Annotated in this window: 54 protein-coding genes and 4 tRNA genes; 41 read left to right on the top strand and 17 right to left on the bottom strand. The window is 59.2% G+C overall.

Annotated features, from left to right (window positions below):
- The first annotated feature begins 63 nt into the window (after positions 1 to 63).
- The 25 genes from ACP151_RS00290 (at position 64) to ACP151_RS00170 (ending at position 18,164) form a co-directional block, all read left to right on the top strand.
- Positions 64 to 1,644 carry a DUF6538 domain-containing protein gene (locus ACP151_RS00290; RefSeq protein WP_424976824.1) on the top strand — a complete coding sequence of 527 codons (1,581 nt, stop codon included), beginning with the start codon at positions 64 to 66 and terminating at the stop codon, positions 1,642 to 1,644.
- A 75-nt stretch (positions 1,645 to 1,719) separates the two neighbouring features.
- Positions 1,720 to 2,928, top strand: coding sequence for a phage portal protein (locus ACP151_RS00285; RefSeq protein ID WP_424976822.1), 1,209 nt, complete (start codon positions 1,720 to 1,722; stop codon positions 2,926 to 2,928).
- The gene (locus tag ACP151_RS00280) at positions 2,925 to 3,278 is read left to right on the top strand and encodes a hypothetical protein (RefSeq protein ID WP_424976821.1); all 354 of its coding nucleotides are present in this window, start codon (positions 2,925 to 2,927) and stop codon (positions 3,276 to 3,278) included. Before ACP151_RS00285 ends, ACP151_RS00280 begins: the two co-directional genes overlap by 4 nt.
- Entirely contained in the window at positions 3,275 to 3,661 is a 387-nt protein-coding gene (locus tag ACP151_RS00275; protein WP_424976820.1) for a gene transfer agent family protein, read from the top strand. Before ACP151_RS00280 ends, ACP151_RS00275 begins: the two co-directional genes overlap by 4 nt.
- Positions 3,654 to 4,346: a hypothetical protein gene (locus ACP151_RS00270; protein ID WP_424976819.1), complete on the top strand. Its 693-nt coding sequence runs from the start codon at positions 3,654 to 3,656 to the stop codon at positions 4,344 to 4,346. The genes ACP151_RS00275 and ACP151_RS00270 overlap by 8 nt, the downstream gene beginning before the upstream one ends.
- A complete protein-coding gene (locus ACP151_RS00265; RefSeq protein WP_424976818.1) occupies positions 4,343 to 5,911 on the top strand; it encodes a phage major capsid protein in 1,569 nt (522 codons plus the stop codon). Before ACP151_RS00270 ends, ACP151_RS00265 begins: the two co-directional genes overlap by 4 nt.
- 6 nt (positions 5,912 to 5,917) lie before the next feature.
- Positions 5,918 to 6,541 (top strand): hypothetical protein, encoded by a 624-nt coding sequence (locus ACP151_RS00260; protein ID WP_424976817.1) that lies wholly within the window; start codon positions 5,918 to 5,920, stop codon positions 6,539 to 6,541.
- A complete protein-coding gene (locus tag ACP151_RS00255; protein ID WP_424976816.1) occupies positions 6,541 to 6,891 on the top strand; it encodes an HNH endonuclease in 351 nt (116 codons plus the stop codon). Before ACP151_RS00260 ends, ACP151_RS00255 begins: the two co-directional genes overlap by 1 nt.
- Positions 6,881 to 7,267, top strand: coding sequence for a hypothetical protein (locus ACP151_RS00250; RefSeq protein WP_424976815.1), 387 nt, complete (start codon positions 6,881 to 6,883; stop codon positions 7,265 to 7,267). The genes ACP151_RS00255 and ACP151_RS00250 overlap by 11 nt, the downstream gene beginning before the upstream one ends.
- A complete protein-coding gene (locus ACP151_RS00245) occupies positions 7,267 to 7,563 on the top strand; it encodes a head-tail connector protein (RefSeq protein ID WP_424976814.1) in 297 nt (98 codons plus the stop codon). Before ACP151_RS00250 ends, ACP151_RS00245 begins: the two co-directional genes overlap by 1 nt.
- Positions 7,550 to 7,984 (top strand): HK97-gp10 family putative phage morphogenesis protein, encoded by a 435-nt coding sequence (locus ACP151_RS00240; protein ID WP_424976813.1) that lies wholly within the window; start codon positions 7,550 to 7,552, stop codon positions 7,982 to 7,984. The genes ACP151_RS00245 and ACP151_RS00240 overlap by 14 nt, the downstream gene beginning before the upstream one ends.
- Complete coding sequence (locus tag ACP151_RS00235; protein WP_424976812.1) at positions 7,981 to 8,400, top strand: DUF3168 domain-containing protein; 420 nt, start codon at positions 7,981 to 7,983, stop codon at positions 8,398 to 8,400. Before ACP151_RS00240 ends, ACP151_RS00235 begins: the two co-directional genes overlap by 4 nt.
- 2 nt (positions 8,401 to 8,402) lie before the next feature.
- Positions 8,403 to 8,720 (top strand): phage head closure protein, encoded by a 318-nt coding sequence (locus ACP151_RS00230; protein WP_424976811.1) that lies wholly within the window; start codon positions 8,403 to 8,405, stop codon positions 8,718 to 8,720.
- On the top strand, positions 8,717 to 9,109 hold the full coding sequence (locus tag ACP151_RS00225; protein WP_424976810.1) for a phage terminase small subunit P27 family: 393 nt from the start codon (positions 8,717 to 8,719) through the stop codon (positions 9,107 to 9,109). The genes ACP151_RS00230 and ACP151_RS00225 overlap by 4 nt, the downstream gene beginning before the upstream one ends.
- 2 nt (positions 9,110 to 9,111) lie before the next feature.
- Positions 9,112 to 10,779: a terminase large subunit gene (locus ACP151_RS00220; RefSeq protein WP_424976809.1), complete on the top strand. Its 1,668-nt coding sequence runs from the start codon at positions 9,112 to 9,114 to the stop codon at positions 10,777 to 10,779.
- Positions 10,776 to 13,169, top strand: a complete 2,394-nt coding sequence (locus tag ACP151_RS00215; RefSeq protein ID WP_424976808.1) for a phage tail tape measure protein — start codon at positions 10,776 to 10,778, stop codon at positions 13,167 to 13,169. The genes ACP151_RS00220 and ACP151_RS00215 overlap by 4 nt, the downstream gene beginning before the upstream one ends.
- Positions 13,170 to 13,529: 360 nt before the next feature.
- Positions 13,530 to 13,988: a hypothetical protein gene (locus ACP151_RS00210; RefSeq protein WP_424976807.1), complete on the top strand. Its 459-nt coding sequence runs from the start codon at positions 13,530 to 13,532 to the stop codon at positions 13,986 to 13,988.
- A 50-nt stretch (positions 13,989 to 14,038) separates the two neighbouring features.
- Positions 14,039 to 14,530: a hypothetical protein gene (locus ACP151_RS00205; RefSeq protein WP_424976806.1), complete on the top strand. Its 492-nt coding sequence runs from the start codon at positions 14,039 to 14,041 to the stop codon at positions 14,528 to 14,530.
- 241 nt (positions 14,531 to 14,771) lie between these two features.
- Positions 14,772 to 14,987, top strand: a complete 216-nt coding sequence (locus ACP151_RS00200) for a hypothetical protein (protein WP_424976805.1) — start codon at positions 14,772 to 14,774, stop codon at positions 14,985 to 14,987.
- 318 nt (positions 14,988 to 15,305) lie between these two features.
- Positions 15,306 to 16,598, top strand: coding sequence for a PIN domain-containing protein (locus ACP151_RS00195; RefSeq protein WP_424976804.1), 1,293 nt, complete (start codon positions 15,306 to 15,308; stop codon positions 16,596 to 16,598).
- 253 nt (positions 16,599 to 16,851) lie between these two features.
- Complete coding sequence (locus ACP151_RS00190; protein WP_424976803.1) at positions 16,852 to 17,421, top strand: histidine phosphatase family protein; 570 nt, start codon at positions 16,852 to 16,854, stop codon at positions 17,419 to 17,421.
- Positions 17,422 to 17,495: 74 nt separating this feature from the next.
- Positions 17,496 to 17,571: transfer RNA gene (locus tag ACP151_RS00185), tRNA-Val, on the top strand.
- Between the two features lie 199 nt (positions 17,572 to 17,770).
- Positions 17,771 to 17,847 (top strand) — tRNA-Asp (locus tag ACP151_RS00180).
- 81 nt (positions 17,848 to 17,928) lie between these two features.
- Positions 17,929 to 18,005, top strand: a tRNA-Asp gene (locus ACP151_RS00175).
- An 82-nt stretch (positions 18,006 to 18,087) separates the two neighbouring features.
- Positions 18,088 to 18,164, top strand: a tRNA-Asp gene (locus tag ACP151_RS00170).
- A gap of 46 nt (positions 18,165 to 18,210) precedes the next feature.
- Here ACP151_RS00170 and ACP151_RS00165 read toward each other — a convergent pair.
- The 3 genes from ACP151_RS00165 to ACP151_RS00155 all read right to left on the bottom strand — a co-directional run bounded on the left by ACP151_RS00165 (position 18,211) and on the right by ACP151_RS00155 (position 20,683).
- Positions 18,211 to 18,612: a nuclear transport factor 2 family protein gene (locus ACP151_RS00165; RefSeq protein ID WP_424976802.1), complete on the bottom strand. Its 402-nt coding sequence runs from the start codon at positions 18,610 to 18,612 to the stop codon at positions 18,211 to 18,213.
- 62 nt (positions 18,613 to 18,674) lie between these two features.
- On the bottom strand, positions 18,675 to 18,896 hold the full coding sequence (locus tag ACP151_RS00160) for a hypothetical protein (RefSeq protein WP_424976801.1): 222 nt from the start codon (positions 18,894 to 18,896) through the stop codon (positions 18,675 to 18,677).
- 395 nt (positions 18,897 to 19,291) lie between these two features.
- Positions 19,292 to 20,683 carry a M20/M25/M40 family metallo-hydrolase gene (locus ACP151_RS00155; RefSeq protein ID WP_424976800.1) on the bottom strand — a complete coding sequence of 464 codons (1,392 nt, stop codon included), beginning with the start codon at positions 20,681 to 20,683 and terminating at the stop codon, positions 19,292 to 19,294.
- Between the two features lie 395 nt (positions 20,684 to 21,078).
- On the opposite strand from ACP151_RS00155, the gene hemA reads away from it, so the two are divergent.
- The 3 genes from hemA (at position 21,079) to ispG (ending at position 24,878) form a co-directional block, all read left to right on the top strand.
- Positions 21,079 to 22,302, top strand: a complete 1,224-nt coding sequence (gene hemA / locus ACP151_RS00150) for a 5-aminolevulinate synthase (RefSeq protein WP_424977060.1) — start codon at positions 21,079 to 21,081, stop codon at positions 22,300 to 22,302.
- Positions 22,303 to 22,431: 129 nt separating this feature from the next.
- Entirely contained in the window at positions 22,432 to 23,652 is a 1,221-nt protein-coding gene (locus tag ACP151_RS00145) for a helix-turn-helix domain-containing protein (RefSeq protein WP_424977059.1), read from the top strand.
- 104 nt (positions 23,653 to 23,756) lie between these two features.
- Positions 23,757 to 24,878: a flavodoxin-dependent (E)-4-hydroxy-3-methylbut-2-enyl-diphosphate synthase gene (ispG, locus tag ACP151_RS00140; protein WP_424976799.1), complete on the top strand. Its 1,122-nt coding sequence runs from the start codon at positions 23,757 to 23,759 to the stop codon at positions 24,876 to 24,878.
- A gap of 78 nt (positions 24,879 to 24,956) precedes the next feature.
- Here the strand turns inward: ispG and ACP151_RS00135 are convergent, their stop codons facing one another.
- Together ACP151_RS00135 and ACP151_RS00130 are read right to left on the bottom strand one after the other, a co-directional pair.
- Positions 24,957 to 25,721 carry a DsbA family protein gene (locus ACP151_RS00135; protein WP_424976798.1) on the bottom strand — a complete coding sequence of 255 codons (765 nt, stop codon included), beginning with the start codon at positions 25,719 to 25,721 and terminating at the stop codon, positions 24,957 to 24,959.
- Entirely contained in the window at positions 25,718 to 27,097 is a 1,380-nt protein-coding gene (locus tag ACP151_RS00130; protein WP_424977058.1) for a M48 family metalloprotease, read from the bottom strand. The genes ACP151_RS00135 and ACP151_RS00130 overlap by 4 nt, the downstream gene beginning before the upstream one ends.
- Here ACP151_RS00130 and ACP151_RS00125 point away from each other — a divergent pair.
- The 4 genes from ACP151_RS00125 to ACP151_RS00110 all read left to right on the top strand — a co-directional run bounded on the left by ACP151_RS00125 (position 27,096) and on the right by ACP151_RS00110 (position 32,972).
- Positions 27,096 to 28,241, top strand: a complete 1,146-nt coding sequence (locus ACP151_RS00125; RefSeq protein ID WP_424976797.1) for a pyridoxal phosphate-dependent aminotransferase — start codon at positions 27,096 to 27,098, stop codon at positions 28,239 to 28,241. The genes ACP151_RS00130 and ACP151_RS00125 overlap by 2 nt on opposite strands.
- A 70-nt stretch (positions 28,242 to 28,311) precedes the next feature.
- Positions 28,312 to 29,541: an N-acetylmuramoyl-L-alanine amidase gene (locus ACP151_RS00120; RefSeq protein WP_424976796.1), complete on the top strand. Its 1,230-nt coding sequence runs from the start codon at positions 28,312 to 28,314 to the stop codon at positions 29,539 to 29,541.
- Between the two features lie 9 nt (positions 29,542 to 29,550).
- A complete protein-coding gene (locus ACP151_RS00115; protein ID WP_424976795.1) occupies positions 29,551 to 30,339 on the top strand; it encodes a phosphodiesterase in 789 nt (262 codons plus the stop codon).
- A 131-nt stretch (positions 30,340 to 30,470) separates the two neighbouring features.
- The gene (locus tag ACP151_RS00110) at positions 30,471 to 32,972 is read left to right on the top strand and encodes a penicillin-binding protein 1A (RefSeq protein WP_424976794.1); all 2,502 of its coding nucleotides are present in this window, start codon (positions 30,471 to 30,473) and stop codon (positions 32,970 to 32,972) included.
- On the opposite strand, the gene ACP151_RS00105 is transcribed toward ACP151_RS00110, so the two are convergent.
- Positions 32,966 to 35,554, bottom strand: a complete 2,589-nt coding sequence (locus ACP151_RS00105) for a Hint domain-containing protein (RefSeq protein ID WP_424976793.1) — start codon at positions 35,552 to 35,554, stop codon at positions 32,966 to 32,968. The genes ACP151_RS00110 and ACP151_RS00105 overlap by 7 nt on opposite strands.
- Before the next feature lie 225 nt (positions 35,555 to 35,779).
- Here ACP151_RS00105 and prfB point away from each other — a divergent pair, with 225 nt between their 5' ends.
- Together prfB and ACP151_RS00095 are read left to right on the top strand one after the other, a co-directional pair.
- Positions 35,780 to 36,907: a peptide chain release factor 2 gene (gene prfB / locus ACP151_RS00100; protein WP_424976792.1), complete on the top strand. Its 1,128-nt coding sequence runs from the start codon at positions 35,780 to 35,782 to the stop codon at positions 36,905 to 36,907.
- Between the two features lie 263 nt (positions 36,908 to 37,170).
- Positions 37,171 to 37,941 (top strand): DUF2189 domain-containing protein, encoded by a 771-nt coding sequence (locus tag ACP151_RS00095; protein ID WP_424976791.1) that lies wholly within the window; start codon positions 37,171 to 37,173, stop codon positions 37,939 to 37,941.
- A gap of 2 nt (positions 37,942 to 37,943) precedes the next feature.
- Here ACP151_RS00095 and ACP151_RS00090 read toward each other — a convergent pair whose 3' ends face one another.
- Complete coding sequence (locus tag ACP151_RS00090; protein WP_424976790.1) at positions 37,944 to 38,741, bottom strand: helix-turn-helix domain-containing protein; 798 nt, start codon at positions 38,739 to 38,741, stop codon at positions 37,944 to 37,946.
- Positions 38,742 to 38,976: 235 nt separating this feature from the next.
- Between ACP151_RS00090 and ACP151_RS00085 the strand changes: the two genes are divergently transcribed.
- Positions 38,977 to 39,330 carry a hypothetical protein gene (locus ACP151_RS00085; RefSeq protein WP_424976789.1) on the top strand — a complete coding sequence of 118 codons (354 nt, stop codon included), beginning with the start codon at positions 38,977 to 38,979 and terminating at the stop codon, positions 39,328 to 39,330.
- A gap of 29 nt (positions 39,331 to 39,359) precedes the next feature.
- Here the strand turns inward: ACP151_RS00085 and ilvN are convergent, their stop codons facing one another.
- Positions 39,360 to 39,920, bottom strand: coding sequence for an acetolactate synthase small subunit (gene ilvN / locus ACP151_RS00080; RefSeq protein ID WP_424976788.1), 561 nt, complete (start codon positions 39,918 to 39,920; stop codon positions 39,360 to 39,362).
- Positions 39,921 to 39,986: 66 nt separating this feature from the next.
- Positions 39,987 to 41,738, bottom strand: coding sequence for an acetolactate synthase 3 large subunit (locus ACP151_RS00075; RefSeq protein WP_424976786.1), 1,752 nt, complete (start codon positions 41,736 to 41,738; stop codon positions 39,987 to 39,989).
- A 400-nt stretch (positions 41,739 to 42,138) separates the two neighbouring features.
- On the opposite strand from ACP151_RS00075, the gene ACP151_RS00070 reads away from it, so the two are divergent.
- Entirely contained in the window at positions 42,139 to 42,990 is an 852-nt protein-coding gene (locus tag ACP151_RS00070) for a HalD/BesD family halogenase (protein ID WP_424976785.1), read from the top strand.
- Between the two features lie 68 nt (positions 42,991 to 43,058).
- Here ACP151_RS00070 and ACP151_RS00065 read toward each other — a convergent pair whose 3' ends face one another.
- The gene (locus ACP151_RS00065; protein WP_424976784.1) at positions 43,059 to 44,048 is read right to left on the bottom strand and encodes an MBL fold metallo-hydrolase; all 990 of its coding nucleotides are present in this window, start codon (positions 44,046 to 44,048) and stop codon (positions 43,059 to 43,061) included.
- 265 nt (positions 44,049 to 44,313) lie between these two features.
- Between ACP151_RS00065 and ACP151_RS00060 the strand changes: the two genes are divergently transcribed.
- Positions 44,314 to 45,462, top strand: a complete 1,149-nt coding sequence (locus ACP151_RS00060) for a lytic murein transglycosylase (protein WP_424976783.1) — start codon at positions 44,314 to 44,316, stop codon at positions 45,460 to 45,462.
- Between the two features lie 3 nt (positions 45,463 to 45,465).
- On the opposite strand, the gene ACP151_RS00055 is transcribed toward ACP151_RS00060, so the two are convergent.
- The 3 genes from ACP151_RS00055 to ACP151_RS00045 all read right to left on the bottom strand — a co-directional run bounded on the left by ACP151_RS00055 (position 45,466) and on the right by ACP151_RS00045 (position 48,642).
- The gene (locus tag ACP151_RS00055) at positions 45,466 to 46,434 is read right to left on the bottom strand and encodes a LuxR C-terminal-related transcriptional regulator (RefSeq protein ID WP_424976782.1); all 969 of its coding nucleotides are present in this window, start codon (positions 46,432 to 46,434) and stop codon (positions 45,466 to 45,468) included.
- 68 nt (positions 46,435 to 46,502) lie between these two features.
- Positions 46,503 to 47,147, bottom strand: a complete 645-nt coding sequence (locus tag ACP151_RS00050; protein WP_424976781.1) for a response regulator transcription factor — start codon at positions 47,145 to 47,147, stop codon at positions 46,503 to 46,505.
- Positions 47,148 to 47,208: 61 nt separating this feature from the next.
- Positions 47,209 to 48,642, bottom strand: a complete 1,434-nt coding sequence (locus ACP151_RS00045; protein ID WP_424976780.1) for a cache domain-containing protein — start codon at positions 48,640 to 48,642, stop codon at positions 47,209 to 47,211.
- Between the two features lie 282 nt (positions 48,643 to 48,924).
- Between ACP151_RS00045 and ACP151_RS00040 the strand changes: the two genes are divergently transcribed.
- From ACP151_RS00040 to ACP151_RS00030, 3 genes are all read left to right on the top strand, one after another.
- A complete protein-coding gene (locus ACP151_RS00040; protein ID WP_424976779.1) occupies positions 48,925 to 50,007 on the top strand; it encodes a TRAP transporter substrate-binding protein in 1,083 nt (360 codons plus the stop codon).
- A 133-nt stretch (positions 50,008 to 50,140) separates the two neighbouring features.
- A complete protein-coding gene (locus ACP151_RS00035) occupies positions 50,141 to 51,067 on the top strand; it encodes a TRAP transporter small permease subunit (RefSeq protein ID WP_424976778.1) in 927 nt (308 codons plus the stop codon).
- Positions 51,068 to 51,081: 14 nt separating this feature from the next.
- Positions 51,082 to 53,436 (top strand): TRAP transporter large permease, encoded by a 2,355-nt coding sequence (locus tag ACP151_RS00030; RefSeq protein ID WP_424976777.1) that lies wholly within the window; start codon positions 51,082 to 51,084, stop codon positions 53,434 to 53,436.
- Between the two features lie 151 nt (positions 53,437 to 53,587).
- Here the strand turns inward: ACP151_RS00030 and ACP151_RS00025 are convergent, their stop codons facing one another.
- From ACP151_RS00025 to ACP151_RS00010, 4 genes are all read right to left on the bottom strand, one after another.
- A complete protein-coding gene (locus ACP151_RS00025) occupies positions 53,588 to 53,971 on the bottom strand; it encodes a VOC family protein (RefSeq protein ID WP_424976776.1) in 384 nt (127 codons plus the stop codon).
- Positions 53,971 to 54,795, bottom strand: coding sequence for an arginyltransferase (locus ACP151_RS00020; protein ID WP_424976774.1), 825 nt, complete (start codon positions 54,793 to 54,795; stop codon positions 53,971 to 53,973). Before ACP151_RS00020 ends, ACP151_RS00025 begins: the two co-directional genes overlap by 1 nt.
- Before the next feature lie 129 nt (positions 54,796 to 54,924).
- Positions 54,925 to 55,356, bottom strand: a complete 432-nt coding sequence (locus tag ACP151_RS00015; protein ID WP_424976773.1) for an RDD family protein — start codon at positions 55,354 to 55,356, stop codon at positions 54,925 to 54,927.
- A gap of 78 nt (positions 55,357 to 55,434) precedes the next feature.
- The gene (locus tag ACP151_RS00010) at positions 55,435 to 55,890 is read right to left on the bottom strand and encodes a DUF2852 domain-containing protein (protein ID WP_424976772.1); all 456 of its coding nucleotides are present in this window, start codon (positions 55,888 to 55,890) and stop codon (positions 55,435 to 55,437) included.
- A 257-nt stretch (positions 55,891 to 56,147) separates the two neighbouring features.
- Here ACP151_RS00010 and ACP151_RS00005 point away from each other — a divergent pair.
- Positions 56,148 to 56,330, top strand: a 183-nt coding sequence (locus tag ACP151_RS00005) for a transposase (protein WP_424976771.1), incomplete at its 3' end; no start/stop codon positions are given.

Genomic DNA, 56,330 nt, shown 5'->3' with positions numbered 1-56,330 from the left:
CCTTGCAAATAAGGGGCTTTGTCCGTTTCAAGGTTACAACTTTGGTTACAAACGGGGTTGGGAATGGCTGGAAAGCTCAGATACTGGCTAGAACGAAACGGGCGGTATTTTGCGCGACTCGTTGTGCCTAAAGATTTGCGCGGAATTGTTGGTAAGAGCGAACTGCACATCGCTCTGGGCGGCGACCGTAGGCAAGCCATTAAACTTCATCCCGGCGCGGTGGCCCAGCTTCAGCACCAGATTGCCCAGGCTGAGCAGAAGGTCAGGGCAGGGCAGCCGCAGGCTGTTCCCGCACGCTATCCGCTGGCACCTGATCAGCTTGCGCACAGCCACTACACACAGCGGCTCGCCTTAGACGATGAACTGCGCAATGACCCCCGCTGGCCGGGGGTGGGGATTGATGATCTGCTGGTGCAGCGGTTGCGTTACGCTATTGCTGGGAAAGCCAATGACGCAGAGCTGGGCGAGTTGGTGGGCGCTCAGGTCGAACGCTTCCGGGCCGCTGGCAACCTGAGCGCAACGCCGGGCAGCACCGAATGGCGTGAGATTGCCCGTGCCTTGTGTCATGCGGAGCTAGAAGCGCTGGCACGGGTTGCTGAGCGCGATGAGGGTGATTTTACCGGCACACCTGCCTCGCAGGTTATTCGGGGCGCTCAGCCCCCGGAGGAAGCCCCCAAGCCGGTCAGCATGAAACAGCTCTGGAATGACTATGTGACCATGCGCATGCAGACAGGGTCTATGAGCGATGGCGGTAAGCAACTTGGCTTGGCTGTCGAAAAGCTGCGCAAGTTCGTCAAACATGACGATGCGGCCCGCCTCAAGAAAAAGGATGTGATCGCGTGGCGGGATCACCTGTTGAATGTTGAGAAGCTGTCGCCGCGCACTGTCAGCGATAAATACCTTTCCACAGTCCGCTCTTTGCTGAACTGGGGAGTAGAGAATGATAGGCTGCCTGAGAATGTCGCGGTAACGGTGAAGCAGGCAAAGCCTAAGAAGGTTCTCGCCCGCGAAAAGGGTTTCACTGATGCAGAGGCGCTGAAAATCCTCAAGGCTTCCCGCTCATACGTGCCACATCAGGACGAAACGGGCCGTGTCCGAGAAACCGCTCACATGACTGCGGCAAAGCGGTGGGTGCCTATCCTTGGAGCCTTCACTGGCACCCGTGTTACGGAGATCACTCAACTTCGCAAAGAGGACATTCGGCAAGAGGGTGATCAGTGGGTTGCCCGGCTCACCCCTGATGCCGGGACGATCAAGACAGGCGAATACCGGGATGTGCCGTTGCATCCTCAGATCATTACTGAGGGGTTTGTGGACTTTGTGAAGAATGCTGATCTGGGTCCGCTATTCCACCACGGGACCGACGCGGAGCAATTCAAGAGCAAGGCCACTCAGATTTCAAACCGGCTGGCCGAATGGTTGCGCGACAAAGACCTAGTCCCGGACGGGGTGCGCCCCACCCACGCGTGGCGGCACCGCTTCAAGAGCCAGTGCATTGAGCTAGATATTCCGGCTCGCATATATGATGCCATTCAAGGGCACTCTGGAAAGACTGCGTCGGAGAACTACGGCGATGTGAGTTTGAAGGCCAAGATCAACGCTATCAACAAGCTGCCTGCGTATGAGTTGTTTTTAGAAATGTAATAACATAACTTTTCTGTTTCGCCGCGAATCTTTGTGTGGTAATTTTGCCACGCTAACCTATTCACAGCGGAACTCATGGCCTTTCAGAAGCTCAAAAACGCACTTGGTTTCGGCACCGAACAAAAGGCGCTGACACTTACTGATCCTGATGCATTGGCCCTGTTTGGGGCAGTGCCCACGGCATCCGGTGTTACTGTTTCCCCCAGTAATGCCATGCGTGTTCCTGCGGTTGCATGCGCAGTTGGGTTGATTTCTGAAACCATCGGCGCGCTTCCGTTCAAACTGTATGATCGTGAAACCAAAGAGGCTCAGAAGGATCATCCGGCTTACCGACTGGTTCATGATGAGGCGAACCCTTGGACTACGGCGGCAGAGCTGCGCGAGCAACTGACCCTTGATGCCTTGTTTCACGGGGCAGGTCACGCTCAGGTGGTTCCGCTTTCCGATGGTTCTCCTTACGAGTTGCACCGGCTGAAACCGGGCAAAGTGCAGCGGTTCGAGGAAAACGACGGCGAACCCTATTACATGGTTTCGACCGACGAGGGGCAAGTGAAGCTTGCTTATCATCAGGTGTTGCGCATTGAAGCAATCGGTGGTCTGTCCCCGATCGCGCTAGGCCGGGAAGCAATCGCGCTGGCAATAACGTTTGAACAGCATATAAGCCGTTCGCTGAAAAATGGCACCCGGCTTTCCGGGACGGTTTCCTGGCCCAATTCGTTGGCTGAAAAAACCAAGGAAAATTTCATTAAGGACTGGATGTTTGTTCACTCTGGTTCAAACACTGGTCTTCCCGGATTTTTGGATAATGGTGCGACGTTTACGCCTATGGCGATGACGCTCGCCGATGCCGAGTTCGCTGAGAACCGTCTTGAACAGATCAGGGAAATTGCGCGCGTGTTTCGGGTTCCGCCTACCATGCTCTTTGAGCTATCGCGCGGCACCTGGTCGAACACCGAAGAAATGGCCCGGCAGTTCATGCAGATCACGCTCAAGCCGTGGCTGACCGATTGGGCAGGTGCCTATGCCCGTTGTCTGCTGACCCCTGAGGAACGCCGGGGAGCCTACTTTGAGGCTGTGACGGATGACCTGCTGACTACCGATACAGCGGCACGTGCAACAGCCTATGGCCAATATCGCAGCATGGGTGTCCTGACCGCAAACGATGTCCGGGCAGGTCTAAACCTGCCGCGCAAAGATGGCGGCGACGAACTTTCCAACCCCTACACCACGACAACCACAATCAAGACCGGCCCCGCTGCGTCAAAGGAGGAAAAGCCCGAATGACCGCCGAAAACACTGAGTCAAATGTCGTCCTTACTGTGGAGGCAGATGCACGAGCGTTTGAAGTCGCGCTAGAGAACGAATTCAGGCCTGCTCTGAGCACAGCAATTCAAAAGTGTGTTGACGAGTTTATTGGCAACTCTCTTCCCGGCTGCATTCGCTTTGAAGACGGGGGGTCGGCCCGGGCGGCTACTGAAAAAGCTCACCGTGATCTTTCACAGGGTGCGGAAGCAGGCCTGTTGGCCATGGCCGCTCTGCGTGATGATGATCAGGTTCATTCATTCGCAATCAACATCGGCAGAGGCGCGGTGCAGGTCATGCGGCTTGGTGCAACGCAGGAAACGGCCGCATGAACCTGACGCACACCGCCTTTTTCGGTGACGGTGAACACACCTTTGCGCTGACAGATGACATGATCGCGGAGCTTGAGCGCATCACCGATCTGGGTATCGGCGCAATTCATCAGCGCATCTTCTACCTGCAGTTCAAACTGATGGATCTGTTTGAGATCATTCGGCTCAGCCTGATCGGTGGCGGCATGAAACCAGAACGGTCAGCTCAGCTAGTAGACACATATGCCCGGAACCGTCCAATTGATGAGCTGTTTCCCTTGGCATTGGATATCCTGAATGCTCGCTGGGGTGGCGATACCGAAGATGAGCAGCCTGCACCTAACTTTGAGGCTGCTGCCTCCGGCGACATGGCGGCGGCCTTAAACGGTGCCAGCGATGCGTAAGGTTCATCTTCATGGCGGGCTTGCCAAGTATGGCGAGTCCTTTGACCTGGAAATCATGACTGCCGGGGAAGCGCTTGCAGCTCTTACTGCAAACTTCCCCGATTTCCTGAACGACATCAGAGAGGGCAGTTGGGTCATTCTGCGTGGCGACCCCGAGACAGGAATGTGTCTCGACGAGGAAGCCGTAAGAGAAATGAGGTTGGGCAATGCCGATTTGCACATCATGCCCGACATTGATGGTGCAAAGAACAGCAGCGGGGTTCTTAAAGTCATCGCAGGCGCAACGCTCCTTGCAATTACAGCCGGTGGCGCAGCACCTCTCCTAGCCAATCCGATCATTGCAGGTGCAGCCACTGGAACGACCTGGGGTAATGCGATTGGCCAGATCGGATTGGCCTTGTCGGTGGCCGGCGTCTCTTCCTTGCTCGCCGGTGAAACCCAAAGCCGGGCGGCAGAGGATCACAAGAGCTTCACCCTCACCGGCCCGACATCTGAAAACGGACAGGGGCAGGCTGTGCAGATCGTCTACGGCGGCCCTATCATCGTGGGCGGAATGATGATCTCCGGCGGCATCGACGCCGATGGCCTGGAGTCTGTGACCGAGAAGCCTGTTGAGACGCCTGATCCGGCAGAGGTTGAGGCCGATCCCGAGAACTACGGTGGCGGGGGCGCAGGCGACCGATGAGCGAACGCATTGAAATCAAAGCGCAGATCGCAGCAGACGAGGCAGGGGTAGTGAGCGGCATTGCATGGCCGTTTTCGCCTGACTCTGTTGGTGATGTGATCGAGAAAGGCGCGTTTTCCTTTCCAGCAGCACTGCCAATTTGCATGGAGCATGATCAAGGGCAGGTTGTTGGCACGTGGGAATGTTTCGCTGAAACAGACCGTGGCCTTGAAGTGAAGGGCCGCCTGTTTGTCGAAGGTATCTCCCCTGCGGAAAAAGCCCGGCGTCATCTGAAAGCAGGCGTGATCACCGGCCTGTCCATTGGCTTCCGGCATGACGGGTTCGAAACGCGCGCCGACGGCGGACGCACCTTCAAGGCCGTTACCGTCACTGAAATTTCCCTCTGCAAGCGCCCGGTGCATCCCGCCGCGCGCATCACTGAAGTGAAAGCAAAACCCCAGAACCTCAAGGAGACCCCGAAAGTGGAAAACGAGGAAATCGAGACTGAAGAAAAGGCTGTAACCCCGGCCAATGACACGCCGCAAGTTCCCCAGGTGGACACCAAGGCTTTCAACGAGATCAAAGACCGCCTGGACCGGCTGGAAGCCAAGGCAAACCGTCCGCAGGGTGTTCATATCACCACCGGTGCAGACACTGAGCGCAAAGCATTCGAAGCCTTCCTGCGCCGTGGTGTTGAGCGCATCAGCCCGGACGAGATCAAAGCCCTGACCGTCGCCAATGACACCAACGGCGGCTACCTGGCACCGGAAGAAACCGGCAACGAGCTGATCAAGCTGCTGAACGAGTATTCGCCTATCCGCAAATACGCCAAGGTGGTGAACATTTCTGCCGAGTCGATCACCTATCCGCGCCGCGTGACCGGCACGGCTGCTACCTGGGTGACTGAGACCGGCAATCGCACCGCGTCCGGTATGACCTTTGAACAGGTCAAAATGACCCCGCACGAGTTGGCGACCTTCACCGACGTTTCCAATCAGCTCTTGGAAGACAACGCCTATGGCCTTGAAGGCGAGCTGTTGTCTGACTTCGCGGAATCGTTCAGCAAGACCGAAGGTCTGGCATTCGTGAAAGGCACCGGTGCTGGTCAGCCTATGGGCATCATGACTGCTGCCGATATTGCCGAAATCAAAACTGGCGTTGCCGCGAACTTCCCGGCATCGAACCCGGCTGACGTGATCATTGCCATGTATCACAAGATCGCCACCACCTACGCGCAGTCCGGCGTCTGGATGATGAACCGCAACACGCTGGCTGTCATTCGCCAGTGGAAAGATGACAATGGGCGCTATCTGGTGCTTGATCCGATCAGCGAAGGTGCACCCTCGACCCTGCTGGGCCGTCCGGTGGTTGAAATGCCTGACATGGACGATATCGGCGCTGACAAGTTTCCGATCCTGTTTGGCGACATGTCCGGCTATCGCATCGTTGACCGCATTGGTCTGAATATGCTGCGTGACCCGTTCAGCTTGGCTGTAAATGGTCAGGTGCGTTTCCATGCCCGGAAGCGTGTTGGTGCTGACCTGACCCACCCTGACCGGTTCATCAAGCTTAAAGTGGCCGCCTAAGCCACCATGAGCTTCCGCCCTGCATATGACATTCCCTTGGCCTGCGGTGGCAACACCGTATGGCTGAGGCCGTCTTTGCGGGCCGCGACACGCCTGGAAGCCCTGCACAATGGCTTCCCGGCGTTGCTGGCCAAAATCCATCAGTTCGACATAACCACGGTGCGCAATGTCATTGCCTTCGCTGCAACTGATAAGGACGCCGCTCAGGCAGTGCTGCGTAGTTTGGCGGAAAGCTCGATACGTGACGTTCAGCAGGCCTGTATCGGCCCCGTTTTTGCTCTGGTTATGGGCCTGACACTCACTGGCGGCAGCAAAGAGGCCGCCAACGAAGAAGAAGAACTTGTCGCTTGGACAGACCTTTATGCCAGTTTGTTCAAGCGGGTGACTGGGCAACTAGGCTGGACACCTCAAGAGGCATGGAATGCCACTCTTCCCGAAATCTTTCTGGCGCTGGAAGGCCATGAAGATTGGATGAAAGTGCTGCATGGCTCACCTGACGAAGACCAAGACGGCCCATCCGATGAGCAGCGTAAGCAGAACGAAGCCCAAGGTCTTGATGCTGAATTCGACCGTGCCGGGCTAATGGCGCTGAAAGCTGTTAGCGCGCAGAAAGTGGGGCAAACAGTCTGATGCCGCGTCCTCCACATATCTGTTCCTGCGGCAACATCGTGCCCCACGGTGAGCGCTGTTCCTGCCAAATCAAGCGCACCCGTGAACGCAACAGACGCCATGACAGGCGCCGCCCCACGGCCTCACAGCGCGGCTATGGCGGCAAGTGGCGCGCAGCCCGTGACGCTTTTCTCAGAATCAATGACCGTTGCGCATGGCCCGGCTGTGGTTCGCTAGCGACCGTGGTTGATCACATCATCCCGCATCGTGGCGACGACCGTCTGTTCTGGGATCGCAGCAATTGGCAGCCGCTGTGCACTTCCTGTCACAGCCGCCGGAAACAGCGGCAGGAGCGTCACCGTGGAGCGTAATGGAACGCAGTCCCTTTGGGTTGAGGTGCTGCTGATTGCTATCTCAGATGCGCTTGTCGGTGAACGCGGCGTGCGTGGCAGCACCGCCGTAAAGATCAATGCAATCATGGACGCGCGGCGCTACCTGACTGTTCCCAATCGAGATTGCGACTTGGTGTGCGAACTCGCCGGTATTGATCCAGATGCGTTTCGCACTCGCATGCGCACCCTGATTGATGCTGCGCCTAGTCCGGAAGAGCTGATCGGTAAGCACAGCCGCGTGAGGAAGAACAGGGTGGGGGTGGTCTTCGACTTTATGCCCTCGAAGGGGACCGGCGGGGGGAGGTCCGCACAAGACAGACCGAAAATAAGTTTTTCAGAAAAGGAAGCGTGCTGATGGCCGCACTGACACCGATTGCGCTGCTGAAATCGCAGCTCAATCTTGACCATGATCTTGATGACGCCCTGCTTGCACACAAGCTGGACGCTGCTGAAATCTGGATCGGCAACTTCACCGGCTACCCTTTCGAAGCTGGAAACGCGGTGCTGACCGAGGCCGCTTTGCAGCTCGCTGCCTTCTGGTATGAGGCGCGCGAAGCCGCCAGCGATGTAACGCAGCGCGTGGTGCCGTTCGGCGTCCATGAGCTTTTGGCTCCCTACTGCAAACAGGTGACTGGCTATGTCGAAGCCTAAGAGCCTAGCAGAACAGTCGCGCATCCTGAGCGAGCGCTTGAAAGCCATTCCTGCGGCCGTGGTGCGCGATGTGCAGCCCGCCTTGATCAAAGGTGCCGAGGACGTCGCGGCGGCGCAGCGCGCCCTGGTGCCGGTGGATGACGGCGACCTGAAGGCGTCCATCACCGTGACCACACCCGGCCAGACCACTCCGGGCTATGCCGAGGGCGGCGGTAAGCGCACCGCTGGCAGCAATCAGGCCCTTGTAACCGCCGGAAACGAGAAGGTGCGCCACGGCCATTTGCAGGAGTTCGGCACCGTCAAGCAGGAGGCTCAGCCGTTCATGCGGCCCGGCTACCGGCTGGCAAAGCCCAAGGCCCTGCGCCGTATCCAGCGCGCAATCGGGCAGGCAGTGCGTAAGGCGGCGGAGGGTGACGAATGATCGACCCCAGCATTGAATTTCAGACCGCAATCCGGGCCGCGCTGGTGGCGCACCCTGAGGTGAGCGCCCTTGTGCCTGCCGATCACATCCGGGCCGGTTCGACGCGCCCGGACAAGCTGCCTACGATCATCCTGGCGAACCCCCAGATGATCAACTTGGGAAGGGCGGCCGGCGGCCAGTATCTTACGCGTGTTTTCATCGACCTGCACATCTGGGCGCTGGAAGACGGCGCGGATATGGCCCGGCAGATCGGCGCGGCGGCATCTGTCGCGCTTTGGGATGCACCGGCCAGCGCCACGGTGGGCATTGATGCCTATGAACGCCCTGGCTTCGCCTACATGCGCGACCCTGACCCGGAACGGGCTTACTGCCACGGCGTGGGGACCGTTGAGGGCGTGCTGCGGTGGAGGGTGTGACCGTGATCCGGGCAGGTAAACTAGATCGCCAGATCACCATCACTCGCGAGGTCGAAACCGTGGCGGCATCCGGTGCGGTTTCAAAGGTTTGGACACCCGTTGCGACCGTTCGGGCAGAGCTGATTCAGCGCAGCGCCGATGAATATCTGACCGGGTTCGGTGAGGCTGCGAGTGGCAATGCAGTTTTTCGCATCCGGTATCTGCCGGGGATCATTACTGCCGACCGCGTGACCTGTGACGGCCTTAGCTATGACATTGACGAGATTGTAGAGTTGGGGCGGAAACGTGGTCTTGAGCTGCGCTGTTCGGAGGTCGCATGAGCGTGCATTCACGCGGTGTGAAGCCGCCGCTTACTGCTGACACCGAGGCACTGACCAAAGCCCCGCCGGTGCCGAAATATCTGGCGCCCCACGCTAAGGCGGAATGGAAGCGGATCATGCCCCAGCTCATCGGGCGCAGGATTATCACCAAGGGCGATTTGGCCGGGGTGGAGACCTATTGCAGCATGATCGGCACCGTGCGTCAGATCGAAGAAGAACGCGCTGCTGCTGGTGGTGCAATTGATGTGCGCCTTTTCGGCGTCATGAACCGGGCGGCCCAAACCGCGCGCCAGTTCGCCGCCGAATATGGCCTGACACCGACCAGCCGTGCCCGAATTGGGGCAGGGCTGCCTGATGATGACGATGCCGACAACCCGTTGGGTGTGTGACCTTGAGCACCGCCAGCACATACCCGGCTTGGCTTGACGACGGCAGCACCATCCCTGATCCGTTAGGACATGGAGAGCGCGCCGTTCGGTTCTTGCGTCTGCTGCGTCACCCGGCGGCTTTGAACACGAACCGCGCACCCAACGCAGCAAACGTCAATCGGCACCCCCGAGCTTTCCAGCTTGCTCCATTTCAAGAGCGCATTGTGCGCCGTATCTATGGGCCGCGCCACGCCGACGGGCGGCGCATCGTGAAGACAGTGTTCCTGATGTTACCGCGCGGGAACCGGAAGACGAGTTTGGCCGCCGCCTTGTCTCTGCTACATGTGATCGGCCCTGAGAAAGTGCCCGCCGGGCAGGTGATCTTTGCTGCGTCTGATCGGGAACAGGCTGGTATCGGTTTTCGTGAGGCCGCCGACATTATCCGGCAGGACAAGCGCCTTGTCGCGGCAACACGGATCCACGATGCATTCAACAGCGCCAAGCAGATCACCCACCTTGATACCGGTGCGCGGCTGCGCGCTGTGTCCAGCGATGGTCGCGCTCAGCACGGCACAACTCCGGCTTTCGTGCTGGCCGATGAAATCCACGCTTGGAAGGGCCGGGATCTATGGGAAGCCCTGAAATCCGGTCTTGCTAAGACTGATGACAGCCTGCTGGTGATTGCGACCACGGCTGGCCGGGGGCATGAAACGCTGGCCGCAGAGCAGTATAACTATGCCCGGCGTGTCGCCCTGGGTGAGATCGACAACCCCGAATTCTTGCCGATCATTTTCGCCGCTGAGCCGGATGACGACTGGCAGGCCGAAGACGTTTGGCATCGGGTGAATCCTGGCCTTAAGCACGGCTTCCCCAGCCTGTCTGGGCTGCGCAGTTTGGCGAAAGAGGCTGAAGACCACCCGGCGGAACGCTACAGCTTCCAGCAATACAACTTGAATATCTGGCACGGAAACAGCCGTGACCCGCTGTTCAATATGACCACTTACGACACCCGATGTTTTGACGATGACGAGACCGATCTTAAAACGCTGCCGTGCTGGGTAGGTGTGGACATGGCGAAGAACGGCGACACCGCCGCCGTGGTTGCCGCGTGGAAGTATGATAATGGTCAAATTACAATTAAGCCGTGGTTTTTCGTTCCTGAGGAAGACCTGAAAGAGCGTAGTGAACGTGATGGTGTGCCTTATGAGCGCTGGCGCGATGATGGGCTAATCAATGCCACACCCGGCCCAATCATCGATCCGGTAGCCGTAGAGGATCACATACGCGAACTGGCGGCGGACCACGACGTGCAGGAGATCGCATTTGACCCCCACCTTGCGCGCCAGACCATGCAGCGCCTGTATGACGACGGCCTTCCGGTAATCGAGCACCGGCAGGCACCGCTTTCAATGGGTGTTGCCATTGGTGACCTTGAGCGCACTGTCAACGGCCAGTTGATACGCCACGACGGCCACCCCGTTTTGCGCCACCACTTCGACAGCGTAGTGGCTAGCCGGAACGAAACAAACGGCCTTGTTCGGATGCACAAGGGCAAGAAGACCGACCGCATTGATGGCGCCGTCGCTGCCGCAATGGCCGTGCATCGTGCCGTGGCAGGCGAAAGCAACAAGTCGCACTACAGTGACCCGAATTTCAAATCCCTCGCCGATATTTTGGAGGAAGCAGCATGAATGATGTAACGATGCCCGGCCTGATCGTCCCGCTTGAGGCGCGAGTAGATAAACTCGAAAAGGGGCTTAAGCGCGCAAACGCTATGCAAAAGCGGTCTGCGGCTGCAATGGAGCGCCGGGCGCGTGTCAGTGCGGATCGGCTGCGTGATACTTATGGGAAAGCTGGCGACAGCATTCTAGCCACATTCCGGAAGCTTGGCCCCAGTATCGCTGGCGGTTTGGTCGGTGGTTTGACTGTTGGCGCTCTTTCCAGTGTCACGAACAACATGGATCAGATAGTCAGGACAACTGCCCAGATCGGCGACGAAGCCAAGCGGGCAGGGGTGAGCGTCCGGGCGCTGCAGGAATGGTCTTATGTCGGCAGGCAGAATCGTATCGGCATTGATCAGATTGTTGACGGTCTGAAAGAGATGCAGCTTCGCACCGATGAGCTAATTGTCACCGGCAAGGGACCGGCAGCAGAAGCCTTTGATCGGCTGGGCTTCAGCTCCGATCAGCTCAAGGTAAAGCTCAAAGACCCGTCCGAATTGTTGCTTGAGATCATCGGGCGCATGGAACAGTTGGACGAAGCTGCCCGTATCCGCATCGCTGATGAGATTTTCGGTGGCAGTGCTGGTGAGCGCTTTGTCGAATTGGTTGGGCGTGGCGAAAGCACCCTGCGTAATACCATCCGGGCGGCAAATGATACCGGCGCAGTGCTGGACGCTGAGCTGATCGAAAAGGCCCAGGAGCTGGACCGGCGCTTTGCTGCCCTTCAAACCAGGGTCGGGAATTTCTTCAAGCGCGTAGCAGTCGGTGCTGCTGATGCGTCGGTCAAGATTGCCACCTTACGCACAGACATTGATGACCTGTTCCGCTCACATAATCAGGCTCAGGGCTTGCTTGGTGATGGTGTTGCAGATGCGCTGGCGAAAGACAGCGAAGCCGTTGATGAGCACCGGGACAAGATCAATCTGCTGCGCGCTGAGTATGACCGCCTGAGTGATTTCGCCAACGGCCAGAGCTCAGGCTTGATGCAGGCTGCGAACACGATGCGCGCATTCGGCTACGACGCCGTTGCCGATCAGCTTGTTTCAGCGGCCACCGAAATGCGCAGTCTGACCGATGCGCTAGCTGATGGCTCTATCAGGGCTGACGACTTCGAAAAGCGCATGGGTGAAGCTGCCACTACCGCGCAAACGGCCCTGGGCAACATCGAAGCGGTTGACCGTGCCGAGTTCTCCAATGTCATTTCCGGGGTGGGTAGCCTTATTGAGAGGCTGGCTACCGCTGCCAAGAAAGCCCGTGAGCTGCGTGGTGCCCTGCCTGGCGCGACTGCTGATGGCGGAACAAATGAAGCGGTCTATTCCGGGCGTGGGGGAGACCCTAGAACGCAGGGCGGCGGTTTTGACGGTTGGGGCAGCTCGACCGCCACTTCTACGGCCCCGGTGACAAGCCGCAGGCCGCGCAGTGCGCCCAGTAATATCGACTTTGGCTTGCCGCCGGAAAACCGTGCTGGCGGCAGAAGCCAGAGCGATTTCGAAAGAGAGATTTCCGCCATCGCAGAAGAGACGGCAGCATTGCGCCATGAGGCTCAGGCCCTGGCAGAGCTGACAGGTGTTCGCCAAAACCACACCAATGCGCTTGAACTTGCCCGAACCAAAGCAGAACTGCTGGCTGCCGCTCAGCGTTCGGGCTTGGCAGATACGCCAGAGTTGCGCGCCCAGATCGACGCCCTGGCTGGGCAGTATGTGGCAGCGGCAGGTTCCGCTGACCTCGCCGCAGAGCGCATTCAGGAGGTGCAGAATGCCAGCCGGGCAGGGGCGCAATCAATCACCGACGTGTTCACTGGCATGGCGACTGGGGCAATGACCGCAAAAGAGGCAGTCGGGCAACTGATCTTGCAAATCCTGAAACTCAGCTTTCAGAAGCGAATGTTGGAAATGGCGGAAGGAGCCGGCGGTATATTCGGCGGCTTTCTTAAAATCCTGGGCGGCGGTTTTGCTGCTGGCGGATATACTGGCCACGGCGGAAAGTTCGAACCTGCCGGGGTAGTGCATCGCGGTGAATACGTGATGAGCAAAGAGGCCACCAAGGCGATTGGCGTGCCCCAGCTAGAGGCACTGCACAACGCTGCTAAGAGGGGCTTTTCCGCTGGTGGGTATGCCGGTGGTCGTGCACCTCTGAAAGCTGGGGTGGCGGGCCGTTCTGGGGCTGCAGAAGAGGCCGGGCAGGTGATCACAATCAACGCGCCCGTGACGGTGGAGGGATCCGCAGGAACGCCGGAACAAAACGCAGAACTTGCCCGGCGCATTTCACGCGAAATGGAAATGACCATGCGTGGCGTGGTGGTGGATGAGCTAAGAAAACAGAGCCGTCCTGGCAACATGATGAACAACCGGCGGCGCTGAAGCCCTATCCGGGAAGGTAATGGTTTTGCTCGCCTGGCAGGGTATGGGGTTGTCCGTCCGAAAGTCTTGGGTGGCCGGAGCAGGGGCGAATTTTGGCGTGTCCGTCCGAATTTCTTGCTTGTTATATATGTATAGTAAAATAAGGGTATTTATAACGGTGCAAGAAATTCGGACGGACACGCTGAGCCTCTCCGGCTATAAGAGTCCTTCCCGGATAGGGTTTCTTCCTTCCTGTCCCGGATAGCGTTTGGTTTCTGGTGCGGCTCACTGGGCTGGGTTTATCCGCGTCGGTGTAATTCGCCTTGAAGCGGTAAGGGTATTCCCTTATATTCAGGTCAGCCAAACTAACAAGGATACCCAATGTCTAATCACCCTACTTTGAAGGTTCCCCAGGAACGTATCACCCAGCTCAAGCAAATGGCCGCGAACATGGGCGCGGTGAACATGAGCGAGGTTCTCGCCAAGCTGGTTGAGTTCGCGCAGAACGAGGGTCTTATTGCCCACGAAATTCCCGGTGTGAAAATTAACGCGCTGCCGGATGGCTTGGCGGTTAAGTTCGACGACGGGGAGACTGTCGGATTCTCATTTGAAGACGCGGCCCGTCTCGCGACTGAGATACGCGGCTTTCTGGATGGTGAGCGTGACGAGAAAACAGTTATCAGCATGAATTCTGACAAGCAGATGAATTTCGGTTTGAAGGGGAAAGGGCAGGGAATCGCAATTTCTATCCCGGCCAATAGTGAGGCCAAGGTGTTTGACCGTGGTCTTACTGCCGAGTTCGCGCGCTTGATCGACATGGCGATACCGCAGCCGGGATAAGAAAGGGGCCAGCGCCGGAACGCTGACCCCAAAGCTAAGTAGGACCACCCATGACTATAGCAGACAACGACCCGGATGCGCCGCGAAACTTACGTGACGCGGTGAAAGCCGCGCGTCTCCAGATCGAAGCCGATAACGAAGCAAGGAAGGAAGCGCGGAATAATACCCGCTGGAGGTATGAGCGCGACCCTCAAGAGTATGACAAGCAGCTAGATCGCCAGCGCCAGGAATACGCGGACAAAATTGCCGCCAAGGAAGGCCGCGAAGTCAGGGCCTATACCAAGGTGCCGGGAAAGACCCGCGAAGAGCACGACAAGAACGCCAAGGCCCGTGATGCCGAGCGGAAGCGTGAAGAACGCAGCTGTGCCACTCAGGAAGACAAGGACCGTGAGGCGGACAAGAGGTGGGGCCGCCGGATGAAAAAGAAGGGGTGGACTGAACAACAGATCGCTGAGGGGCTGAAGCAACGTCATGAAAAACGGCGTCTCCGCCAGCCAGACCCCGGCCCTTACGAAGATAATCCTGACTACGGGGCATTCTGACGTTGTGTATCTGAAGAAATTGTTATACTATAACACTTGCAAGCAAAGGCTAGGGTGGTCACTTAGCCGTAACCCCATGGCGGATCCTCTATGTAGGTCACCCGGCATGGGGTTTTCTTTTAGGTGTAAGTAAGGGTTTACTTACAATGAAAACAATGACTTACGGAAATTTTCCCTCTTGCAGCCAGAATCAACCTGTGCGAGCCGTTGCGCATTGCAATTCACTTGAGGGAAAATTTCGATGCAGATCGCAGAACACTACCTGCCAGACGAAACATATGAAGCGCTAGTCAAAGCGCTCACTGCCAAGATGGATTTTCAGGACAATCCGGCGGTTTGCCCCAGGACCGAAGTTGTGACCGCCCTGGGCGAGATCGGAAATATCTGGCCTGCCTCTGTGCTGGATAATGTCGAAGTCAATGGAGAGATGCCAGAAGAGGAAAGGGAAGCTGCATGAACCCTGTTTCCATCACCCGTAACGGAAAGACTTACAGCGGAACCTATAGCACTGCGAAGGGCACTCTGTTTGTCACTTATGCGGGGCAGACAAAGCGCACTCAGCTCGGCGGCATGAATGCTGTGATCTTGGCTGAGATAGTGCTCGGCGAGATGATTGGACAGGGCACTTCATAGCAGCTTAGTTCAGCTCAACCAGTATTGTGATCCCGCCGGTGCAAGCTGGCGGGTTTTTCATTGGTTGGATGTTCTGGTTAGGGTTGCGCCAGGGTGAGCTAGTGTTCAGTGTCGCCGGAGAAGATTCTACTTGAGGCGTTCCATGCGATCACAGTTCAAAGGCCATTTTGGGGAAAGTCAGGAGACAATTAGCGAGCTATGGAAAAGCGCGACCTTTGTCTTTGATGCTAATGTGTTGCTAAACCTTTACCGATACTCCGGTGACGCAACGCAAGAGTTCTTGAGGTTGTTGAGTGATGTCAAAGATCGGGTTTGGATTCCTGAGCAATGCGCGCATGAGTTCCTAGCCAATCGGCATACCGTTCTGCATGAGCAGGCGGAGGCGTATGAGATAACACTAAAAGAAATTGAGGTCATCAAAGCGAAGTTTGCGAAAAAGCGTGGTCATCCCTTTATCTCGGAAAAGAACTCAGGGGACCTTGATCGTGTTGTCGAAGCTATTTCAAAAGAATTCGAGGAGCGGAGCAAGGATATTAAGGGGCGTTTCAAGGAGGATGAAACGCTAAATACCATTGCAGATATTTTCGATGGGCGGGTAGGAGTGGCCTACTCTGAAGAGGACTTAAAGAAGAGGTTCGAAGAAGGAGAGGCCAGGTTCGCGGGTGAAGTTCCGCCGGGCTATAAGGATGCCAAGAAGGTAAAAGAACCTAAGTCTTCGACTGAAAGGAGACGAAATTTTGGTGACTACCTGCTATGGAGGCAGACCATCGAAAAGGCGAAGCATGATGATGCATCGGTTATCCTAGTCACTGACGACCGGAAGGAAGACTGGTGGCGTATAGTGCATGGTAGAACGGTTGGACCTAGACCCGAACTAATTACCGAGTTTTGCAGCGAAACCGGACAAAGCATTCTAATCTATACTCCAGAGAGTTTTCTAAAGTTTTCTGCCAATCAGTTGGGTGCCAGTATTAGCCAGAAAACGATTGGTGAAGTTCAGGCGGAGAAAAATGCCCGCGAGCGTCGCGCCTCTAAGCAAGGAAATGTCGCAAGGAATGTCAAAGAGGCAAGAGAGGCGTTTAGAAATTGGGCGATCAGGAGTGGAGTTGATGCTCCCAATCTTAAAGAGAGAAAGAGACTAATAGCGGACAGCTATGTAGAGTATCTGGAAAATAATAATTTCTCGAAAAGGTCAGGAATTGATGCGAATGGAAAGTATCTGTCGGCGTTAAAAAGGTTGAGAATGGAGAACGAAATGGCCTTGCGAGGCGCTATGCAGTTATTGGAAGAAGCATATGAGTATGGTGATAGGGAAGACATTGAAGAGGCTCAGTTTGAAGTTGAAAGATTGAAGGATAGTGGGGCTCAGCTAAGTGGCGAGGTGCGTGAGGCATTTAAGAAACTACGAGATCTGAAAGCGCTTGATGATAGCTAAAGTCCGGGAGGAATTCAGTGAGTGAAATTCTGACGCCACGTCACTGACCCATTTTGAGGCCGGTTACACGGTTACAAATCAGGGTGTAACTTATTGAAAACATTGATGCGGCGGAAAATTCAAATCTCTTATCACCCACCATCTTTCTGAAAGGTGCTCCTGGATTTGGTTGAGCGCCTTTTGTTGTTTCCGGGGTTCCGCCTGCCGCCGTGTCCCGCTACCAATTTGCCCAAGAACGGGCTGGGAGCACATCATGGAATTTCCGAAGATCTGGCTGTTGCGGCACGGGCAGACAGAATGGAACGCGCAGAAACGCATACAGGGGCAGCTGGAATCACCGCTGTCACCTCTGGGAGTGGAGCACGCGCGCCGTCAGGCCGCTCTGATGGTGCCGGTGATGGCGCAGAAACCTGCCTGTTATGCATCTCCTCTTGGGCGGGCGCAGCAGACGGCTGATATTGCCTTGGGCGGGGCGCCCTTTAAGACAGACCCACGGCTGGCCGAAGCTTATGCCGGCGCCTTTCAGGGGATGACCCTGGGAGAAGTTGCCGCGCAGTATCCGCAGATCCATGGCGCCAATCCACGTAACCTGGATCTGTTCTGCGAAGCCCCGGGCGGCGAGGGCTATGAGCGTTTCCACGCTCGTATCCTTGATTTCATGCACGCTCTGACCGAACCGTCGGTGGTGGTTGCGCACGGGCTGCTGGGGCAGGTGATGCGCGGCATTGTCTGCGGTCTGCCACGTGACGGGATGGCGTCTCTGCCCAACGGTCAGGGCTGCGTCTATGTGCTGGAAGACGGCGCGGAAACCGTTCTGGAATAAGGTGCCGGTTTCGATAAAAAAACTGAAATCCCCCCTTGCGCTGCCCAGCGGCATTGTCTAAATCCCCGCTCATCGGGTCGTTAGCTCAGTTGGTAGAGCGCTTCGTTTACACCGAAGATGTCGGGAGTTCGAGCCTCTCACGACCCACCATTCCCCTTCGTTCTTGAATGTTTTCATGCATGACATCTGCATGCGTGGTTCGGGTATTTTTGTTTATTTTCAGCCGCTTGCGCGGCGTGGCGGAATTTTTTTCGGGAAAGTTCTGAAAAAGGCAAAACACCGCTTGACGGTGCGGGGGGCGGGGAATATTACAGCCCAACATTCGGCAGCGATGCTGAAAGTGCAGCGGGCGGTTGTAGCTCAGTTGGTTAGAGTACCGGCCTGTCACGCCGGGGGTCGCGGGTTCGAGCCCCGTCAACCGCGCCACTGCTGTACCCTTTCTCGGGGTTAAACAGAGACCGCCCCGGAGGGGATTGGACTGGAAACAGTCCGCCGCAAGGTGAAAACGCGGTTGTAGCTCAGTTGGTTAGAGTACCGGCCTGTCACGCCGGGGGTCGCGGGTTCGAGCCCCGTCAACCGCGCCACTTTCGCCCGCCATCCTGACGTTTCAGGGTCCGCCCCGGAGGGGACTAAGAGGCCGGAAACGGTCAGCCGAAAGGCCTATGCGCGGTTGTAGCTCAGCTGGTTAGAGTACCGGCCTGTCACGCCGGGGGTCGCGGGTTCGAGCCCCGTCAACCGCGCCACTTTCCTATCTTGGATATTCAGCCGTCCGGAAACATGACACAGATGTCAGCCGTGCATTGTGCAGCCTGTTTCCGGGGTGTCCTGGCTGAAGGTGTTCAGCCACGTCCCGCCTTCCTTTTCCCAAAGTGAAGAGATCAGCATTACTTTCCAGTCCGCTGAGCCGGATGACCGGAAGGATGCGCGGTAGGAGAGCAGCGCTGCGGTATTGCCGATACAGCGTAAGCAGGCGCTGCTCAGCTCGTACTCGGCGATCGCCGGCCCCTCTTGCAACTGGCCGCAATGATCGGCCTTGCTTGCAAAGCCACTGGGGTAGACGCCGAGAAAGCTGTCAGAAAGCATGTGCTCATCCGCCTGACGGTCGCCAAGGACCATGGCGTCCCATACGCGGGTCTCCAGAGCTAGGAATTTTTCCAGCAGCGCGCCGTTTGTCAGAATCGCTTGGGTCATGGCGCCAGCCTGACGGCCGGCGCGCTGAGGGGCAAGCATCCTGCCACAGCCACAGGCGGACGTCACAGGGCAGGCGGGTTCGGCTCTGCCTCCGTGTCATGGCGCCAGCCGGTCAGCTCCGAGTCGACCCAGGTCTTGAGGCGGCCAAGGTCCGGGGACGGGTGGGATTCCAGGTAGCGCAGCAGCACCCGTGTGCCGTGCTGGTAACCGGCGCGGTAGCTCTCTTCCGGGTCGGTTTGAGTGCCCTCGAATCCTGGCGGGCGCTTGTAGCTGCTTTGCGTCATCTTTGCCTCCGTCTGCAATGCGTTCACGTGTTTGTGCAAGGCTATCGCAAGAGCGATAAGCAAGTCTTAATACCGTGGGCAAAACAAACAGCAGACGCCGGTTTGCCGTCTTTGATCCGGCTTTGAGACGGCGCCTGGTCTGTGAAAATGGTCTTTGAAACTGGGCTGTGGAGCCAGGACGGAGGGGGAATGCTCGCGCCGCCATCGGCGGCGCCACGCCCAACGGGAAGAGGGGCTCCCTGGGGCCCTGATGACGGGCGGGAGGAGCCCCCTGTGGCGGCGTTGCGCGCAGGGTGCACAGCAGGCGGCGGCTTTGCAGGGCGGATTGCCCGGCTGGCGGCCTGCTGAACGGGCGATTTCCCAAAAGGAGATTTGGCCCGCCCGTTTGCCTGAAGTTACTTGCTGGTCAGTGCGTCCAGAATGCGGGCCCAGGACCGGATGCCCTTGTGGAAGCTTTTCAGGTCGTATTTCTCATTCGGGGAATGGATGGCGTCGTCGTCATTGGCAAAACCTGCCAGCATCGATTCCATGCCCAGGATCGATTTGAAGAAGCCCGCGATCGGGATCGAGCCGCCCATGCCGCAGAACACGGCTTCACGCTGCCATTCGTCGGACAGCGCCGCGCGGGCAGCAGTGAATTCAGGGCGGGTGATGTCCATGACAGAGGCGCGGGAGCCCTCCAGCTCGTTGTTCCAGACCACTTTGCAGTCGGGTTTCAGCTGTGCCTCCACATGGTTGCGGACCTTCACCCGCAACGCGTCCGGGTCCATGTCGCCGACCAGGCGGCAGGTGATCTTGCAATGCGCCTCTGACGGGATCACGGTCTTGGAGCCCGCGCCGTTGTAGCCGCCCCAGAGACCGTTCACCTCCAGCGTCGGGCGGGCCCATTGCTGTTCCAGCACCGAGCGGTCCTTTTCGCCATGCGCCTGGGTGTAGCCGGCGTTGTCGAGGTAGTCTTTCTCGTCAAAGCCGCAGCCTTCCCACTGGCGCAGCTGGTCTGCGGGGACCTCGCGCACGCCTTCATAGAAGCCTTCAACGGCGACTTTTCCGGTCTCCTCGTCATAGAAGGAGGCGACAATGCGGCTGAGTTCGCGCAGCGGGTTCAGGCCGGGGCCGCCGTAGTGGCCGGAATGCAGGTCGATGCGTGGGCCGACCACGGTGAATTCATCTTTCAGCATGCCGCGCAGCTGTGAGGAGATCGACGGAACACCGCGCGACACCATGGAGGTGTCACAGATCAGTGCGATATCGGCCTTCAGCTCCTCGGCGTTGGCTTCCATGAAGGGAATCAGCGAGGGCGAGCCCGATTCCTCTTCGCCTTCGAAGAAGAATGTGATGCGACACGGCAGCGAGCCGTTCACCGCTTTCCACGCGCGGCAGGCCTCGACAAAGGTCATCAGCTGGCCCTTGTCGTCCGACGAACCGCGGCCACGGATCACGGTGCCGTTCGGGGTCTCTTCCAGTTGCGGTTCAAACGGCGGCGTGTTCCAAAGATTCAGCGGATCGACAGGCTGCACATCATAGTGGCCGTAGAACAGCACATGTGGCGCGTCCGTGTTTTCCTCACCTACATGGCCAACAACCATCGGGTGGCCGGGAGTCTCACGCTTCTCTGCCTTGATGCCGATGGAGTTGAGGTCTGCAACCAGCCAGTCTGCGGCCTTGTCGCAATCTGCCTTGTAGGCCGGATCGGTGGAAATCGACTGAATGCGCAGCAGATCCATCAGCCGCCCGGTGGCGGCGTCCAGCTCTGCGTCGATCCGGTCCAGAACATCATTCAAAGCCATCTCTTGCTCTCCTGCATTTCTTGGCGGCCCGGGGCGGGCCAATTTGCCGCGGACCCTAGCAGCGCGGCTATGGAGGGGCCAGAGGGCTCAGCCACGGATTTCCCCGGTAAAACGTCGGGGCGGGGTTTCCGATGGTGCACATCTTGCACGGGAAACGAGGATAAATTCGCCGCAAACAGAGTTTGAGTTGGCGCAGGCGTTCTTGTAGGGCAACTGTTTAAGTTCTATTTGACCTGCATCAATGTTGCGCAGCCAAAGCGGCGCGTATTCAGTTGATAGAAGGGACCGCCTAGGGTAACCAATCCAGAAGTGATTGTGGCCTAATCGTCAGAAGACCCGTGCCCTTTACACAGCCCGCGTGTTCCGCAGGAGCACAATTAGCTATGGAGATGCCGGTGGATTATACCGCGAAACTGGACGCTGCGATTGCCAGCCTGCACGAGGAAGGCCGTTACCGGACTTTCATCGACATCGAGCGCAAGAAGGGCCAGTTCCCGCATGCGGTCTGGACCCGTCCGGACGGCAGCCAGCAGGATATCACCGTCTGGTGCGGCAATGACTACCTTGGCATGGGCCAGAACCCGGTTGTGCTGGATGCGATGCATGATGCCATCGATGCAACCGGCGCAGGCTCCGGCGGCACCCGCAACATCTCCGGCACCACGGTCTATCACAAGCTGCTGGAAGCTGAGCTGGCTGACCTGCACGGCAAGGAAGCCTCGCTGCTGTTCACCTCGGCCTATATCGCCAATGATGCAACGCTGAGCACGCTGCCGAAACTGTTCCCCGGGCTGATCATCTATTCGGATGCGCTGAACCATGCCTCGATGATCGAAGGCGTGCGCCGCAATGGCGGAGCCAAGCGTATCTTCCGCCACAACGACGTGGCCCATCTGCGTGAGCTTCTGGAGGCTGATGATCCGAAAGCCCCCAAGCTGCTCGCCTTTGAATCTGTCTATTCGATGGACGGTGATTTCGGCCCGATTGAGGAACTGTGCGATCTGGCTGATGAATTTGGCGCGCTGACCTATATCGACGAGGTGCATGCGGTCGGCATGTACGGCCCTCGTGGCGGCGGTGTCACGGAACGAGACCGGCTGGCCCATCGCATCGACATCATCAACGGCACGCTGGCCAAGGCATATGGCGTGATGGGGGGCTATATCGCGGCCTCGGCCAAGATGTGTGATGCGATCCGTTCCTATGCGCCGGGCTTCATCTTTACCACCTCGCTGGCGCCAACGGTTGCGGCAGGGGCGGCGGCCTCGGTTGCCTATCTGAAATCTGCGCAGGAGCTGCGGGACAAGCATCAGGACCAGGCCAGGGTGCTGAAACTGCGCCTGAAAGGGCTGGGCCTGCCGATCATTGATCACGGCAGCCATATTGTCCCGGTGATCGTTGGCAACCCGGTGCACACCAAGGTGCTGTCCGACCACCTGCTGGAGGACTACGGCATTTACGTGCAGCCGATCAATTTCCCGACAGTGCCGCGCGGAACTGAGCGGCTGCGCTTTACCCCGTCACCGGTGCACGGACCCAAGGAAATCGACGCGCTTGTCGGTGCAATGGACGCATTGTGGTCGCATTGTGCGCTGAATCGTGCCGAACTCGCCGGATAACATACTGAACAGTGCAAATTAAGACTGAGTATGTTACGCTTTCGCTAATCAATCGGCGGATCTGAGTCGCACATGTGATTCTTTCACCGTTCAGAAACGATGGCGGCAGGCATTTATGGGACGGCAGGCATGATCGGGCGCTTCACTCAGCGCAAGCAAAAAGAGCATGACGAAAACGCAGAGCCGAAGGGTTTTGACGATTTCGAGCTGAGGCTTGGCGACGTTATGCGTGGTGAGCGGGCGACGATGGGCAAGTCACTGCTCGACGTCCAGCGCGAGTTGCGCATTAAGGCTTCCTATATCGCTGCCATCGAAAACTCCGACCCTTCCGCCTTTGATACACCCGGTTTTATTGCAGGCTACGTGCGGTCCTACGCCCGCTATCTGAATATGGATGCCGAGCAGGCGTTTCAGGATTTCTGCAGCGAAAGCGGATTTTCCGTCGCTCATGGCATGTCGTCGGAGGCGTCCAGCCGCAGCAAATCCGACAAAGCGTCGGCGCCTGTGTCCAAAGGGTTGGGCAGCGATGCTTTCTCATCGCCGAACACGCCATTTGTTCCGTCGCCCAGCAGTGTTTTCAGCCAGATCGAATTGCGGGCCGTCGGTTCGCTGATGGTTCTGGTCGGCTTGATTGGTGGCATCACCTATGGCGGCTGGGCGGTTCTGAAAGAAGTGCAGCAAGTGCAGTTTGCGCCGGTTGATCAGACGCCCGCGGTGCTGGCCGATCTCGACCCGCTCAACAGCGCGGTTCTGGAAATTGCGGAAGGCTCTCAGGACCCGGCCGCTGAGGCGCTGGATCGTCTTTACCGTCCGCAGGCGCTGGATGTGCCGGTGCTGGTGGCACGGGATGCGCCGATCTCCACTCTGGATCCAACGATGCTGGGCAATTTTGCGGCGCCGGATGTCTCCACGGTCAGCCTGGCCGAAGCCAGCCTGCCTCTTGGCGGCGCAGAGCGGCTGCAGGCGGAAGGGCTGCAGGTGCCTCAGGTCCTGGCCGAGGCCTCGCCAGGTGTTGAAATGGTTGCGGTGCGCCCCTCCTGGGTGCAGGTCACCGCAGCTGATGGCAGCGTGATTCTGGAAACCATCATGGATGCGGGCCAGCGGTTCCAGGTGCCGGTGACCGAAGATGCGCCGAAATTGCGCACCGGTGAAAGCAGCGCCATTTATTTTGCCGTCAATGGCGCGCATTTCGGTCCGGTGGGCGCACGTGGCCAGGTTACCAAGAATGTTGAACTGTCTACGGATGCAATCACCGGCCGCTTTGAACTGGCTGATCTGCAGGACGGCAGAAATCAGGCGTTGGCAACACTTGTGGCGGAACTTCAGACGGAGCAATCGCCGCAGGAGTAACGCTGGCGCAGGAATTTGCATAGGACGCCCGGTGCCGCCATTGCAGCGCCGGGCGTCTGCACGTATCTAGACGGCAACAGGATCCAGCCGGGACACCAGCCGCAATGTCTTTGAACCATATCCGCCCCTGGCGCCATATCGAGCGCCGCAAAAGCCGCCAGATCCATGTGGGCAATGTGCCCGTTGGCGGTGACGCCCCGATTGCGGTGCAGACCATGACCAACACGCTGACCACAGACGTGGCTGCGACAGTGGCGCAGGTTCAGGCCGCGGCAGAGGCAGGCGCCGATCTGGTGCGGGTCTCGGTGCCGGATGAGGCGTCTTCCAAAGCACTGAAGGAAATCGTGCGCGAAAGCCCGGTGCCAATCGTTGCCGACATCCATTTCCACTACAAACGCGGCATCGAGGCTGCTGAGGCAGGTGCGGCCTGCCTGCGCATCAATCCGGGCAATATCGGCGATGAAAAACGCGTGGCCGAGGTGATCAATGCCGCAAGAAATCACAATTGCTCAATCCGCATCGGGGTAAATGCGGGGTCGCTGGAGAAACATCTGCTGGACAAATACGGCGAGCCCTGCCCGGAAGCGATGGTCGAGTCCGGCCTCGACCATATCCGTATCCTGCAGGATCATGATTTCCACGAATTCAAGATTTCGGTGAAAGCCTCGGATGTCTTCATGTCCGCTGCCGCCTACCAGCAGCTGGCAGAGGCGACCGACGCGCCGATCCACCTGGGCATAACCGAGGCGGGCGGCTTTGTTTCCGGTACCATCAAATCGGCAATCGGCCTCGGCCAGCTGCTGTGGATGGGCATCGGCGACACCCTGCGCGTCAGCCTGTCTGCTGACCCGGTAGAGGAGGTGAAGGTGGGTTTTGAAATCCTCAAGTCCCTCGGCCTGCGCCACCGCGGCGTCAACATCATCTCCTGTCCCAGCTGCGCGCGGCAGGGCTTCGATGTGATCAGAACAGTGGAGACGCTGGAACAGCGGCTGGAACATGTGAAAACTCCGATGAGCCTCAGCATCATCGGCTGCGTTGTGAATGGTCCCGGCGAGGCGCTGATGACTGACGTGGGCTTCACCGGCGGCGGGGCGGGCTCCGGCATGGTTTACCTGGCCGGCAAGGCCAGCCACAAGATGTCGAACGAGCAGATGGTCGACCACATTGTCGAAGAGGTCGAAAAAAAGGCCGCCCAGATCGAGGCTGCCCAGGACGCGGCAGAGTAAGCCTCCCGCCCTTTCATCTTTCTGAAAATACTCCGGGGTCCGGGGCAGAGCCCCGGTTCTGCCGGAGAAGCTTGCAGCTCAGCTTTGCTGTTCGCGGATCTCCGCCACAATCTGCTCCATCTGATCAGCCGGCAGATAGCCGCGCAGCAGCTCATTGCCCAAGACAAAGGTCGGGGTGCCGGAAATCGCCATTTTCTGCGCCAGCGCACGGGTTTGGCGCAGCTCGGCTGTCACGTCTTCGCTGTCCATCCTGGCAAAAATCGCCTCAGCATCCAGCGACAGCCCATCGGCCAGCCGACGCAGGGCTACCTCGTTTGGCTCACCGCCGAACTCGATCATGGCGTCATGCACATCCTTATAGGCGTCATCGCCGGCAACCAGCTTGGTTGCGACCGCAAACCGCGCCGACAGGACTGAAGCATCGCCCAGGATCGGAAACTCCTTGATCACCAGGCGGATATTGCCGTCGCTTTCCAAAAGCTTTGCGACTTCAGGTGCCGCGCGCCGGCAATAGCCGCAGCGGTAGTCCATGAACTCCACCAAGGTGATGTCCCCGTCCGGGTTGCCACCGACCCAGGAATAGCCGTCGTTCTGCAGCTCCGCCAGGTTCTCTTCCACCAGCACATCGTCGCGGGCGACCTCGGCCTGCTGTTGGCGCTGCTCCAAAAGGTCAACAGCTTCCAGAATCAACTCCGGGTTGGCCAGAATATATTCGCGCACTTCCTGGCCAAACGCCTCGCGCTCGGCATCCGACATTGCACCGATATCAAAAGCCTGTGCCGGGGCGCCCAGGAGGGCGAGGGCGGTTGCCGCGGCAGTGGCGGAGCGGATCAAAAGGGTCATTTACGTCTCTTTCTCTTCTGAGCTTGTTCATAGGCCACCAGCACATCCTGCGCCCGTCGGGCGGCTGGGGACCCTGCCGGCAGCAGGGCAACAGCCCGTTTGGCGTGAATGCCGGCGTCATTCAGGCGCCCTTGCAGGGCGTAACGTTCAGCAGTGACCAGCGAGGCCATGCCGCGCTGGCCGGTTTTGGCATAGGCCAGCGACATGTCCCGCAGCAGCACCGTGTTGCGAAAGTCGATGGCGCGGGCGCGTTCCATGGATTTGAGCGCAACTTTGGGCTGGCCCGCCGCCAGTTGCACACGGCCATAGCCGGTCAGGATCAGCGGATTTTTGGGCGCGAGGCTGACGGCCTTGCCATAGGCACCCAGGGCTGCGCTCCACTGGCGGTTCTCGAACAGGATCTGCCCCTTCAGTTCATGATAGAAGGGATCGGAAGGGCGAACCGCCAGCGCGCCGTTTACCGCCTGCAGCGCCTTCTTCAGGTTTTGCTGCCGGTGATAGGCCGCGGCTTCGCGCATTAATCGGACGTCTTTGTACTGTTCCTCGCGGACCCGGCGCAGGGTCCATTTCGGAGCCCGGGTAAATCCCGACAGCTTGCCACGTACCCGGGCGAACCAATAATCGGCCTCGGGGCTGGCCTGGCCCTTGTCGCCATGTGCTGCCAGATAGGCCTGGGCAGCGCGGATCCGGTCGCGGCTCAATGGATGCGAACGGGTATAGGGGTCCTGGCTGCCTGCGCTCAGCACTTCCTGGCCGGCAAAGGCGCGATGCAGATCCACCAGCCCCTGGGGGCTGATGCCGGCACGGTTCAGATATTCGGCCGCAGAGCGGTCGGCGCTGCTTTCTTCGGCCCGGGTATGCGCCAGGAAGCTGCGGAAGGCCGAGCTTTGGGTGCCGATGGCAATGCCCGCCGCCGCATCCCCGCCGCCGGCTGCAGCCGCCAGGGCTGCCAGCGCCAAGCCAAGCCCGGCAGCACTGCTGGCGGACCGCAGGTTCTGCATGCGCCGCGACAGGTGGCCATTGGTGATATGAGCGGCCTCATGGGCCAGCACTGCTTGCAGCATCTCTGGGGACGTGACCTTTAGGATCAGTCCGTAATTCACGAAAATCGTTCGGGAATCCAGAACGAAGGCGTTGAAGGATGAATCGTTGACCAGCAGAATGCGCACCCGTTTCGCGTTCAGCCCGGCGGCGCGCAGCACCGGGGCGGCCAGCCGGTTCAGCCCATGTTCAACATCCGGATCGCGCAGCAGCGAGATAGATGCCGCCTGCGCTGTCGATGAAAACTGAACCAGCGCGCAAAGCAGAAGAGCCGGGATTGACGCCAGCCGGAAGAAACGGTCAAAACTCATGCGCGCACCATGGGAGATCAGCATGCGAAACTCAACCCGGTCAGAGGTCGATCCCTTCATTGTGATGGATGTGATGGAGGCCGCCCGAAGGGCCGAAGAAGCCGGACGCCATGTCATCCATATGGAGGTCGGGCAACCCTCGACCGGAGCGCCTTCGGGCGCGCTGAAGGCGCTGGCGTCGTCGCTGGAAGACAATGCGTTGGGGTATACGGTGGCCCTGGGTCTGCCAGGCTTGCGCAAGCGCATCGCGCAGATGTACGGCGAGTGGTACAATGTCGATCTGAACCCAGAGCGGGTGATTGTGACGCCCGGCTCGTCCGGCGCTTTCCTGCTGAGCTTCACAGCCCTTTTCGACAGCGGCGACCGGGTTGGGATCGGCGCGCCGGGCTACCCGTCCTACCGGCAGATCCTGAAGGCGCTGGGGCTGACGCCGGTGGATATTCAGACAGCGCCGGAGAACCGGCTGCAGCCCGTTGCGGCGGATCTGCAGGGGCAGGATCTGGCCGGTCTGATGGTGGCCTCGCCCGCCAACCCGACCGGCACCATGTTGGACCACGCAGCGATGGGCGCACTGATTGACGCCGCCCGGGGCGAGGGCGCCAGCTTTATTTCGGACGAGATCTATCACGGGCTTGAGTATGAGGCGAAGGCGGTCACCGCGCTGGAGCTGACCGACGAGTGTTACGTGATCAATTCCTTCTCCAAGTATTTCTCTATGACCGGCTGGCGGGTTGGCTGGATGGTTGTGCCCGAGGATCATGTGCGGGTGGTCGAACGCATCGCCCAGAACATGTTCATCTGTGCGCCGCATGCCAGCCAGGTGGCAGCACTGGCCGCGATGGATTGCGAGGAGGAGTTGCGCGGGAATTTGGCGGTCTACGCAAAGAACCGCCAGTTGATGCTGGATGGTCTGCCCAAAGCCGGGTTTTCCAGGATCGCACCGCCGGACGGGGCGTTTTATGTCTATGCCGACGTTTCGGATTTGACCAATGACAGCCGCAGTTTTGCGGCGGAAATCCTTGAGAAAGCAGGGGTTGCAGTGACACCGGGCCTGGACTTTGATCCAGTGCGCGGCGCCACGACATTGCGGTTTTCCTATGCGCGCTCCACTGCGGACATCGAGGAAGGCCTGGCGCGGCTTGCGCGTTTTATGGCGGAACGTGGCTAAGCGCAGAAGGCGCATTTTCAATCAGGCCGGAATTGCATAGTCTGCCCGCCAAAAGACCAAGAGGCGTGGCATGGGCAGACTGTTCAAACTTACCGTACTGATCTGGATGCTGGCTGCGGGCGCCTGGGCGCAGGGGTTCAGCGGCCTGGCCCGTGTTTACCCGGAGACCAGCGGTGCTGCGGACAGTCGCTCAGGGGCCGGGGTCACGCTGAGCCTCAGCCAGGGAGTGCCGTACCGGCTGTTCACATTGGACAATCCGCCCCGGCTGGTTCTTGATTTTCAGGAGGTCGATTGGACCGGACTGAAACGTGACGCGTTTTTGGAAGGCGGGCAGTTCACCAATGTGCAATTTGGCACCTATGTCCCCGGCTGGTCGCGGCTGGTGTTGGAGTTGCGAAAACCAATGGCGGTGGACACTGCAGCAATGCGCATTGATCAATTTACTGCGGCGACGCGGCTGTATGTGTTGCTGAAACCGGTTTCGGCGAAAGAGTTTGCTGCCCAAGCCGGCGCTCCCAAGGATCCGCGCTGGGACTTGCCTGCACCGGAAGCCGTGCAGGGCCGCGGGGAGCGGGACGAGAACGCACCCTTGCTGGTGATGCTGGACCCCGGCCATGGCGGCATTGATCCGGGCGCCGAACGGGACCACCACAGCGGCCATGTGGTCGAGAAACACCTGATGCTGCAGTTTGCGCGGGAGCTGGGCGAGGTACTGATCCGATCTGGCCAGTTCACCGTTCAGATGACCCGCGACGATGACTATTTCGTCTCGCTGGAACGCCGTATCGCGCTGGCGCATCAGGCTGGGGCAGATGTGTTTATCTCGCTCCATGCAGATACGATTTCCGAGGGCCGGGCGCATGGCTCGACCGTTTACACGCTCTCCAAGGAGGCCTCGGATGTCGCCTCTGAGAAACTGGCGGAGCGGCATCTGCGCGGTGACCTGCTGTCGGGCACCGACCTGAGCGAAGCGGATGACCGGGTGACCGGCGTGATGCTGGATCTGGCCAGGCAGGAAACCCAGCCGCGAACTGATGCGCTGGCGGCGGCTTTGATAGAAGCCCTGCGCAAACAGGGCGGGCCGGTCAACAATCGACCGCTGAGGTCCGCTGGATTCTCGGTGCTGAAGTCGGCAGATATTCCGTCAGTGCTGGTGGAGATCGGGTTTCTGTCCAGCAAGCGCGATCTTGAGAACCTGATTGACCCCGAATGGCGGGCCAAGGCGGCGCGCGGCATTCTGAACGGTCTGATTGCCTGGCGCATCAAGGATGATGCCCGCCGTGCGCTGGTGCGACAATAGGGGGCTGCAATGAAACTGATCTGGCTATCCGATCTGCATTTCGAGGCGGCGGGGTTGGTGCTGGGCCATGATCCACGGCTGCGGCTGCAAGCAGCGGTCGACTATGTTGTTGCGCACCATAGCGATGCCGTGGCCTGCCTGATCACTGGTGATCTTGTGGAAACTGGAACTGTTCGCAATTACAAGGCACTGAAAGGGTTTCTTAACGGTCTGCCGATGCCGGTGCTGCCGATGCCAGGCAACCATGATGACCGGGACGTCTTGCGTGACGTGCTGCCCTTGCCGGATGATGCAATGCCCGGCTTTGTGCAGTATCAATCGGATTTTGAGGATCTTGCAGTGCTCTGCCTGGACACATTGATTCCGGGCCGCGATGCGGGTTTCCTGTGCCCGGACCGGCTGAACTGGCTGAAGGCGAAACTGGACGCATTGGAGCGGCGGCCGGCAATCGTGGCGATGCATCACCCGCCTATGCCCTTGGGGTTGCCGATGCTGGATCCGGACAACTTGCAGAACGGCAGTGAATTGCTAGCTCTGTTGGCAGACCATTCCAATATCCTTCACCTGCTGGCAGGCCATGTGCACCGCCCATGCTCTGGCACGGCGTTCGGTATTCCCTTTACCACAGCAAAATCCGTGCTGTATCAGGCGCCTCCGGCGATCCCGGAATGGGACTGGAACAGCTTCCAGCCTGCCGCTGAAGCACCCGCGCTGACAGTTCTGGAGTATGACGGCCCCGGTCTCACTCTTCAGCAATGCCAGTTTTGCGACTATGCCCATGGTGCTCCCGCTGCGTAAGACGTGCCAGGCCGCGGGGAAATGTGCTAGAATTCTCCCGCCGCTCCCGGCATATTTTCGCTGTTTCCAGTTTTGACCCCGGGGGCTGCCGCCCCTATATAGGCGGCACCCCGCGTGAAAGGCCAAACTCCGTGCTCAGGTTCATATTTTCTTTCTTCGGCTCCATTTTCAGCACCATCACCCTTGGCGTGGCGATGGTTGCGCTGACCATCGGCGCGGTGTTCTGGATCTACGGGCGCGACCTGCCAAGCCATGAATCGCTGGCCCAGTATCAGCCGCCCACGATCAGCCGGATCTATTCAGGCGAAGGGCATCTGATTGATGAGTTCGCAAAGGAACGCCGCCTGTTCACGCCGTCGTCAGAGATCCCGGACCTGGTGAAACAGGCGTTCATTTCGGCAGAAGACAAGAATTTCTATAGCCACGGCGGCTACGACGCCCGTGGTATTGCTGCGGCGGCGGTCGAGGCGGTGCGCTCACGCGGGCAGAACGTGCGCGGCGCCTCTACCATTACCCAGCAGGTGATGAAGAACTTCCTGTTGTCCGGCGACCGCCGCGCCGAGCGCAAGATCAAGGAGATCATCCTTGCCACCCGGCTGGAGGAGACGCTCGACAAGGAACGGATTCTGGAACTGTATCTGAATGAGATTTTCCTGGGCCAGAACTCCTATGGTGTGACAGCGGCGGCGCAGACCTATTTCAACAAGACGCTGGGTGAATTGGAACCGCATGAGGCGGCAACACTGGCTTCTATGCCCAAGGCACCGTCAGACTATCACCCGGTGCGCCAGAAAGATCGGCTGCTGGCACGGCGCAATTACGTCCTGCGGGAAATGCGTGAAAATGGCTTTATCTCCAGGGATGTCTTTGAGGTCGAGGTGGCGCAGCCGCTGCGATCCGTGCAGAACGGCGATTTCGAGGGCTTCCGCACCACGTTGCCGCCGCGCGACTATTTTACCGATGAAATCCGCCGCCAGCTGACCGAGGATTTTGGCGAGGGCGAGTTTTTTACCGGCGGCTTTACCGTGCGGGCAACCATTGACCATGAAATGCAGGCTGAGGCGGCGCTGGCAATGCGCGCGGGCTTGGAGAAATACGACCGCTCCCGCGGGATCTGGCACGGGACTGGCGTCACGCTGGAGGAAGATCAGCTGAAGGACGAAGCCGTCTGGCGTGAAGCGCTGGCAAACGCCGAGGTTTCCCGCGACATCATTCTGGGCGGTCGCTGGTATCCGGCGGTGGTGCTGGAGGTTGGCGATAAATCCCTAACCATTGGCGTTGAACAGAGCGAAGGCACGGGATCGGTGCCGCGGTCTGACATCAAGTGGATGAAAGGCAGTTTTACCGACAATTTCACCCGTGGCGATGTGGTGCTGGTCCGGGCACAGACCAAGGACGATGCCTTTAGCCATTGGTCGCTGCGGCAGGTGCCGGAAGTGCAGGGCGGCTTTGTCGCGATGGACGTGAACTCTGGCCGTGTGCTGGCAATGCAGGGCGGCTTCTCCTATCAGCATTCGGTGTTCAACCGTGCCACCCAGGCGATGCGTCAGCCGGGCTCCAGCTTTAAACCCTTTGTCTATGCGGCGGCGCTGGACAGCGGCTACAGCCCTGCAACAATCGTGGTCGACGCTCCGATCGAGATCAACACCCCGCAAGGGCTGTGGCGGCCCAAGAACTCCTCCAACAAATTCTACGGTCCGACCCCCTTACGCACCGGTATCGAGATGAGCCGGAACCTGATGACGATCCGCCTGGCGCAGGAGGTTGGGATGCCGGTTGTGGCGGGCTATGCCGAACGCTTTGGTGTTTATGACAATATGGGGGCTTTTCTGGCCAATTCTCTGGGGGCGGAGGAAACCACGCTATATAAGATGGTGGCGTCTTATGCGATGTTCGCTAACGGTGGTGAGCGGGTGCAGCCAACACTGGTGGACCGTGTGCAGGACCGCTTTGGCAAGACGATCTATCGTCATGATGACCGTGACTGTGTGGACTGCACAGAGCCGAACCTTGTTGCGGGGCAGGCGCCGCGTATCGTCACCGACCGGGAGCAGGTGATGGACCCGATCACTGCCTATCAGCTGACCTCAATGATGAAGGGTGTGGTGGACCGCGGTACCGCGTCCAGTGTGATCAACCTGCCGGTGCCCACAGCGGGCAAGACCGGCACCACCAATGATTCCCGCGATGTCTGGTTTGTCGGGTTTACCTCGAACATCGTGGCCGGCTGCTATATGGGCTTTGACCAGCCCCGTCCGATGGGCCGCGGTGCCTATGGCGGCACCATGTGCGGCCCGGTGTTTCAGCAGTTCATGAAGAAGGCGACTGAGAAATTCGGCGGCGGCCCCTTTGACGTGCCGGAAGGCGGACATTTCATCAAGATTGACCGCTACACCGGCGCGCGGCTGCCTAACAATGCCTCAGGCGCCTATGTGGTGGCAGAATATTTCCGCGACGGGGCTGAGCCGATTTTCGGGCTGACCTATGACGGTGGCTTTGCAATAGGATCGAATCTGCCTCTGATCGAGGAAGTGCAGCAATCCGGGCGCCAGGTCATCACATCCAGCGGCGGCACCGCGGTGCTGGGGCCCAAGGCGACCTTTGGGACCGTCAGCTCAGGCGGGCTTTACTGATCCGGCACAGGGGGCGGCTGCAGCAGTGCGGCCTCATGGCGCGAGGCGCAAAGGCGGGCAGTTCGTCCGCCTTCACCGCTGTGCCAGCGCAGGTCCGGCATGATGCGGAACAGTTCCTCGCGCACGGGTTCCTCCAACGCAGAGACGGCCTGCACACCGGGGTGGAAGCTCTCGGAGGCTGCACCTTCCGCATAGATGATTTCATGCTGGTCAAACAGCACATGTACATATGTCACCGTGCCGCCAGGTTCACGCCGGATGGACCGATCGTTGAGCATATGGACGGCAGAAACCAGTACCTCGCTCTCACCGAACAAGAGGCTGGCCTGAGAGCCGCTGAACAGCATCCGGTGCTGAGGCGAGACCAGCAGGTCGCGCTCTGCCCCCAAATGGCCGGCCTTGACGCGGATCGGGGCCAGATTGCCGGTTGCTGGCACCGTTGACTGGCTGATCCAGCGCACCGGCTGCATGCCATTGTCGCGGGTCAACACCAGATCGCCGGGCCTCAGGGTTTCGATTGCGCGCAGGCCCGCATGAGTGGCAATACCGGTGCCTGCAACAAAGCAGATGATGGCTTCAATGCCGGAGAAGCTGACTATGCTGCCATCCAGCAACTGTGCCGTGCCGGTTAGACTTCCGCCGGTGTTATCGGTGATATTGACAGAGCCCTGCACCACCTGACCGTTTAAATCCAGCGTGTCTCCGGTTGTTTGGCCTGTGTCGCCGCCGGTAATGGTGATGTTGCTGCTGCCACTGTCGCCTGTGTCTACAACCTTAAAGTAGTCGTCGCCGTCCCCGCCGGACGCGGTGTCGCCCTCACCAAAGATTAAGCTGTCGTCGCCCGCGCCGCCTGTGAGACTGTCACCGCCGCTGCCGCCTTCAAGATAGTCATCGCCGCCGCCGCCCTCAATTGTGTCGGCTCCCGCACCGCCTGTTACGGTGTCATCACCCGTACCGGCATCGACGTAATCTGCGCCCGAACCGCCGGTCACAGAGTCTGCACCAGCATTGGAATATACATCCATTCCGGAACTGTCTGATGCGAGATCGATCGTATCAGCGCCGTCACCTGTTGTGATGATCTCAATTTCCGAAAAATTCAGGTCGGTATCCGAACCGGTGACCGTACCAGCCTCGTCACCAGTCATCGAGACGGTATAGTTGTCGGTGACGTTTGCCCCTGTTCCATCCCAGTCGAGCCGCAGATTGTCGCCGGAGCCGCCATTTGTGGCATCAGTCAGATCTTCGTCGCCCTCACCGCCGACAACTGTGGCGGTGCCGCCGGTGCCTTCTGAATCATAAGCGAAGAAACGGTCGTCACCGGTTCCGCCCTGTGCCAGATCGCCAGAGCCGAAGACAAGATCGTCATCGCCGTCGCCGCCATCAAGCGTATCCGCATCACCGCCTGAACCACCGAACAGAGTATCGCTGCCTGAGCCGCCTGAAATACTGTCGCTGTCTTCTCCGCCGCTCAGGTGGTCATCTCCGTCCTGCCCATAAATGACGTCGTCGCCCAGGCCGCCACTGATGGTGTCATCCCCGGCAGAGGGGTCTTCGGGCGGGATGTTGAAGGTGATGTTTGAGACAGTGTAGTCCGAACCGTCAGTCAGGTCTGTTTGTATGTTTGCTGACAGAACCAGCTTATCAAAGTCGCCATACCCGTTGATGTTGACCGTGCCGGCACCCGTTCCCGCTGTATCTTCTGTGAAGTCGCCCTGTGCCACCAGAACACCGTCATTGTAGACGGCCCAATGGCCTTCTTCAGCGTGCTGACTGGTGAACAGATGCTTGAACGTGAAACTGGCATCTGTGGTGGCCTGATCAAACTCAATGATCAGTTCTTCGGAGACACCCGAAGCCTTGTCGTAGCCGATTTGGGCCGTGACCCCGCTGTCAGTGTCAGAGATGGCACCGGCGACGCCGAAAGCACCGTCATAGTACACGATGTTAGCGGCGCTGATGGTTCCGGACACATCCTTGGCCGTAACTTTGAACCCGCTGCTGGTGTCGGTGACGTTGGCGTTGGTGATGGACTGCTGAAAGCTGCCAAGCCCGGCTTCGGTGCTGCTGTCGCCATAGATCGTGTCATCGCCTGCGGCGCCATCCATGGTGTCATCGCCTGCGCCGCCCAGCAGCAGGTCGTCGGCAGCGCCGGCTCTCACAGTGTCGTTGCCCGCTCCGGCTTCTACCGTGTCCTGATTGCCTGAACTGCCGCCTCCGTTGCCGTTGTCGATCTGGTCGCCGTCCGCATCGGTATAACTGTTGTCGATCAGTTCCCCGGCTGCGGTGCCTTCGATGTTGCCGTCGCTTTGCGTATAGGACGGGGGGCTGGCTGCAGTCGCCGAGTCCAGGGTGTCGACAGACCCAAGATCGGGCACGAAGTAGACATTGCCGTCAGCCGCCAGATAATAGGCGCCAGTTTCAACTTCGTTGGAATAGTAGCTGCCGCCGACCCAGCCGGTCCAGCTCCAGCTGCCTGCGCCCAGGCTGCTGTCAGTTGTGAAACTGGAATAGGTAGAGGTAATGGTATCGCCATGATCCAGCGATCCATTTCCAAGCTGGATAAGATATCCGCTGGGCATTGTTCTGTTTCCCCTCCTTCGCGCCCGGCTGCTTGCCCACGCGATTCAGATGACAGAATTCGTCGGGCTGCGTTAAAAAAACGTGTTCTTCTGGGCAGAACTTGCATTGTATTTTAGACGCCGTTCCAGCACTTCCTGCGGCGCGACTTGCACCGCCTGGCTGCTTGCCCGCGGCGCAAGGGTGGTTTATCACGCAAGCCTGATCTCAGATTGCAAGGACCTCCCATGCGCGCGGAAACCCAGACCATCGTGGCAGACATCGAAAAATCGCTGGAGCTGCTGGCCCAGCGTTTGAACTGGGAAACCGCCGAATACCGGCTGGAGGAGTTCAACGCGCGTGTGGAGGACCCGAACCTTTGGGACGATCCCGAGGCCGCCCAGAAACTGATGCGCGAACGCCAGGGGCTGGTCGATGCGATTGATACCTATAAAGGCATCAAACAGGACCTTTCCGACAATATCGAGCTGATCGAACTGGGCGAGATGGAAGAGGACGCCGATGTCGTCAAGGATGCCGAAGAGGCGTTGGCGGCACTGAAGGCCAAGGCCGCCGAGAAGGAGCTGGAAGCCCTGCTGGACGGCGAGGCAGACGCCAATGATACCTTCCTGGAAATCAACGCAGGCGCCGGCGGCACCGAGAGCTGCGACTGGGCTTCGATGCTGGCGCGGATGTACGTGCGCTGGGCCGAGAGAAAGGGCTACAAGGTTGAACTTCAGTCCGAAAGCGCAGGCGACGAGGCGGGCATCAAATCCGCTGCCTACAAAATTTCCGGCCACAACGCTTATGGCTGGCTGAAGTCCGAAAGCGGTGTGCACCGGCTGGTGCGAATCTCGCCCTATGATTCGGCGGCCAAGCGGCACACATCCTTCAGTTCTGTCTGGGTTTATCCGGTGGTCGACGACAATATCGAGATCGATGTGAACCCGTCCGATATCCGTGTCGACACCTACCGTTCCTCAGGCGCGGGTGGACAGCACGTGAACACCACCGACTCGGCTGTGCGGATCACCCACATCCCGACCGGCATTGTGGTGACTTCATCCGAGAAATCGCAGCACCAGAACCGCGATATCGCCATGAAGGCGCTGAAGTCGCGCCTGTACCAGCAGGAGCTGGACCGTCGCAACGCAGAAATCAACGCGGCGCATGAATCCAAGGGCGATGCCGGCTGGGGCAACCAGATCCGGTCCTACGTGCTGCAACCCTACCAGATGGTGAAGGACCTGCGCACCAGCCACGAGACCTCTGACACAAAGGGTGTGCTGGACGGCGACCTGGACGGGTTCATGGGGGCGACCCTGGCGATGAACGTCTCCGGCAAGAGCCGCGCCGACGCCCAGGCCGAGGAATAACTCCGCAGCTGCGACATTGCGGCAGGCCGGGACCTCTGTCCATTCATGACCAAGCAAAAGGCAGCCAGGAGAGGCTGCCTTTTGCTTTGTAAGCCACCGTCGCAGCTGGTTGGCAGCCAATTCATGTATCTGCAAAGCATTTTAAAAACCCGTTTTCGCGACTAGGCTCAATTGAAGCATTATTGATGCTGCTTTCGGGAAAGGTGCAGGACCATCTCAAACCCGACGGTAAAACGGGCTTGCCATTGGAGAGACGTGACAAGATGACAGCTGAAAAGCCTTTTGGTGTGCCGCCGCTGCAGCCGGTTACGACGCAGATGCTGTTTGAGGCGCTGCGCCTGGGCTGGGGCGACTTCCGGAGAAAGCCGCTGTATGGGCTCTTTTTTGCTGCGGTCTATGTGCTGGCAGGCTGGGCAATGGCCTGGATCACCGTGCGCACCGGCACCACGTACTGGCTGGTGCTGGCAGCCATTGGGTTTCCGCTGATCGGTCCCTTTGCCGCGGTGGGTCTTTACGAAGTGTCGCACCGGCTGGAACAGGGCAGAGGCATTGCGGTCGGCCGCATTCTGGGCGTGGTGCTGCAGCAAAGCCGCCGCCAGCTGCCGTCAATCTGTGCCATCATCGTTGTGGTGTTTCTGTTCTGGTTCTTTCTGGGCCATATGATCTTTGCCTTGTTTCTCGGGCATTCCACGATGACCAATATCTCCACTTCTGCAGAAGTCCTGCTGACAGCCAACGGGCTGGCCATGCTGGCGGCCGGAACTGTGGTGGGCGCGCTTTTTGCACTGCTGCTGTACATGATCACCGTGATCTCTCTGCCGCTGCTGCTGGACCGAGAGGTGGACTTTGTCACCGCAATGATCTCCAGTTTTCAGTACGTGCAGCAGAATTTCACGGTGATGATGATATGGGCCGGCATGATCGCGGCTCTGACCTTTGCAGCGCTGCTGCCGTGGTTCTTGGGATTGTTCCTGGTGCTGCCGTTACTGGGTCACGCCACCTGGCACATCTACCGGCTAATTGACGCTAGTTAGCGTCAGAGAAAGGGGTGCTCTGTGTTCAAAAGGCGCCGGTGGAACGGCAAGAGGTCGGCTTCATCGGCAAAGCCCGCACTGCGGGCAGCTGCCAGCACAGTGCCCGTGTCACGACCCAGATGTTCATAGACCATCCGTGTTACCCGTTCTCCGGCACCGTTTTCGCGTACGGTGCGGGCGACATATCCTGACCAGAAGTTGTTCTCCAGCGAGGCAACCCGCGCCAGGTAATTGAAGGAGTAGGTCATGGCTTTTCTGCGGGCGATGACAAAGGCAACGCCGTCTTCGTGGCTGCTGACATAGCCGCGGAATTCGCGGGCGTCGGGACTGGCGGGGAGACCCTGGCTGAGCATGGCCTCCCTGGCTTCAAACCCCTTGATATAGGTGACATCCGCGGCGCGGAACACATAGACGAGGCCAATAACAAACTTGTCTTCGTTAATGAAACTGCGGCGGGTGAAGCGGTAAAACCCCGAAGGGAAAAATTCTTCCGTCAATTTCTGCACACCATGGCCCAGGAAATCAGCGAGAAAGGGGCCATTTAGCACTTTGCCAGCCGTGGAAAGCGTATCCGCGGGTTCCAGAAGAATACGCGCGTCGACGTCAAAGAACCGGCAGATGCGGTCAAGAACATCCGGGCGCGGAAAACTCTCTCCTGACAGGTAGCGGTTGAATTGGGTGCGGTTGACACCCAGTTGGCGCGACAGTTCCGAGATCGACGGATATTGCCGCGACAATTGACGCAGATTGGCGCCAAACATGTTCCTAAGATCGGCAGGAGAGCGGTTCTGATTGGTCATTCGGTATCCTGGCAGGTCGGCTTTTACGCAGATATTACCCCTTTTTCCGGTGACTTATGCCAGTCTGCAGCATCAGTCAGCCAACATGTGAAGCCTTTCTGCGTCATGGCTGTCGCTAATTCACGTCAGAAGGCTAGTCAAGCTGACACAAAATGCAATAGTCCGACCCGTTTTTTGTCATGTTGGCGCCATCGTAATTGCTTCAGAATTGGAAGGCGGCAAAATGAGGAATGGTATGATTGGAGTCATTTTATGGAGTGACGCCCCCCTGACCAAAGCCGTGATCTGGTGCGATGACCAGGGGGACCTTGCTTTTTACGCAAACAAGACTGGTGCTGATTTTCAGGGATTGAGCCCGGGAGACTGGGTTGAGTTCGACTTAACCCTGAGTGGCAATGTGCGAACTGCGGAAAATCTCGCAATTGTCATGGAGCAAGGCAGCCCGGGCCTTGCGGACCGCTTGTACGCTGCGGCGTGCTGCGGGGAGGAGACGGCAAACAACGGCCAGGAGCGGAAGATTGTTCCCTTCCCGCTGCAGGCCGTTGAGAAACAGCGCGCTGTCGCGCCGCTGCAGGTCGTTCAAGTGTAGAACCGGCCCTGCAGGGCCGGTTCCGGGGGTCAGTTACCGCGCAACAGGGCAGCAACCCCAGTGCGGGCTATTTCTACCAGGCCCAGAGGGCGCATCAGATCTGCAAAGGCATCGATCTTTTCCGGTGCGCCGGTGATTTCAAACACAAAACTGTTCAGGGTGCTGTCAACTACGTTGGCGCGAAAGATGTCTGCCAGCCGCAGCGCCTCGACCCGTTTTTCACCGTCGCCGGCGACTTTCATTATCGCCAGCTCGCGCTCCACGGCTGTGCCTTCGACTGTCAGGTCGTGCACATCACGGACCGAAACAATGCGGCCCAGCTGTGTCTTGATCTGTTCGATCACCTGCGGGGTGCCGGTGGTCACGATGGTGATACGGCTGAGGTGGCCGGTGTGGTCGACTTCGGCCACGGTCAGGCTTTCAATGTTGTAGCCGCGACCTGAAAACAACCCGATCACGCGGGCCAGGACGCCGGGTTCGTTTTCCACCAGAACTGCGATGGTATGTCGTTCCTGAACGTCCGAAAAGGTCGGGCGCAGGTTGTAGGCAGAGTGGCGGGTGGAGCCTTTTTTGATGTGTAGGGCAGACATTAAAGTCCCTTTCCTGAAATCGGGGCAGGGCGGGTCCGCCCTGCAGTATCCTGTTGCTGCTCCGGCTTACACCAGCACGGCGCCGCCGGCCTGGATGACGCCCTGCGTTTCGGCCTCTCCCAGCAGCATCTCGTTGTGCGCCTTGCCTGACGGGATCATCGGGAAGCAGTTTTCATGCTTCTCGACCAGGCAGTCAAAGATCACCGGCCCATCATATTCGATCATTTCCATGATCGCGTCATCCAGATCCTTGGGGTCGCTGATGCAAATGCCCTTGGCGCCGAAGGCTTCGGCGAGCTTGACGAAATCAGGCAGTGCTTCGGACCAGGAGTGGCTATAGCGTTCGCCGTGCAGCAGTTCCTGCCACTGGCGCACCATGCCCAGGCGTTCGTTGTTGAGGATGAACTGCTTCACCGGCAGGCGGTACTGCACCGCGGTACCCATCTCCTGCATGTTCATCAGCCAGGACGCTTCACCTGCGACGTTGATCACCAGCGCATCCGGGTGCGCCATCTGAGCACCGATCGACGCCGGGAAGCCGTAACCCATTGTGCCCAGTCCGCCGGAGGTCATCCAGCGGTTGGGGTCCTCAAAACCCAGATACTGGGCCGCCCACATCTGGTGTTGGCCAACCTCAGTGGTGATATAGCGGTCGTGGCCCTTGGTCAGCTCTTCCAGACGCTGCAGCGCGTATTGCGGCTTGATGGTCTGTTCCGAGTTTTCAAACGACAGGCAGTTGACGGCGCGCCACTCGTCGATCTGCTTGTGCCATTTGGTCAGCGCCTCGCGGTTCACCTTGCGACCGCGGGCTTTCCAGACATTCAGCAGGTCCTCCAGAACATGAGCCACGTCGCCGACGATTGGAATGTCGACCGGGATCACCTTGTTGATCGAGGAAGGGTCGATGTCGATATGGGCTTTCTTCGAATGCGGGCTGAAGGCGTCCAGACGGCCGGTGATCCGGTCATCAAAACGGGCGCCGATGTTGATCATCAAATCGCAGCCGTGCATCGCCAGGTTGGCCTCGTAAAGGCCATGCATGCCCAGCATGCCGATCCAGTTCTTGCCAGACGCGGGATATGCGCCCAGACCCATCAGGGTCGAGGTGACAGGGATGCCGGTGGCATCCACCAGTTCGCGCAGCAGCTGGCTGGCGGCATTGCCGGAGTTGATCACGCCACCGCCGGTGTAGAACACCGGACGCTCGGCGGCCTCGATGGCGGCGACCAGTTCGGTGATCTCCTCCATATCGCCCTTGACCTGCGGCTGGTAATGCGAGGCGGCCGGTTTCGGGCCGTTGTAGCTGCCGGTTGCAAACTGCACATCTTTGGGGATGTCGATCAGCACCGGGCCAGGGCGGCCGGATGTGGCGACATGAAAGGCTTCATGCAGGGTGCTTGCCAGGGCGTCAGTCTCTTTGACAAGCCAGTTGTGTTTGGTGCAGGGGCGGGTGATGCCAACGGTATCAGCCTCCTGAAACGCATCCGAGCCGATCATGAAGGTCGGAACCTGGCCGGTCAGAACCACCAGCGGGATCGAATCCAGCAGCGCATCGGTCAGGCCGGTCACGGCATTGGTGGCACCGGGGCCGGAAGTCACCAGTACAACGCCGGGCTTGCCGGTAGAGCGGGCATAGCCTTCAGCCGCATGCACCGCGCCCTGTTCGTGGCGCACCAGGACATGGCGGATGTCATTTTGCAGAAAGATCTCGTCATAAATCGGCAGCACGGCGCCGCCTGGATATCCGAAGACTACCTCCACACCCTGATCCTTCAGGGCTTGGACAACCATTTTTGCGCCGGTCATTTCACGTGTCATCTGCTTTTTGCTCCAATTGGCGGCATCGTGCGTTACGCATAAAAAAAGCCCCCGATCTTATTCGGAGGCGCATGGGTTCGATTATGGTCTACCGTCACCGGCCCATGCGCTTGGTTCCTACGATTACGACTAGTGCGTTCACGTCACTGGCTCCTTTTGCGTTGCAGCGGACATTATGAGGGCTGGACAGGAGCGTCAACAGGGAAAACTGTCGAAAAAGCCCTGTTTGGCGACATTTTCTTGCTCAGCCCTGGGGTGTTTCGAAATTTCCGCGAATTTGGCGCCTGGGTGCGGGGTGGAATCGTTCAAAACCGGCACCTTCATGTCCGAATTGCACCAGATCTGCTCTCCCGCTGCGGGCATGCTGATCTGAAAAGAGGCAACCGGGAAGGACATGAAAATGACTGAACTTGCGGAACTGGTGGACCTTGGGCGTTACCCGATCGACAGACCGGGCTCTCCCGCCTATGCGCAGATGATGGCGGATCTGCAAAGCGAATTGGCAGCTGACGGCTGCGCAGTGCTGAAGGGGTTTGTGCATACAGACGGCATCGCGAAACTGGCGGCAGAGGCAGAGACCGTGGCGGACCAGGGGCATAAGTCGTTCAGCCGCACCAATGCCTATTTCTCCAAGGATGATCCGGCGCTGCCGGAAGGCCACCCGGTGCGCCAGTTTTACAACCGTTCCAATGCGTTTATCCCGGCTGACAATTTTGGTGCCGCCAGCCCGTTGCGGAGAATTTACGAATTTTCCGGTTTCATGCCCTTCATCCGCGAGGCATTGGGAGAACAGAAAGACCGTTTCTTCCGGTATGACGATCCGCTGGCGGATGTGATTATCAATATGGTGGAGGGGGGCGACGGCTTTCCCTGGCATTTTGACACCAACAACTACACGGTGACGCTGGCGATCCAGAATGGCGAGGCGGGTGGCGAGTTTGAATATGCGCCCATGCTGCGCACCTCCACAGACGAAAACTACGACGGCGTGGCGCGGGTGCTGGCGGGCGGCTCGCCTCTGGTGCGCAGGCTGGCGTTGCAGCCGGGCGACCTGCAGATCTTCCGCGGCCGCTACTCCTTGCACCGGGTGGCCCCGGTTGAAGGTTCGCGCAAACGCTATGTCGGCATCTTTTCCTTCGTCGACACTGAGGGCATGTGCGGCGGGGTAGAGCGCACGAAACAGCTGTATGGCCGTGTTCTGCCGCGTCACTATGAGCGCGAAGGCCTGCGCGCCGACGCGCTGCGGGATTGACCAAAAAAATTGGGCGTCCAAACTAGGACGCCCTAAGTATTGGGCACAGCCCGGCGGGGGCTGCGGGGCTACGTTGTCAGCGCGTTGTGCCCGAAGTACAGGAACTCTTTATCCATGCCTTGAACATCGGCGGACGCAAGCGAGAGCGACGCGCCATCCAGCATTTTGAAGCTCTTCTGTGCCTTCACCCAATCATCTGCGGGCTGCAGGGTCGACAGCGTATAAGTCGTGGTTTCAGATAAATAGTGTGTAGGGATCACAACTTTCGGATTGATGCGCTCTACCAAAGCATTGGCTTGGCTATACGAAAGGATATGTTCGGAACCGTCCACCGGCAGGGTCAGAACGTCAATGCGCCCGATTGCATCCCAGAACCCGTCCGCCGGGTCTGGCCGGTTGTCGCCCCAGATCAGGGTGCGGATGCCGCCGGTTTCCACCACATATGTGACCATATCCATATGGCCCGGATTGTTGGGTGGGCAGGCTTCAACACCGAATTCAGCCAGTGCATTGGTCCAAGGATACCAGCCCGGCGCGACGCAGGCATGTTTATCGGCAAAGCCGGTGATCTTGAGGTCCGCAAACTCGAAATTGCCCACCATCCGGTCCAGAACCATGGTCGATTGCGGCCGGTCGATGGCGTCATGGTCGAAATGGGTATGCGTGGACATGGTGATGTCGACCAATGTTTCCGGGAACTTCTGCTTGTACCACAAGCCCCAGGCGCCCGAGGGATCGTCCCGCCAGGGGTCGAACAGGATTGAGGCGCCGCCGGGCGAAGTAATCTTGATGGCGCAATGGCCGTAGAAATCGATCTTCACTTCGCCATCTGCAAAGGCGGACATGTTTTGCAGGTCAATCACATGGTTGTTGTTGCCTGGCTGCAGCCAGTCGGTGGATTGAGCCTGTGCGCTGGAACTGCCCAGCAAACTGGCCGCGGTTCCGACACCTGCGGCACCTGCTGCTGCAAAGAAACTGCGCCGGGACAGACCCGGTGCCAGATCGTCCTTGCGCCCGTCCAGCCGGGCCGGTTCCAGGTCCTTCTTTTGTTTATCCATTGCTTGCGTCTCCCTGATGTGTTCTGGCCGCTGCAGTGGCGCAGCGGTGCAAACAGGCTAGGCATCAACGGCACCAAGGGGTTCCCCGGAAGATTGTGGGGGGAATATGGGGGGATGCCCCATAATACGACTTTGGGTTGCAACGGCGGGTCTTTGCTGCGGCGGAATTCCGGGCCTTGGCGCTCTCTTCGGTTTCTGGCAGCCTGTTGTCAATCGATCCGGCCAAATCCGGGCAGCACATCTAAACAGCAGAGCGGGCAGCAATATGAACATCACACGGCGTCATTTCGGTTTAGGCCTCGCAGCCCTGGGGCTGAGCGCCTGCAGCAGCACAGTGCCGGCGGGCAGCGGCCCCAGCGGTACAACCGGCCTGCCTGCGGACCTGCGGCCTGTGTCGAATGCAGCTTATGATGCCTGGGTCGCGTCTTTCCGCACCCGCGCAGAGGGCCGTGGAATTTCCCAGTCCACTCTGCGCGCTGCTTTCCGCGGGGCCGGATATTTGCCGGGTGTTGTCAAACGCGACCGCAACCAGACCGAATTCAAGCGCACGCTGGAGGACTACCTGTCCATCGCCGTATCGGATGAGCGTCTTGCCAAGGGCCGTGCTGCCTTTGCACGCCATCAGAGCACCCTGCGCACGTTGGAGCGCACCTATGGCGTCGATGCGGAAATCATCTGCGCGGTCTGGGGGCTGGAGAGTTTTTATGGCGAGCGGCGCGGCAATGTGCCCGTGATCTCGGCCACATCGACGCTGGCATATGACGGGCGGCGCGGCGCGTTTTTTGAAAAACAACTGCTGGCGGCACTGAAAATCCTGCAGAACGGTGACATCACGCCTGCGCGCATGACCGGAAGCTGGGCGGGCGCCATGGGACATACGCAGTTTATTCCGACCTCCTATCAGGCGTTTGCGGTGGATTTCACCGGCGATGGCCGCCGCGATATCTGGTCCGAAGATCCGACGGATGCGCTGGCCTCCACCGCGGCCTATCTGCAGCGCAACGGTTGGACCCGCGGTGTGAAATGGGGTGGCGAAGCCGGGGCGCCCGGCACCCCCTCCGGACGCAGCCTGCAGCCTCAGGCGGGCGGGCCTGTGTTCTCTGTCACCAGCAACTTCAACGTGATCAAGCGATACAACAACTCGGATTCCTATGCGATCGGGGTGGGCCATCTGGCGGATCGCATTGCCGGCGGCGGCCCTCTGCGCGCCAGCTTCCCGCCGGATAAATACGGGCTGACCAAGGATGACCGGATCCTGCTGCAGAAACGCCTGACTGCGCGTGGTTTTGATACCGGCGGTGCCGATGGGGTACTGGGGCCCAAAAGCCGCGCTGCGATCAGCGCCTATCAGTCCAGCCGCGGCCTGCCGGCAACCGGAGATCCGTCGCAGTCGCTGCTCAGCAGCCTCAAGTAGGGGCTATTCTGCCGAGCTGAGGGCAATCAGATGCTGGCGCAGGTTCTCGCGCCGGCTCAGCCCCAGTTTCTGGCGGATGTTGTTGCGGTGAAAGTCGATGGTGCTGGTCTCGCGGCCCAGAGTGGCTGCGATTTCCTTGGTTGTGCGCCCCATCATGATCAGCTGCATGATCTCTGTCTCAGCGGGGGTCAGCTGCTCCAGTGTTTCCGCCAGCTTGGACGACAGGGTCGAGGTGATGTTCTTGAGGTTGTCCTCGATCATCAACAGATAGGCGCTCTGCAAATCCCGGTCCGCATCCAGATGGCGCAGCTTGGCCACATAGGGCAGCACCATGCCCTTGATTTGCTGCACAATCTGCTGCTCGCTCTCGTGGCGCGAGGCCTCGATGTTGTCGATCAGCACCCGCAAGGCTGTATTTGCCTCTTCCAGCGCCTTGGTGCGGCGTTTGATGGTGTCTTCGCGGGCGCGCACGGTTTCGCGCAGTTCGGCCTGTGTCTGTTTGCGCTGGGCTACTTCCAGAAGCAGAGCCAGATCGCCCTCGACCACCCGGCAGAACTCCTGCAATCCCTTGCGGAACATCAGCGCGCGTTTATTGCGCCGGGTGTCCAGCACGCAGATGGTGCCATAGACCTCACCATCCGGCCATTTGATCGGGTAGCCGATGTAGAAGGACATGGCGTGTTCCATGTCCTCATTGTCCTGCCAGCGCGGGTCGCATTGGGCGTCCTCGACCAGCAACTCGCCGTCGTTTTCGAACACGCCGAAGCAATAAAGCTTTTCGTTCAGATGGTATTTGCGGCCAGGGTAAAAGGGATTGTTGTCTGCGGTATTGGAGACCTTCACCCGGTGATCCAGATCCACCGTTGCCATGATCAGTGCAGCAGGCACATCCGTCAGCTCAGCCACCAGATCGACAACCCGCTGCCATTTGGCCTGGGTCTCTGGCGGGATCGGGGGTTTTTCTGTGATCATGGCGCAGCTCCTTGACATGCAAGGCTAGGGCAGGCGCCGCCAATCGCAAAGAAAATTCCGGGGGCTGGTCAGAAAGTGGCGCCGGTCCCCTGCAGCACGCCATGTTCCAGCGCATAGCGGGTCAGGCCCGCAGTGGAGGAAATGCCCAGCTTGCGTTTGATGTTCTTGCGGTGCGTCTCAACTGTTCTGACCGATATATCAAGCGCCTGGGCGACTTCCTTGTTTGACTTTCCCTGTGCCAGTTCCAGCAGAATGGTTTGCTCGCGCCCGGTCAGCGCCTCGCGGCTGTTGCCATCCTTGGGTTCCAGCGAGCCCGCGGCACCGGTGCACAGGTAGGTCTTGCCCTGCATCACCGCGTCGATCGCCTGTTTGATTTCGTCCGTTGGCACATCTTTCAGCACATAGCCCATGGCACCATGGCTGAGCGCAGAGGAGATGTATTCGGCGCTGTCATGCATCGACAGGATCAGAATGCGGGTGCCGGGGTGCTGCTCCAGGATGATTTCGGTGGCGCTGAGACCGCCGAGCCTGGGCATGTTCAGATCCATCAGCACCACGTCAGGGCGCAGCGTGCCGATCTGATTCACCGCCTCGCGCCCGTCGGTCAACGAGCCGACCACCGCAATATCGCCATAGCTTTCCAGGATCGACTGGATGCCTTCGGCCACCATCGGGTGGTCATCCACAATCAGAACTTTTACCGGATCCGCCATCATCCCCCCAACGCCCATTGTCGATCAATCCGAAGACGCCGCAGCCTCTGCCTGCGCACGGCTATGTCGCAGGCTTGCCATCCTCACCAGGCGGCAGCAGGTGGCTCAGCGGCAGGCTGGCCTCGATCACGGTGCCGCTCTGGGTGCCCCGTGATGACAGAATGCGCAAGGTTCCGTCAAGCTGCTCGATCCGCTCCTGCATATTGCGCAACCCGATCCCTTGCCCCATCCCCGGCCCGGTGCGAGCATCCCGTGGCGGCAGGCCACGGCCGTTATCGGTGATCCGCATGGTGGCGCCGCGGGTGTGGCCGCGCAGATCGATGCTGACCTTGGTTGCATCTGCATGGCGCTCTATATTGGTCAGCGCCTCCTGGGCGATACGGTAGAGCGCAATCTTGGCATCCTGGTCCAGACGGTTGCGGAAGACCACGGTAGAGAACTCGGTCTTGATACCGGTCCGGGCGGCAAAATCATCGGTCAGCGCCTTCAGCGCCGGACCCAGGCCAAGATCGTCCAGCACCCCCGGGCGCAGGTCGCGGCTGATCCGGCGCACTTCTGTGATGGCCGTCAGCAGGCTTTCGGTGCCTTTTTCCAAAGGGGCCGTCGCGCCGTCGCCATCGCCGCGCGACAGGCGGCGGCGGGTGTTGTCCAGCGCATAGCGCACCCCGACCAGAAGCTGGCTGATACCGTCATGCAGTTCGCGGGCCACCCTGCCGCGCTCTTCCTCCTGGGCGTCAAACACCCGCTGGGTCAGCTCTTTCAGCTTGGCGTCAGCCAGCCGCCGTTCGCGGATATTCAGGAACATGCCAGAGGCAAAGACCAGCACCAGCGACACCAAAGTAATGCCGCCGATGTAAAGGAATGTTTGCTGCACCCGTGCCTCCACTTCGGCGCGTGACGCAGCAACCGAGGCCAGCACGTCGTCGATGAAAACACCCGTTCCAATTGCCCATTGCCAGTCCTGCAGGCCGAGCACATAGGCGATCATTTGCGCCTCTTCGCCGGTCGAGGGCTTTTCCCAGGTGAAACTGTGCCATCCCGCGCCGTCGCGGGCGAGCCGGATAAACTCATCGACCACCGGCACATTTTCACTGTCCCGCAGCCCCGCCCAGTTGCGGTTGATGTACTCGGTCTGTCGCGGGCTCACCAGATTGGTGCCGGCATAGTCATAGACAAAGAAAAACCCGTCCTTGCCATAGATCATCGCACTGAGGATCTGCGTCACCTGCTCTTTGGCGGCGGCATCATCGGGGGCCGCGAGGCCATAAATATGGGCAAATCCGTTTCGCGCTTGGGTCACATAGTTTCGCAGCTCAGCCTTCTTGGCTTCCAAGAGCTGCATTTCCAGTGCCTGTATTTCCCGCTCTGCCAGCGCACGCGACTGATATCCGACCAGAACAGCAATCGCTGTGCCGGCCACGATCAGCGGCAGGGTCATCAGCAGCGAGAGTTTCTGCGCATAGTTGGGGCGCAGAAGGATCTGGAACAGGCGCATCGGCAAAGCCCCACAATAGGTCTGATGCTTCTAGCGAATCGTAGTCAGCCCGCCCAGCAGAATCAGGCGGGCGGTGAATTGTTGCAACTTGGGAAAGAGTAACGGAAACTGCGTTCGTGGCGAAAATGGGGAACATTTGCCGGGAAAGCAGGTAAAAACGTCCTCTTCTACGCAGTAGTAGGTATTCACATAAAGTTCATCACCGCTAGGCTGGCCGCACTCGAACCGATCCGCCTTGGGGGGACCTGGGGCAATCCGAAATGATAATGGGAGGAATAATAAATGGATCGCCGTTCTTTCTTGAAAACATCCGCGCTGGGCGGGTCCGCAGCTGCAGCCACGACCCTGGCAGCACCGGCCTATGCCCAGGGCAAACGCACCCTGACCATGGTTACCACCTGGGGCCGCGGTCTGGCGGGCGTGCATGACTCCGCACAGTTTGTCGCTGACACCATCACCACCATGTCCGATGGCAGCCTGACCATCGACCTGAAAGCCGCAGGCGAGCTGGTTGGCGCGTTTGAAGTGTTCGACGCCGTGACTGCCGGCCAGGCAGACATGTACCACGCTGCGGATTATTACTTCGTCAGCCAGCACCCGGGCTATGCCTATTTCACCGCTGTTCCTTTTGGCATGACGCCGCAGGAACTGGTGAACTGGTACTATCACGGCGAAGGCCACGCGCTGCATGATGAACTGGGCCAGATCTTTGGTCTGAAGTCCTTTATCGGCGGCAACACCGGCCCGCAGGCGGGCGGCTGGTTCAACAAGGAAATCAATGGTCCCGAGGACTTCAACGGTCTGAAGTTCCGGATGCCGGGTCTGGGCGGCAAGGCACTTGGCAAACTGGGCGCATCCGTGCAGAACATCCCGGGCGCTGAAGTGTATCAGGCGCTGTCCTCCGGTGCGATCGACGGCACTGAGTGGATCGGCCCCTGGGCGGACGAAAAGGCTGGCTTCCAGGAAATCACCAAGACCTACTACACTGCGGGCTTCCATGAGCCGGGCGCGGCACTGTCGGTTGCCACCAACCGCGACGTCTTTGACAGCCTGTCGCCGGCGCATCAGAAGATCATCGAAACCGCAGCCGGTGCCGGTCATCAGTGGAGCCTGGCCCAGTTCATGAACAACAACGGTGCAGCGCTGCAGCGCCTGCAGTCCGGCGGTGTGAAGACACTGGAATTCCCCGACAGCGTCTGGGATGCCTTTGGCTCTGCGACCAAGGAAACCCTGGACGAGTTCATGGGCGACGAACTGTTCGCGAAAATCCGCAACAGCGTCGAAGCATCGATGAAGGCGTCCTCGGGCTGGATCACCAAGTCCGAAGGCGCCTATCGCACTCAGCGCGACCGCGTCCTGGGCTAATCTGCCTGACCGGTATCAACCGGATCCTCCGCCGCAGGGTGGGGGATCCTTTTCCAGTTGCGTGACGCGGGGCCAAAGGCCGGCCGGAAGGCCGCGCGCCTGACCCGCCGCAGCAAAGACCCCCGGGGGAAACATGCAGGAAGAGAGTGGTCTCACCTTCTTCGGCGCCGTAGCGGGCGGAGTGCTCTGGCTGGTCCAGAACCTCGCCGGCGCCTTTTACAATTTCGGCTATGCCATCACCCATCCGCAGCTCTGGCTCGACTGGTCTGACAATGCCTCGGTTATGCGCTTTGTCTACTACGGCGGCTCGGTCGAGTTCTTCTTTGTCGTCTTCACCGCTTTTCTGGTGCTGACCGCTATCGGTATCTACGCCCGCAGTTTCATGTGGGGCATGGTGCGGGGCCTCGAAGGGCTGGCCAACACCGTTGGACGCTTCTTTGCCTGGGCAGGGCTTCTGATGGTGCTGCAGCAGATCATCATCGTTTTTATGCAACGGGTGTTCGCGCGGCCTGACATCAGCTTTGGTTTTGGCATTCCGTTTTCGCAGGACATCAGCTGGTTCGCCGAAGAGCTGAAGTTTTACAATGCCTTGGTGGTCTGTCTTTGTGTGACATACACCTTTGTGCAGGGCGGCCATGTGCGCGTTGACCTGATCTACTCCGGCATCAGCTTTCGCGCCAAGAAGGTGGTGGACATGCTTGGTTCTCTGCTGTTCATGATGCCTGCGGCGGTGCTGACCTGGATGTACGGCTGGTTCTTCCTGTGGCGGCATCTGATTGTGCCGAAACCTTCGGCATCGGACAGCCTGGACCGTTTGGTGATGAAATCCCGCGCCCTGCGCTGGAACGTGGAGACCATCGGCTTCAGCCCAAACGGGTTCAACGCCTATTTCCTGTTCAAGATCCTGCTGGTGCTGTTTGCGGGCCTCGTGTTCCTGCACGCCATTGCGTTCTTCTACCGCTCGTTTCTCGAGTTCGTCGAAGGCCAGGGCAGTGAAAACAAATACCTCGACAAGGACAGTCTTGGAGAGGGTGAAGAAGCCTTTGAGGGCACGCATTAAGGGACGTCGGAAATATGCTATTTGGACTTGATGGCGTCGAGATCGGCCTGCTCATCGTATTCTTCTGCCTCTTCGGGGGCATCCTCTCTGGCTTTCCGGTGGCTTTCGCCATCGGCGGTGCCGGGATCATCTCCTTCGGGATTATCGCGGCACTGGACAGCTCCGGCATCCTGATCCATCAGGCCATCGACACCTCGTCGCAGGCCTACCGCGATCTGGTGAACTCTGGGGTCCGGCCGGATAAGGTCTCCGTTTTCCGCTACCCGGATCTGCCTAGACTGGCAGAACCTGTGTTTGTGCAGGGATGGGAAGTCGCGCTGGACCGCAACATTTCCTTTATCGTCAACCGGATGAATGAGCGGGTGCTGGCGGGGGCCTCGATCGAGACTCTGCTGGCGGTGTTGATGTTTGTTCTGATGGGGATCACCCTGGAGCGTTCCAAGATCGCCAATGACCTGCTGACCACAATGGCGCGTGTTTTCGGCCCGCTGCCGGGTGGTCTTGCGGTGTCGATTGTGGTTGTGGGCGCCTTCCTGGCAGCCTCCACCGGTATCGTCGGCGCAACCGTGGTGACCATGGGTCTGCTGGCCCTGCCGACCATGCTGCGTAACAATTATTCGCCAGAGCTGGCGACCGGCGTGATTGCGGCGAGCGGAACGCTGGGCCAGATCATCCCGCCGTCTATCGTCATCGTTCTTCTGGGGACACTGGCGGGCGACCTTTACTCCACCGCGCAGGAAACCCGGGCGATGGAGGCAGGCTGCTCTGATGCGCTGACCTTTCTGGGTGAACCGGCGGTTGTTTCGGTTGGTACATTGTTCCAGGCGGCGCTGCTGCCAGGCATCATGCTGGCACTGCTCTATGCGCTTTATGCCTTTGGCTATGCGCTGCTGAACCCTGATAAGGCGCCAGCGGTTGCGCTGGAGGGCGGCACCGGCGAGGTGATCACCCGCAATGAAGGCCTGATTTGGTTCCTGGGCGTTCCGGCGGCGCTGGTGGGCGGTGCGATCCTGCTGTCGAGCTTCAATGTGATCGGCAGCCAGAACATCACCGTTTCCACCTTCTCGGATGCCGGTGAAACCGCGTCCTTGCGCACCAATGTGGGCGCTGAATGCAAGGCTGCGATGATCGACCTGCACGGCCAGGAGGCCTGGGACGCTGCAGTTGCAGAACAGGACGCGATTGATGCAGCAGGCGGTGTGACGCTGTCGGCAAGACTGAGCGAAGAGGAAATTGCAGCAGCCCGCGTGGCCAAGATCGCTGCCGCTGCCCCGATTGGCACCGGTATCTCTGTGATCATGGTTCTACTGGCTTTGGTGCTGGCCTTTGGCCGCGGTGTGGCGCCTTCGCGCGATACCAAGCCGCTGGTTCTGGGCGCTATTGGCATTCTGCTGATTGCGCTGGTGGATCTGGTGGCCGTTGCGCCGACGACCTCTGCCGGGGTGACAGTGCTGTGGATTGCGCTGCCGCTTCTGCTGGCGCTTTATGGCTGCCGCGAGGCTGCGGCCCGCTGCGCCAGGAACGATCTGATACGGGTGGTGTTCCCACCGCTGGTGCTGATCGTTGCGGTGCTGGGCTCGATTCTGGGCGGCATCACCAACCCGACACCAGCTGCAGCGCTGGGGGCAGGCGGTGCCATCATGCTGGCGGCCTACCGTAAGCTGCAGGATGAAGGCAAATCAGGCAAGATCATCATCTGGTCCACCTTTGCCGTGATGATCAGTATCCTGATCGGCATGAATTTTGACCTGCGTGTGAACCAGGGCGGGGTCAGCGTGGAAAGCTGGATTGCGTTTTTTGCTGCCTATGGCGCCTATCTCTATGCGCTGTTCGGGCTGCTTTATGGCTGCTGGGTGCTGTTCCGCTCCGGTGTGCTGACGCCGGTGGTGCGGGAAACCGCCAAGGTGACCTCTATGGTCTTCACGATCCTGATCGGCTCGCAGCTGCTCAATCTGGTGGTGATCTCCTTTGGCGGTGAGCACTATATTCAGCAGTTCCTGAAGAGCTTTGACAATGAGATGACGGTCTTCCTGATCGTGATGCTGGTCTTGTTCTTCCTGGGCTTTGTGCTGGACTTCCTGGAGATCATCTACATCGTGATCCCGATCGTCGGGCCGGTGATCTACGGCGGATCGTTTGATCCGAAATGGGTGACGATCATGGTGGCGGTGAACCTGCAGACGTCGTTCCTGACACCGCCCTTTGGTTTTGCGCTGTTCTATCTGCGCGGGGTTGCGCCGAAGGAAGTGACGACAGCCCATATTTACCGCGGGATTGTGCCCTTTGTGCTGATCCAGGTGGTGGGCATTGCCATCCTGTGGGCATTCCCGTCGATTGTGACCATCGTGCCGGCGTTGATCCCGAACTGACTGGTGCAGTTTCATAGGTATGAAACGGATAAAGGGGCCCGAAGCGGGCCCCTTTTGCATGTCCTGAGCGGGCAGGGGCGCTGCCCCTCTGCGCCGTTGGCGCATTCACCCCGGAGTATTTGTGGAAAGATGAAAGATATTGGCGCGGGCTTCAGGTGAACTGGATCAGATCCCAGCGGTTGCCGAAGGGATCGCGCCAGATCGCAACCGTGCCATAGGGTTCATGCCTCGGTTCTTCCTCGAAGGTCACGCCGGTGGCCAGCATTTTCGCATGATCGCGGGCGAAATCGTCTGTGGCCAGAAACAAGCCGACGCGGCCGCCGAACTGATCGCCAATGACGGCCTTTTGCACGGGCCCATCAGCGCGGGCCAGGATCAGGCTGCCCTGTTCAGCACCGGGCGGCAGGATCCGCACCCAGCGTTTACGGCCCTGATCCACGTCTTCTGCCAGCTGCCAGCCCAGCTGACCGCAGTAAAAGGCGATGGCAGCGTCATAGTCCGGCACCACCAGTGACACGGCATGAAGGAATTGCATCAGCGTTTTTTGTGAATCGGCTGTTCGGGCAGCTGGATATTGGCAACCTGTTCGGCAATCGGATCTGTCGACAGCGGGTGGCCGGCGGTTTCGAATTGCGCGGGGTCGGCCATCTTCTTCCATGCGCTCTGGTAATAGATTTCCAGACCGGAGAATTTGGCCTTGTAGCCCATTTTCTGGCTGCCCGGTACCCAATAGCCGAGGTAGACATAGGGCAGCCCGGCTTCCTGTGCGATCTTGATATGATCCAGGATCATGAAGGTGCCGAGCGAGTCCTGGGGGCGATCCGGGGCGTAGAAGGAATAGACCATGCTGAGGCCGTCCTCCAGCACATCGGTCAGCGACACCGCCGTCAGCTCACTGCTGCCGGGCACCGCATATTCCACCACCCGGCTGCGCACGGGTGTTTCCTCGATCATCGCGGCATATTCAAAGACGTCCATGTCGGCCATGCCGCCATCGGCGTGGCGGCTGTCCAGGTATTTGCGAAACAGGGCGAACTGATCCTCGGTCGCCCAGGGCGAAGTCGCCCGCCGTTCCAGATGCGCGTTGCGTTTCAGGGTGCGTTTCTGGCTGCGGCTGGGGCTGAAAGCCGCCACGTCAATCCGTGCCGACAGGCAGGCAGAACAGTCCGAGCAGGACGGGCGGTACAGCACATTCTGCGAGCGGCGGAATCCTTGCTGGCTGAGGCTATTGTTCAGCTGGTCGACCCCGTCGCCCTGCAGCGCGGTAAACAGCTTCCGCTCCATCCGGCCCTCCAGATAGGGGCAGGGTTGCGGCGCAGTCACATAGAACTGCGGGGCAATGGGAAGAGTATGGCGCATCAGAACCCGTCAGCAATTTCGCGGAGCAGGCGGAACGGATCGCCTGCGGTTCCAAGGATGATAGCAACGCGGTTCCAATGCGCCAAGCGGTCTTGTGGAAAATGGTTTAGCGGTGGTTTGCAGGTTTCCTTAAACACGCCGGTTCAGCATCACCGTGCCCAGGAAATGGTCCGTCAGGCCCTGGCCGCGCGATGAGGTGAGCATCAGGATCACAGAGATCACCTGCAGCACCGGCAGTGCCAGCGACAGGGTGTAACCGGCGGTGTGCAGGGCGGCCATGCCGCTGTCCATCCGCTGTCCCGCGCTGTCCCGTAGTTCGATCCCGGCAAATCGCATGCCCCAGGTGGCGGATCTGTTTGCGATGGTCACGGTTCGGTAGGCAAAGCCAACTGCCAGATACAGAAGCGGCCAGATGAACAGGCCGGTAAAGGCGGTCAGCACCACCGTGCCGGCGCTGAGAGCGAAGATCAGCAGGCTGTCGATCATCCAGGCGATCAGGCGCTTGGTGGGAACGGACGCATAGAATTCTGCCTGGTAATCGGGATCGGGCAGGGCGGTCATGAAGCAATGTCCTTTGCAGCAAAGAGTATGGGAAAGCCCCGCCCGGATGGTTGGGCGGGGCAGCTGGAGGATGCAGGATCAGTGGCGCTTGGGGTCGCGCTGATCTTCTCCGTCGTCCTCCATGTCTTCACTGGACGCGGTGCGGGCACGTTCATCCATGAACTCGTCAAACTCTGCCTTGTCCTTGGCTTCGCGCAGGCGCTGCAGGAAGGCATCAAAGTCATGCTGTTCCTGCTCCAGGCGGTGCAGAGTATCGGCTTTATAGGCATCAAAGGCGCTGTTGCCCGAGGGTTTCATCGCCGAAAAGCCATGGCGCGACCAGGACTTGCGGTGGCGGCAGGAGGATTTGCTGAACATGCGTTTGCTCCAGATCATGTAGAAGAGAAGGGCCAGGCCAACCGGCCAGAAAAACACGAAACCCAGAACCATGGCGGCAATCCAGGCGCCTTTGCCTTTGCTGTCCAGCCAGGCTTCGCTGCGGGAAAACCAGCCCTGTACCGGGGTGGCAGGGGCGGTCGGGGTGAAACTCGTCATCGGGGTCCTCCAGGTTGCGGGTGAATGTAAATCCCTTTCACATGAATGCATATCGGAAGCCGTCCGGATGCTTTCAAGCCCTCATGTAAATCTTTTTCACATCTTTGGCGGTTTGATCGCGGAACGCTTGCCTCTGCTGCCCCTGTGTAGCGGGACATTTCGCGTTGCAGTGCGGGACACTTCCCGTTGCAGCAGGCGTTGTTGCACAAAGGCCGTAGAGGATTCACTTTGCGAATCCCGTAGGTTAGATCGGCGGCATGCCGAAGCCTGCCTCTTCCCGCTATCGAACAACGAACTGGTCCAACTATAACGCATCACTTCGAAAGCGCGGCTCTCTGCTGGTCTGGTTTGACCGCGACATGACCTGGTTCGCCGAGCGATGCGGCAAACGCGGACGACCGGAGACCTTCTCCGATGCGGCCATCCAGTTCTGCCTTAGT

Source organism: Leisingera sp. S232 (assembly GCF_049800895.1).
Lineage (GTDB): Bacteria > Pseudomonadota > Alphaproteobacteria > Rhodobacterales > Rhodobacteraceae > Leisingera.
Note: the sequence above shows the minus strand (reverse complement) of the source record. Positions and strands in the feature narration are given on the sequence as shown.

Bases quoted from the DNA above. Each gene is read 5' to 3' on its own strand.
- ACP151_RS00290 (WP_424976824.1), top strand. From the start codon at position 64: ATGGCTGGAAAGCTCAGATACTGGCTAGAACGAAACGGGCGGTATTTT.
- ACP151_RS00285 (WP_424976822.1), top strand. From the start codon at position 1,720: ATGGCCTTTCAGAAGCTCAAAAACGCACTTGGTTTCGGCACCGAACAA.
- ACP151_RS00280 (WP_424976821.1), top strand. From the start codon at position 2,925: ATGACCGCCGAAAACACTGAGTCAAATGTCGTCCTTACTGTGGAGGCA.
- ACP151_RS00275 (WP_424976820.1), top strand. From the start codon at position 3,275: ATGAACCTGACGCACACCGCCTTTTTCGGTGACGGTGAACACACCTTT.
- ACP151_RS00270 (WP_424976819.1), top strand. From the start codon at position 3,654: ATGCGTAAGGTTCATCTTCATGGCGGGCTTGCCAAGTATGGCGAGTCC.
- ACP151_RS00265 (WP_424976818.1), top strand. From the start codon at position 4,343: ATGAGCGAACGCATTGAAATCAAAGCGCAGATCGCAGCAGACGAGGCA.
- ACP151_RS00260 (WP_424976817.1), top strand. From the start codon at position 5,918: ATGAGCTTCCGCCCTGCATATGACATTCCCTTGGCCTGCGGTGGCAAC.
- ACP151_RS00255 (WP_424976816.1), top strand. From the start codon at position 6,541: ATGCCGCGTCCTCCACATATCTGTTCCTGCGGCAACATCGTGCCCCAC.
- ACP151_RS00245 (WP_424976814.1), top strand. From the start codon at position 7,267: ATGGCCGCACTGACACCGATTGCGCTGCTGAAATCGCAGCTCAATCTT.
- ACP151_RS00240 (WP_424976813.1), top strand. From the start codon at position 7,550: ATGTCGAAGCCTAAGAGCCTAGCAGAACAGTCGCGCATCCTGAGCGAG.
- ACP151_RS00235 (WP_424976812.1), top strand. From the start codon at position 7,981: ATGATCGACCCCAGCATTGAATTTCAGACCGCAATCCGGGCCGCGCTG.
- ACP151_RS00225 (WP_424976810.1), top strand. From the start codon at position 8,717: ATGAGCGTGCATTCACGCGGTGTGAAGCCGCCGCTTACTGCTGACACC.
- ACP151_RS00215 (WP_424976808.1), top strand. From the start codon at position 10,776: ATGAATGATGTAACGATGCCCGGCCTGATCGTCCCGCTTGAGGCGCGA.
- ACP151_RS00210 (WP_424976807.1), top strand. From the start codon at position 13,530: ATGTCTAATCACCCTACTTTGAAGGTTCCCCAGGAACGTATCACCCAG.
- ACP151_RS00205 (WP_424976806.1), top strand. From the start codon at position 14,039: ATGACTATAGCAGACAACGACCCGGATGCGCCGCGAAACTTACGTGAC.
- ACP151_RS00200 (WP_424976805.1), top strand. From the start codon at position 14,772: ATGCAGATCGCAGAACACTACCTGCCAGACGAAACATATGAAGCGCTA.
- ACP151_RS00195 (WP_424976804.1), top strand. From the start codon at position 15,306: ATGCGATCACAGTTCAAAGGCCATTTTGGGGAAAGTCAGGAGACAATT.
- ACP151_RS00190 (WP_424976803.1), top strand. From the start codon at position 16,852: ATGGAATTTCCGAAGATCTGGCTGTTGCGGCACGGGCAGACAGAATGG.
- ACP151_RS00165 (WP_424976802.1), bottom strand. From the start codon at position 18,612: ATGACCCAAGCGATTCTGACAAACGGCGCGCTGCTGGAAAAATTCCTA.
- ACP151_RS00160 (WP_424976801.1), bottom strand. From the start codon at position 18,896: ATGACGCAAAGCAGCTACAAGCGCCCGCCAGGATTCGAGGGCACTCAA.
- ACP151_RS00155 (WP_424976800.1), bottom strand. From the start codon at position 20,683: ATGGCTTTGAATGATGTTCTGGACCGGATCGACGCAGAGCTGGACGCC.
- ACP151_RS00145 (WP_424977059.1), top strand. From the start codon at position 22,432: ATGATCGGGCGCTTCACTCAGCGCAAGCAAAAAGAGCATGACGAAAAC.
- ispG (WP_424976799.1), top strand. From the start codon at position 23,757: ATGTCTTTGAACCATATCCGCCCCTGGCGCCATATCGAGCGCCGCAAA.
- ACP151_RS00135 (WP_424976798.1), bottom strand. From the start codon at position 25,721: ATGACCCTTTTGATCCGCTCCGCCACTGCCGCGGCAACCGCCCTCGCC.
- ACP151_RS00125 (WP_424976797.1), top strand. From the start codon at position 27,096: ATGCGAAACTCAACCCGGTCAGAGGTCGATCCCTTCATTGTGATGGAT.
- ACP151_RS00130 (WP_424977058.1), bottom strand. From the start codon at position 27,097: ATGCTGATCTCCCATGGTGCGCGCATGAGTTTTGACCGTTTCTTCCGG.
- ACP151_RS00120 (WP_424976796.1), top strand. From the start codon at position 28,312: ATGGGCAGACTGTTCAAACTTACCGTACTGATCTGGATGCTGGCTGCG.
- ACP151_RS00115 (WP_424976795.1), top strand. From the start codon at position 29,551: ATGAAACTGATCTGGCTATCCGATCTGCATTTCGAGGCGGCGGGGTTG.
- ACP151_RS00105 (WP_424976793.1), bottom strand. From the start codon at position 35,554: ATGCCCAGCGGATATCTTATCCAGCTTGGAAATGGATCGCTGGATCAT.
- prfB (WP_424976792.1), top strand. From the start codon at position 35,780: ATGCGCGCGGAAACCCAGACCATCGTGGCAGACATCGAAAAATCGCTG.
- ACP151_RS00095 (WP_424976791.1), top strand. From the start codon at position 37,171: ATGACAGCTGAAAAGCCTTTTGGTGTGCCGCCGCTGCAGCCGGTTACG.
- ACP151_RS00090 (WP_424976790.1), bottom strand. From the start codon at position 38,741: ATGACCAATCAGAACCGCTCTCCTGCCGATCTTAGGAACATGTTTGGC.
- ACP151_RS00085 (WP_424976789.1), top strand. From the start codon at position 38,977: ATGATTGGAGTCATTTTATGGAGTGACGCCCCCCTGACCAAAGCCGTG.
- ilvN (WP_424976788.1), bottom strand. From the start codon at position 39,920: ATGTCTGCCCTACACATCAAAAAAGGCTCCACCCGCCACTCTGCCTAC.
- ACP151_RS00075 (WP_424976786.1), bottom strand. From the start codon at position 41,738: ATGACACGTGAAATGACCGGCGCAAAAATGGTTGTCCAAGCCCTGAAG.
- ACP151_RS00070 (WP_424976785.1), top strand. From the start codon at position 42,139: ATGACTGAACTTGCGGAACTGGTGGACCTTGGGCGTTACCCGATCGAC.
- ACP151_RS00065 (WP_424976784.1), bottom strand. From the start codon at position 44,048: ATGGATAAACAAAAGAAGGACCTGGAACCGGCCCGGCTGGACGGGCGC.
- ACP151_RS00060 (WP_424976783.1), top strand. From the start codon at position 44,314: ATGAACATCACACGGCGTCATTTCGGTTTAGGCCTCGCAGCCCTGGGG.
- ACP151_RS00055 (WP_424976782.1), bottom strand. From the start codon at position 46,434: ATGATCACAGAAAAACCCCCGATCCCGCCAGAGACCCAGGCCAAATGG.
- ACP151_RS00050 (WP_424976781.1), bottom strand. From the start codon at position 47,147: ATGGCGGATCCGGTAAAAGTTCTGATTGTGGATGACCACCCGATGGTG.
- ACP151_RS00045 (WP_424976780.1), bottom strand. From the start codon at position 48,642: ATGCGCCTGTTCCAGATCCTTCTGCGCCCCAACTATGCGCAGAAACTC.
- ACP151_RS00040 (WP_424976779.1), top strand. From the start codon at position 48,925: ATGGATCGCCGTTCTTTCTTGAAAACATCCGCGCTGGGCGGGTCCGCA.
- ACP151_RS00035 (WP_424976778.1), top strand. From the start codon at position 50,141: ATGCAGGAAGAGAGTGGTCTCACCTTCTTCGGCGCCGTAGCGGGCGGA.
- ACP151_RS00030 (WP_424976777.1), top strand. From the start codon at position 51,082: ATGCTATTTGGACTTGATGGCGTCGAGATCGGCCTGCTCATCGTATTC.
- ACP151_RS00025 (WP_424976776.1), bottom strand. From the start codon at position 53,971: ATGCAATTCCTTCATGCCGTGTCACTGGTGGTGCCGGACTATGACGCT.
- ACP151_RS00020 (WP_424976774.1), bottom strand. From the start codon at position 54,795: ATGCGCCATACTCTTCCCATTGCCCCGCAGTTCTATGTGACTGCGCCG.
- ACP151_RS00015 (WP_424976773.1), bottom strand. From the start codon at position 55,356: ATGACCGCCCTGCCCGATCCCGATTACCAGGCAGAATTCTATGCGTCC.
- ACP151_RS00010 (WP_424976772.1), bottom strand. From the start codon at position 55,890: ATGACGAGTTTCACCCCGACCGCCCCTGCCACCCCGGTACAGGGCTGG.